Origin of the sequence: Streptomyces sp. CB00316, from assembly GCF_001905595.1 — a bacterium.
In the GTDB taxonomy this organism is placed as follows: domain Bacteria; phylum Actinomycetota; class Actinomycetes; order Streptomycetales; family Streptomycetaceae; genus Streptomyces.
Genome location: NZ_LIXI01000016.1, coordinates 1 through 56,705, shown reverse-complemented (window position 1 = coordinate 56,705; position 56,705 = coordinate 1). Strand labels below are relative to the sequence as shown.

Below are 56,705 nucleotides of genomic sequence, written 5' to 3'. Positions count from 1 at the left end.
GGCGAGGGCGGCGGTGGCCCGTATCCGGCGGCGCTCGTCGGGGATGCGGACCAGCAGCGGGGGGCCGAAGGAGGTGGCGGAGGTGAACAGCACGTTCAGCGGTCCGAACAGGGTGGTCGCCCCGCGCAGGGCGCCGACCAGGAGCGGGTTGCCGACGGCACCGAGGCCGAGGACGGAGAGCTGGCTGGTGGCGTTGCCGACGCCGAACTCGACGGTGAACCGCTGCCCGAGGTGGCCGCGCCGGAGCATCGGCCGCAGCAGCAGCGGGGTCCCGGCGGTGGAGCGGTGGAGCAGGGCGGCGGAGAGCAGGAGGGCGGGCAGGGCGGAGAGGCCCCAGAGGGTGATCAGGCGGGCGGGAGAGGCCCCGTACACCTGCGTCCCGAGCGCGCCGAGGACGCAGGCGAGCCGCAACAGGTCAGACAGGAGGGCGAGATGGGGTTGCTGGAGGGTGGAGAAGGCGTACCGTACGGCGTCCTGGCCCAGCACCACCGGCAGGACGAGGCCGAGCATCAGCAGCGCCCGCGCCGTGTCCCCGGGGACGAGGAGGCAGACGGCGGCCAGGGCCGCGCCGAGCGTCGCGGCGGCCAGCACGGTGAAGGCGGCGGCGGACCGGCACGCGCTGCGGGTCTCCTCCCCCGCCCCGCGCTTGAGGACGAGGGGCTGCCCGGTGTACGCGCCCGAGACGCCGAGCAGCACGGTGAAGACCAGGTAGACGGCGGAGAAACGGGCGAAGTCGGGCACGGTGGAGAGCCGGGCGGCGGCCACCAGCACCAGGATGTTGGTGAGCGCCGCCACGCCCTGGTCCGCGACCGAGCAAAGGACGGCCGTGCGGGCTCTCACCGCCGCGTCGCCGGAAGGGTCAAGGAGCGCAGGCCGAGGGTCTCGGTGGGGTCGCCGGTGATCTCGGGCCCGTCCGGCTCGGCGGGCGGGGTGGGGCCTCCACCGCCACCGGTCCGGCGCCGGCCGGACTTCGGGTGACGCTCCGACCGGGTGAGCCGCCGCCGGCCCGGGTGGAGCAGGGCACCGAGGACGGAGCCGCCGGAGGCGCCGATGATCTCGCGGATGCGCTCCAGGTCGCTGCGGTGCACCGCGCGCGGATCGCAGACGACCATCACGCCCTCCACCCGGTCGACCAGGGCGACCGCGTCCGCGTAGGAGAGAACGGGCGGGGCGAGGACGATGACGACGCTGCCGGGCCGGTCGGCCTCGGCGACGATGCGGCCGACCGGGGTGGAGGTGAGGGCGCGCGGCACGTTGTCGACGGTGGTGCCGGGGATCAGGGCGAAGGCGCCGGATCCGGGGACGTCCACATTGGAGCGGCCACCGGTGGGCCAGCTGCCGTCGCCCTCCTCGCCGGCCCAGCGCGGCGGGCGGACCTCGTGCGCGGCGGAACCCAGGGCACCGGCGAGGGAGGGGGTGCGCAGGTCGGCCTCGACCAGGAGGACGTCGCGGCCCATCTCGGCGAAGGCGGCGGCCAGGTTGGCGGCGGCCGCGGCCGCCTCCTCGTTGTCGCCGCGCGGGGCGGTGACCAGCAGGCGGCGGCTCTCGGCGAAGGAGGGGTCGTAGGCGAGCCGGAAGGCGACGGCCCGGTACTCCTCGGCGAGCCGGGAGCCGCTGCGGCCGATGGCGAGGACCGAACCGGCGGCGCCGCGTTCGCGGGGCAGGGTGCCGAGCAGGGGGGCGCCGAGTGAGCGGACCAGCTCGCGGGTGGAGCGTACGGCGGGGTCGAAGACGAGCCGCACCCAGGAGAGCAGCAGCCCCAGCGCGAGGCCGACGACTCCGCCGAGGCCGAGCAGCAGCGGCAGGCCTGGGCCGGTGGGCGAGGTGGGCGCGACGGGCTTCTTGTTGAGGTAGCCGGGGGTCGTGTCCAGGGCCTTGAGCTCGGAGATCTTCCGGCTGAGCTCGGAGATGGAGACGATGATGTTGGCCCGGGCGCTGGTGACATCGTCGGCCGCGCCCGCGCCGATCTGCTTCTCCAGCAGGTCGCGCTTCTCCTCCAGCGGGTCCAGCTGCGCCCGGTAGCCGTCGGAGATGTTCTTGATGGATTCCTCGGTGCGCGCCTTGCGGTGGGCCAGATACGCGTTGGCGAGGGCTTCGGCGCGGGCCCGGGACTGCTCGGGGGTGGCGCCGGTGTAGGCGAAGCGGAGGGTGAGGGTGTTGGGCGGGTTGGTGACCTGGAGCCCGGCGAGCAGCTCCCGGGCGGCGACGTCGTCGCCCTTCTTGAGCAGGGTGCCCGCGGCCAAAGTGCCGACGGTGTCGCTGACGGCGGTCTGGCGCTCGGAGCCGATGTTGATGCCCTTGTCGGCGGTGGCCCCGCTGGCGAAGGGGTCGGAGATGGCGGAGCGGACCAGCACCTCGCCGGTGGCGGTGTAGGTGTCCTCGCCGCTGAGGGCGAGATAGCCGCCGCCGAGCAGCCCGATGACCACGCCGACCGCCAGCAGCGCCCGGTAGCGCAGGAGTTGGCGGAACTGGTCGCGCAGCAGCGCCGGTTCGTCCTGGTCGTCCAGGACACGGTTCACGGGGGTCATCGACGGGGGCTCCCTTGTCCGTCCTGCAGTGCCTCGGTGAGGAGGTCGTCGAAGCGGGCGAGGCCCGCCTCCCGGCTCAGGTGGCGCGCCACGTATCGCGGACCCTCGGCCCCCAGCGCGTCGGCCGCGGCCGGGTCGGCGGCCAGTTTCCGCAACGTCGCCAGCAGGGCGGCCGGGTGCTCGGGGGCGACGAGCACCCCGGCTCCCGAGCGGCGCACCTCGTCGGCGGTGCCGCCCTCGTCGGCGACGGAGGCGATGACCGGGCGGCCGGAGACGAAGTACGAGGTGAGCTTGGAGGGGACGCTCATGTCGAGGACGGAGGCCCGCTGGGTCACCGCGAGGACGTCGGCGGCGGCGAGGACGTCGGTGAACTCCGCGGCCCCCGCGGGCTCCAGGAAGTCCACGTTGCGCAGTCCCTCGGCGCGGGCGCGCAGAGCGTCGCGCTGGTTGCCGTCGCCCATCAGGACGACCCGGACGTCCGGGGCGAGGCGGGCGGTGTCCACGAGGACGTCGAGGCCCTGCTTGAGGCCCATGTTGCCGGCGTGCAGCAGGACGGGGGTGGCCGGGCCCCAGCCGAGCCGGGCCCGGGTGGCGGCCCGGTCGGCGGTGGGCCCCTGCACATGGGTCCAGTTGGGGACGAGCCGGATGCGGCCGGGGTCGACACCGAGGGCGGTGACGCCGGGGACGAAGCTCTCGTGGATGACGCCGACGAGGGCGGCGCCGCTGAGCGCGTACCGCTCGGCCGCCGCGGCGACCGCTGCCGCCCTGCCTCCGCCCCGTATGCCGCTCTGCGCGGCGGCGGCGCCCATCAGGTCCTGGACGACGGGGACGTACGGGACGTGGTGGCGGCGGGCGAGGCGGGCACCGATCACCCCGCCGGCGAGGCTGGGCATCTGCGCGATGACGGCGTCCGGTCGTCCCGGCGGCGGGGCGAACAACCCGGAGGCAAGTATGGACGCCTCGAACGCGGCACGTCGCAGAGCGGTCTGACGGGTCGGCACATAGTGCCTGCGCCGGTGCACGCCGACACCGCCGCGTGTCTCGACCGTCCGCCACACACTGCGGTACGCCTCGTCCAGCTGCCAGGACGGGTAGTGCGGCATACCGGTGAGCGCCCGCACCCGGGCGCCCGACGCGGCCCAGTGCTCGGCGAGTTGAGTCGCGTACGGGCCGATGCCCGTGACCTCTGGTGCGTAGTTCGTCGAGACCACCAGAAGGCGGCGGTTCAGAAACGGCCTGTGCCGCTCGACATCGGACATCGGACGATCGCCTTCCCCCCACAACAGCCGCCGCTCCCTGCGGGAACAGCCCTTCCCCAGCTTATCCGTTCACGGCTTGCACAAGTGTTCTTCACAGTAAGGTCGTTGGAACATCACCGGATCACGTTGACCGTGGGGGGAGAGATACGGATGGTGCAGCACAGGGTGGGGTACGCCCCCGGGGCGTACGACCTGTTCCATGTGGGACACCTCAACATCCTGCGGCATGCCCGCAGTCAGTGCGACTACCTGGTCGCGGGGGTCGTCTCGGACGAGATGGCCGCCCTCGCCAAGGGTCACACGCCCGTCATCCCGTTGCGCGAACGGCTGGAGATCGTCCGCAGTGTGCGGTTCGTCGACGCCGCCTTCGTGGAGACCGTGCCGGACAAGGTCGAGACCTGGCAGCAGGTCCGGTTCGACGTGATCTTCAAGGGTGACGACTGGCGGGGCACGGAGAAGGGGGAGAAGCTGGAGCGCGACTTCGCCGAGGTCGGCGTGGAGGTCGTCTACTTCCCGTACACCGTGCACACGTCCAGCACCCAGCTGCGCCGAGCGCTGGACGTGCTGGTCAGCCGGGACGGAGCGCTCTCAGCTCCCTGAACCACTTGGTGAGGAAGGCCGCCAGGAAGAGCGTGTGGACCACCGCGAGCACGGCGTACCCGGCCCGGAAGGCCCCGGGTGCGCCGAGCAGCAGGAACACCAGGCAGAAGACTCCGTAGTCGGCGGGCAGCAAGGCGATGGCCCGCACCCGCGAGACCGGTGCGGCGGGTCCGGCCGGTGCGGTGGGTCCGGCCGGTGCGGTGGCCGCCTGTGCGGTGGCCGCCGCCTTTCCGAGCTGTTCGCGCAGCAGCCCCGCGCAGAAGGTCACCGCGGCGGCCAGCTGGAAGCCCAGCGGCAGCAGGAGCCAGCCCTGCGAAGGAAGTTCGCCGAAGCGGAAGAAGGAGATCAGCACGGCGGTGTGGACGAGCAGCAGTTTGCCGCAGTCAACGACGTGGTCCAGCCACTCCCCGTCGGGTCCACCCCGGCCGGTGAGCCGGGCGAGCTGGCCGTCGGCGGAGTCGAAGGCGAAGCCGAGCGCGAGCGCCGCGTAGACCGCGAGCGCCAGCGTCCAGGACGGCTCCACGAGTGCGACCGCCGCGAGCGCGCCGTAGGTGAACAGTGCGCTGATCAGCGTAACGTGATTGGGCGTCACCCCGACCCGGTACGCGCCCGCTGCGAGGAACCGCCCGGCCGGGCGGTTCACGTATCGCGAGTAGAGCGAGACGCCCTTGGTGCTCTTCTGGGCGCCGCGCAGTTCGCGCAGCACTGTGCCCGTGTTTCCCATACGCCCCCCAGCGTCCGGCATTGCCCGCATCATGGCATGCGAGCGCCGGGGCCGGGGTGTGATTGGCGGGGACGGAACAGTGAGCTGGTTCCAACCTCATTGCGATGTGCGTCACTTGGACGGCTCTGCAGCGCGATGAAGCTCCTGGTCGGAGGTGTCACGACCAAGATCCACCGTGCCCCACCTGGAGTTTCTCGTGCTTGTCTACCCGTCGTCGATTGATCTGTCCAGCCCGCACGCTGCGCTATCTGAGCGCACAACTGCATGCCGATCGACCGGATCGCCGCCGACACCCCGTACTACCCCGATGCCCGGCTTCTGGGCGACCGCCCGCAGCGCGGTCCACTCGTTCGGACAGTCACCACGGACCTCGGCGAACATGCGCATCGCGCGACGGCGCAGCTCAACCGGGTAACGGGAAGGGCGTGCCATGGCTCAATCCATTCACGGAATCGAGTCTCCACCGAATCCGGAACGGCTCACTCGCAGTTCAGGAGGACGGTGCGTCCAGGTTCGGCTTCCGCCTCACCTCAGTCACGGACACGCTCTCGTCTTCGGGGGCGCCGAAGGGTGTCGCGATCACGCCTGTTCCGGTGCCGACGACTTCCACCGCCAGGCCGGAGCCCATGAACCGAAGGTCCACTCGGGCGCGCGGGTCGCCGCCGAGGTCGGGCATCTTGTGGATGCGGTCGGTACGGTATCCGGCGGCGATAACGGTGTGCTGAAGTGTGCTGTAGGTGGTGTGCGGCGCTCCGGCTGCTGTGGTGGTCAGGCGCTCGGCGTGCTTGGCGGCGGCGCACTTTTCGATTTCGCCGAGTTCGACTTCCTGTGGTGGGCCGGACTGCATGGGCTTGTCGGGCATCTCACCTGAGTCATCGACGGGGATGGGTATGTCGCCGTTCGCGTCAGGTGTCCCGGCGGGCTTGTTGGTGCGGGGGGCTACACCGCCGGGGATGCCGCCGGGGAGTGTTCCGGGATCTGGTGCGGCTCCGCTGCCGCTGGGGGCGTCGGGGGAGCATTGGCGCGCGAACTTGTTGAGGATGTCGAGGAACTGCTTCTCGGTGGGCTGCCGGGCGGGTGAGGCGGAGACCTGGGGGCCGACCGGGGTGGTGGATGTGGATGAGGCTGTCTGGGTGCCGCAGGCGGTCAGGGCCAGGGAGCCCGCAGCCGCTATGACGACGGACGCAGTGAAGCGAATTGATGGCATAGATGAATTTTTGTCACACGATCACATGGGACGCATGAGTATGCGTACTCATGGCTTGATCACGGGCCAAAAGTAGTCGTCGAGATCTGTGGACCGATTGATCTCAGCCTCGTTGTGATGGCTTGATTTGGACGAGTTCGGTTTCGAAGCCAGTCATCGTTCTCCAGGAACGATTCCGGCGTAGTTCCGCTCTGCCCGGTTTCATGATGGTTGATTAGATGTCGCAAACGGCGCAAGCGTCCCGTGGTGGAGTAGGTCGCGGCAGGCGTGGGCGATGCCGGCTCGTCCGGCGAGGCGGATCGTGCTGATGGCCAGGTTGCGGAAGCCGGCCGTCGCCCGCGGAGCCGTACCGGTCCCGACCTGGGAGTCGTCCTCGTGGAAGGTGACGTCCGGGTCGGATCAGGCGGGCTTGGCGCTGGTCCTGATGGGGTGGTTCTCCTGTCAGTGCCCTCTCAAGCTCTCCCGCCGAAGCGGGAAGTCTCACTCAAGGCTGACAGAGAGGGACTCGGACCGTCCCAGGACCATTTGGCAAGGTACCCCTTTCGCGGGTCACCCGACGCCGATCCAGAGGTCTTGAGTATTGCTCCGGGCCTCAACAATGCCCATGAATGGAGGAGTTGCCTCCAGTTCAATGGTCTTACGGACGCACGTTCGGATCGCATAAGTTCCCGGAATGTTTGTACGTGTCGTGGCAGACTCATACAGGCCGGGACCGATGGTGGTGACAGTGCCGTCAGCCAGAGGCGCGCCGGGCGTGGTTTCGGCGACGGCGGGTGACTGCGGCAGCAGCATGGCCAGGGAGGCCGCTGCTATCACAGGAAGCGCAAGTTTGTCGGCTACGCGTCACGCGTCTTCGACCTCTTCCACGTAGGCCACCTCAACGTGCTGAAGCACGCCCGCGACCAATGAGCCCTTTCCCACCTGACGGCGGGGTTGTGGTGTTGGTCGGTGTGGGCTGTACGGAGCGACGAAGCTCCTGGTAGACGGGTGCTCGACCAAGATCACCCGTGCCGCCAGGAGCTTCGCGTGCTTGTCTACCCGTCGTCGATCGATCTGTCCAGCAGTGCCCTGCGGCACCTGACCGAGGAGCTCGCAGTTCGGCAACGGGAGATCGGGACCCGGTGGCGACGACTGCCCGCCGGCCGCCAGGCCCTGCTCGCCCTGGCCCACCTGCGATGCGGCGACACCTACGCCCAGCTCGCCGCCGGGTTCGGAATCGGCGTCGCGACCGTCTACCGGTACATACGCGAGGCCATCGGAGTCCTGGCCGCTCGCGCACCGACCCTGGCCACGGCGATGGACACGGCCCGCACGAAAGCGTTCGTGATCCTGGACGGCACGCTGTTGCCGATCGACCGGATCGCCGCCGACACCCCCTACTACCGACTGCTCTGGGCGTCGCCAGCCCTGCCCGGAGCCACTCACGACCTGACCGCGGTCCGAAGCCATGGCATCGTCGACGCGCTCGCCGCCGTGGGCCTGAAGTGCTGGGCGGACAAGGCCTACCAAGGCGCCGGTCGGCACATTCGAGTCCCCTTCCGGGGCCGCCGGCTCAAGCGCTGGAAACGACGGCACAACAGCAGTCACGCAAAGATCCGCTGCGTCGGCGAGCAGGCCATGGCCGTGCTGAAGGGTTGGCGCCTCCTGCGGAAGCTCCGCTGCAGCACCAACCGGATCACCGACATCGTGAAGGCAGTCCTCGTCCTCCACCACGCCTCAACATGAGGTTGCAAAAGGTCAGTTCCGTGATCATGCCCGGCCGGAAGCGGCTCTGTCAGGCCGGGCCAGGAGGCTGCCTGCCGTCGGTGAGCTGCTCGTCCAGTTCGTCGAAGAGCAGTTCCTCGTGCTGGACCTGCCCGGTGCGGTACGCGGAGCGGGCGACCAGGTGCGAGGCGACCGGGCCGGTGAGCATCTGGAAGAAGCCGATGAGCGCGAGGGTGGCGAGGTCCATGCCGGTGCGCAGCCGGAGGGCGACCCCGGCCAGGACCAGGATGATGCCGAGGGTCTGCGGCTTGGTCGCGGCGTGGCTGCGGGAGAGGACGTCGGGCAGCCGGAGCATGCCGATCACCCCGAGCAGGCAGATCGCGGCGCCGAGGAGGACGAGCAGGGCCCCGGCCGTGTCGAGGATCTGGAGCCAGGCGCTCACTTCGGGCCCTCCTTGGTCTCGTCGGCGCCGCGAACCGGGGCCGGGGACGGGACGGCGACGACGGGCCGGTCGCGTACAGCGATGAAGCGGGCGATGCCCACCGATCCGGTGAAGCCCAGGAAGGCGAGCACCATCATGATCGGGAAGTAGAACGGGTCCAGCGCGACGGCGGACTTGGCGCCGAGGCCGGCGATGATCAGGGCCGCGATCACGTCCAGCGAGATCGCCCGGTCCAGCATGGAGGGGCCGCGCCAGATCCGGACCAGCAGCAGAAGGCCTGCCACCAGCACCAGGACGACGGCGGCGGTCAGCAGAATACGGTCGACCTGGTGGAGAGCGCTCATGGTGCGGGCCTTCCTGCGGCGAGCTGCGGCGGTGGGGGCGGTTCGGCGACCCGGGCGATCTCGTCCCGGGTACCGAAGGCCCGTACGGTCAGTTCCTCCAGTCGCCAGACCTGGCGGCGGGCGGCTTCGAGCTTCTCGGGCCGGTCCGCGTCCAGGACGTGCAGGAAGACGGTGGCGGTGGCCCGGCGCACCTCGATGACGGAGCCGCCCGGCACGTTGGAGACGGCCACCGCGACGGCGGCGAGCATCAGGTCGCCGCGGCAGCGCAGGGGCACGCCGATGACGGCGGCCCGGTGCGGTGTACTGCTGAAGATCTGCCGGGTGACCCGCACGCCGGAGGTGTACATGTCGTAGAGCAGATATCCGGCGAGGCGGATGATGCCCCACGGGTGGAGCCGGAGCCCGAGGTCGACCGGCGGCAGCGGGAAGGCCAGGCAGACGGCGCTCGCGACGACGACGCCCGTGATGACGTTGGCCAGGTTGAGGGTGGACCAGAGCAGCACCCAGATGAGGGTGAGCCAGGCGATCAGCGGCAGGTCCAGCACCCTTCCGTGCCGACCGACCTTGCAGCTCATCGGCGGCAGGTCGGCGTCGCGGAACGAGAACCGCAGGAAACGGCTCATCTGCCCAGCACCTCCTCGATGTAGGGCGTGCGCTTCAGCAGTTCGACGGCCGAGCGGTCGGTGAAGGCGGTGAGCGGTCCGGCGAGCACCGTGAAGGACAGGGCCAGCGCGACGGTCGCGGCGGTCGCCGCCATCATGGGCCGGGGCAGTCGGCTGGTGGTGGTGACGGCCCGTCCGTGCAGGGTCGCCGCGACGGCCTGGCCCACCGGACGGTGTACGGGCTCGATGCCCTCGTCACCGGTGCCGGGGATGTTGTCGGGTCCCTCGTCGGTGTCGTCGTCGCTGTCGTCCCCGGACTCCAGGACCGTGCCCGCCTCGGCCTGTCCTGGCGGGGCGGCCCGCCAGAACGCCAGGTTCCACACCTTGGCGGTCACGTACAGCGTCAGCAGGCTGGTGACCGCCGATCCCGCGACCAGGATCCAGGCCCAGGCGGAGCCGTCGGCGACGCCCGCGCGCATCAGCCCGAGCTTGCCGATGAAGCCGGAGAGCGGGGGGATGCCCGCCAGGTTCATCGCGGGGACGAAGAAGAGGAGGGCCAGTATCGGCGCGGCCTTGGCGAGTCCGCCGAGCCGGGTCAGCTCGGTGGTGCCGCCCCGGCGTTCGATCAGCCCGGCGACCAGGAACAGGGTGGTCTGCACGGTGATGTGGTGGACGACGTAGACGATGGCACCGCCGTACGCCTCGCGGGTGGCGAGGCCGATCCCGAAGACCATGAAGCCGATGTGGCTGATCAGAGTGAAGGAGAGCAGCCGTTTGAGGTCGGTCTGGGCGACCGCACCGAGGATGCCGATGAGCATCGAGGCCAGGGCGACGGCCATCAGCAGGTCACCGATCCGGTTACCCGGGAAGAGCAGGGTCTCGGTCCGCATCATGCAGTAGACGCCGACCTTGGTGAGAAGTCCGGCGAAGACGGCGGTGACCGGCGCGGGCGCCGTCGGATAGGAGTCGGGGAGCCAGGCGGCGACCGGAAAGGCGGCGGCCTTGATGGCGAAGACGGTGATCAGCATCGCCTCGATCAGGGTCTGCACACCGAGCGGGAGTCCGGGCAGCCGCTCGGCGAGCTGCGCGAAGTTGACGGTGCCGAGGGCCGCGTAGGTCATGGCGATGGCGATGAGGAAGACCATCGACGAGAACAGCGAGATGATCACGTAGGTGGAACCGGCCCTCATCCGGGGCCCGGTGCCGCCGAGAGTGAGCAGCACGAAGCTGGCCACCAGCATGATCTCGAAGCTGACGAAGAGGTTGACGAGGTCACCCGCGAGGAAGGTGCAGGAGACCCCGGCGACGAGGATCAGATAGGCCGGGTGGAAGACCGCCACCGGGGTCTCCTTGTCCCGGTCGGTCATGCCCTGCCCGATGGAGTAGATCAGCACGCAGAGCGTGACGGCCGAGGAGACGGTGAGCATCAGCCCGGTGAGGCGGTCGGCGACGAGGGTGATGCCGAGCGGCGGGGCGAAGTCGCCGAGGTGGACGGAGAGCGGGCCGTGGCGGTCGGCGGCGATCATCAGGATGATCGACAGCGCCAGGACGGCGGTGAGTACGGCGACGCTGATGAAACGCTGGAAGCGCTGCATCCGGGTACCGAAGGTGAGGCTGAGGCCGGTGGCGCAGAGCGGCAGGAGCACCGGCAGCGGGACGAGCGCGTTCATCCGGTGGTTCCTCGTTCGTCGCGGGGATAGCGGTCGTCGGCCTTGGTGTCGCCGTCGCGGTCGTAGTCCTCGGGGTCGGCGCCGATGACGTCGTTCCAGAGATCGCCGGAGGCGTCACGGCCGCGGGCCTGGCGGGCGCGGTCCGCGCGTAGCCGGTCGCGGAGTCTGCGGCGCTCCTCCCGGTAGCGTTCGCGCTCGTCCGCGGTGGGTTCCGAACCCGAGCGGAACTCCTCGCGCAACTGGGCACGCTCCGAGAACACTTCGGCGCGGAGCACGATGCGCCGGTCCTCCAGGTCGTCGTGCACCTCGTCGGTGCCGGTGATCTGGTGGCTGCGGTAGGCCATGGCGAGCAGGAACGCGGTGGTGCCGAGGGTGATCACGATGGCGGTCAGCGCGATGGCCTGCGGCAGCGGGTCGGTGACCCGGCGCAGGTCGACCCCGTAGAGGAGGGGTGCGGCGCCGGCGGTACCGGTCGAGGCGAGGATCAGCAGGTTGACCCCGTTGCTCAGGATGACGGCGCCGAGCAGGATGCGGGTCAGCGGCCGGGTCAGCATGAGGAGGGCCCCCACGGCGCAGAGCACCACGGCAGTGATGAGGAGTGAGGCGCTGACGGTCATCGGGGGCTTCCCTCCGCCGTCGTGCTGTCGGGCGCGGTCAGGGCCCCGGCGGCCCGTTCGATCTGCCGGTCGATCTTGGCGCCGAGGGCCCGGACGATGTCCAGGACGACGCCGAGCACCAGCAGGTACACGCCGAAGTCGAACAGGATCGGCGTGCTCATGTGGAAGTCACCGAAGACCGGCAGGTGCCCGTGGTAGGTGAAGGCGTGCAGCACGGTGCCGTCCACCAGGCCGAGGAGCCCCACCGCGGTCGAGATGAACAGGCCGAGTCCGGTGAAGAGCCCTGGTTGCAGGGGCGCGGCCTGGGCCAGTTCGAATCGGCCGCCGGCCAGATAGCGGGTGATGAGGGCGACGCCGGCGACGAGCCCCGCGACGAAACCGCCGCCGGGCATGTTCTCGGCGCAGAACAGCAGGTAGACCGAGAGGATCAGGATCGGGTGGAAGAGCAGCCGGGCCACCACTTCGAAGACGATCGAGCGGTGCTCGGGGGCGAGGGTGGAGCCGGCGGCCAGCCAGCCGCGCTCGGGCGCCACCTCGTCGCCCCGGGGCAGGCGCGCGGTGTGGTGGGCCGCGATCGACCAGGCGGTACGGCCCTTCAGCTCGCCCGGGAGCATCGGCCCGTCGCTGCGGCGGTGCAGGTAGATCAGGCTGGTGACACCGATCGCGGCGGCGGCCAGCACGGCGGACTCGCCCATGGTGTCCCAGGCGCGCAGGTCGACGAGGATCGTGGCGACGACGTCCTTGTACCCGTGGTCGGCGACCTCCTTGACCATGGCGGCGCCGGCGGGTTCGGCGGTCCGCGCGGCGGCGGCCAACCAGACGGCGACACCGATGGTGCCGGCCGCGAGAAGAGCCACCGGGATCCGGATCGCGCGCCGCCACGGGGAGACGGTCTCCTCGAAGTGGACCGGCATCCGGCGCAGCACCAGGACGAAGACGATCATCGCCACGGTCTCGACGCAGAACTGGGTGAGTGCCAGGTCCGGCGCGCCCTGCACGACGAAGAGCAGGGCGGTGCCGTAGCCGATCAGGCCGCTGAGGACGACCGCCTTCATGCGGCGGCGTACGGTCAGGCAGAGCAGCGCCGCGATGCTGGTGAGGACGGCCACGCCGCCCTGGAGCTCGTTGTCCCAGACCCGGGGGGCCGGAGCGCCTTGCCAGGGCTGGTCGGTGACGAGTACGGCGAGCTGCCCGCCGGCCATGACGAGCAGCGTGGTCGCCAGGTAGACCGAGAGGGAACCGCGCTGGATGAAGCCGGTGACCTGGAGCGCGAGCCGTTCCTGACCCAGCAGCAGATGGCCGAAGACGCTGTCGGCGGTGGGCCAGGCGATGCGGCGGGAGACCTTGGTGACGGTGCCGCGCGCGAGGAAGAGGCCGGTACCGGCCGCCCAGGCGACGGCGGACAGGAGCAGCGCGATGCCGAATCCGTGCCAGAGCGCCAGGTGGTAGGGGTCGGCGGGGGCCGGATAGGTGTCGGCGTAGGCGCTGAACAGGCGGTCGGTCAGCCCGACGCCGGGGCCGAGCACCAGGCCGAGGACGGCGAGCAGGGCGGGCGGGGCGAGGAAGGCCCGGCCCACGCGGTGTACGGGCGTGTCGGGGACGCCGGGCTTACGGGCGAAAGCGCCCCAGACGAAGCGCAGGGTGTACGCGGTCGTCAGCGCCGAGCCCAGCACGACGACGGCCAGCGCCCAGCGGTCGGCGGCCGAGCCGTGCAGCAGCGCCTCGAACGCGGCCTCCTTGGCGGCGAAGCCGAGCAGCGGCGGCAGGGCGGCCATGGAGGCGGCGGCGAGGGCGGCGACCCCGGCCACGTACGGCAGGGAGCGGCCGACTCCGGAGAGTTTCCGCAGGTCACGGGTGCCGGTGGAGTGGTCGACGATGCCGGTCACGAGGAAGAGCGGTGCCTTGAACAGGGCGTGCCCGAGGATCATCGCGACGGCGGCGAGGGCCGCGTTCCGGTCTCCGGTCCCGGCGAGCAGGGTGAGGAAGCCGAGCTGGCTGACGGTCCCGTAGGCAAGGATGAGCTTGAGGTCGTTGAGGCGCAGCGCACGCCAGCCGCCGAACAGCATGGTCGCGCCGCCGAGGACCAGGACGACGGACTTCCAGACGGGTACGTCGGCGAAGGCCGGGGAGAGCCGGGCGACCAGGTAGACACCGGCCTTGACCATCGCGGCCGCGTGCAGATACGCGCTGACCGGGGTGGGCGCGGCCATGGCGTTCGGCAGCCACATGGAGAACGGCCAGATCGCGGACTTGGACAGCGCCCCGGACAGGATCAGCACGAGGGCGACCAGGATGGCGAGGCTCGTCTCCGGCGGATCGGCGACGATCTCGGAGATCCGGTAGGTGCCCGCGGCCTGACCGACGATCAGGAAGCCGACCAGCATGGCGAGGCCGCCGAGCGTGGTGACCGTGAGCGCCTGGAGCGCGGAGCGCCTGCTGTGGCGGTGTTCGCTGCCGTGGCCGATCAGCAGGAAGGAGAAGATGGTGGTCAGCTCCCAGAAGACGTACAGCGTGATCAGGTCGTCGGCGAGGACCAGGGCCAGCATCGCCCCCGCGAAGGCGAGCAGGTTCCCGGCGAACCGTGCCAGCTGCGGGGTGTTGTCGCGGAAGTAGGAGGCGCAGTAGACCAGGACGAGGGCGCCGACCCCGGCGGCCATCAGGACCATCAGCTCGGAGAGCGCGTCCAGGCGGAGGGCGAGCGAGACGTCGTAGTCCGCGATCCACTGCCAGGACCAGGTGACGGCCTCACCGGAGGCGGCGGTGCCCCATCGGGTGAGTGCCCATACGGTGGCGGCGGCGGGAGGCAGTGCCAGCACGAGGAAGGCGCGCCTGCCGAGCCGGTGGACCAGCGGGCCCGCGAAGGCGGCCAGGACGAAGTGGCCGATGATGAGCCCGATCACGGCGTGGCGTCCGGGTCGAGCGGCGAGACAACCGAGATAGAGGGCACCAAATACAGATATATCGCCCCAGTGGATTCATCGGACCGGCACGCCGCGCGCGATCCGGCACGCTGAGGCCCCCGACGCGCCCGAGGGAGCTTCAACGGCGGACGCAGGGGTCACTGTGAACGCAGGTGGAGGTGTTCCCTGTGGTGCCGCACCCGGAGAGCCAAACGCGACCCTCTTGACGAATTCTTTACCCGGGGGGGTGCGTTTCGGGTTCTTGGCGCGAATGCGGCACGACGTCGGGCGCCGTCCCGCTCAGGGCAGCACGGCGATCCCGTCGATCTCGACCATCGCCTGTTCGTCCCAGAGCCGGGCCACCCCGATGACCGCCATCGCGGGGTAGTCACGCCCGGCCAGCCGGCGCCAGATCCGGCCGAGTTCGGCGGCGTGGGACCGGTAGTCGGCCACATCGGTGGCGTACACCGTGACGCGGGCCAGGTCGGCGGGGGCACCGCCGGCCGCGTGCAGGGCGGTGAGCAGGTTGGTGAGCGCGGTGGCGAACTGTTCGGGCAGGGTGGCGCCGACGACCTTGCCGTCCGGGTCGAGGGAGGTCTGCCCGGCGAGGAAGACCAGGTGGCCGCCGGTGGCGACGACGGCGTGCGAGAAGCCGGTGGGCGGGGAGAGTTCGGGCGGATTGATCCGATGGGACGGGCTCATTCGGGCGGCTCCTCAGGACTCCTGGGCGGCGGCGGTGGCGTACAGCTCCCTGGCGATGATGGCGCGCTGCACCTCGCTGGCGCCCTCGTAGATCCGGGGCGCGCGGACCTCGCGGTAGAGGTGTTCGAGCAGATGGCCGCGGCGCAGGGCCCGGGCGCCGTGGAGTTGGACGGCGGTGTCGACCACGTACTGCGCGGTCTCGGTGGCGTACAGCTTGGCCATCGCGGCGCGGCCCGGCACGCCGCTCTCCCCCGCGTCGTACGCGGCGGCCGCCGCGTACACCAGCAGGCGGGCGGCCTCGGTGCGGGTGGCCATCTCGGCGACCTGGTGGGAGACGGCCTGGAGGTCGCTCAGCGGACCGCCGAACGCGGTGCGGCGGGCGGTGTGGCCCACGGTGGCGTCGAGGGCGGCGCGGGCCATCCCGACGGCGAAGGCGCCGACGCTGGGCCGGAAGAGGTTGAGGGTGTCCATCGCGACCCGGAAGCCCCGGTCGGGCTCGCCGAGGACGTCGTCGGCGGTGACCGGTACGCCGTCGAACTCCAGGGTGCCGACGGGGTGCGGGGAGAGCATGTCGAGGGCCTGGCCCGTGAGTCCGGGGCGGTCGGCGGGGACCAGGAAGGCGGTGATGCCGCGTGAGCCGGCGCCGGGGGTGGTGCGGGCGAAGACGGTGGCGAAGTCGGCCTCGGGGGCGTTGGAGATCCAGCACTTCTCGCCGGTGAGCCGCCAGCCGCCGGGGGTGGGTTCGGCGGCCAGGCTCAGGGCCCCGGCGTCGGACCCGGCGCCCGGCTCGCTGAGTGCGAAGGCGGCGACCGCCCGCCCGGTCCGGACCTCGGGGAGCCAGCGCTCGCGCTGGGCGGGGGTGCCGGCCCGGACGATCGGCGTGGTGCCGAGGCCCTGGAGGGCGAGCGCGGTCTCGGCCTCGGTGCAGCCCCGGGCCAGGGACTCCCGCAGCAGGCACAGGTCCAGCGCGCCGGAGGAGAACATCCGCTCCAGCAGCCCCAGCTCACCGAGGGCGGCCAGCAGGGGGCGGTTGACGCGCCCGGGCTCTCCCTTCTCCGCCAGCGGGCGCAGCTGCTGTTCGGCGAGGGTGCGCAGCTCCTCGCACCAGGCGGTCTGTGCCGGTTCGAGGGAGAATGCCGTCATGGCGGCGCCTCTCTTGTCGCGTCTGTTGTCGGGTCCGTCGTTCTGTCGCGCCTCTGGCATATCGCGAACTGTTGACTACCGTCACCCAAACGATACGCTCCGAAGGCGACAAGGGGGCGATCCTTGATGGAGCCGAATTCCTCGCCGAACACGCCCACAGCCGCCGCCGACGCGTCCGTACGCGTCCCCGGTGCGCACACCGACACGTTCGCGCGCGACCATCTGCCACCGCCGGAGCAGTGGCCGGAGCTCCTCCTGGATAGTCCCGGGCTGCGGTACCCCGACCGGCTGAACTGCGGGTACGAGCTGCTGGACCGCACGGTGGAGGAGCGGGGCCCGGACCGTCCCGCGCTGCGCTCCGGCGACGGGGGCGTCTGGAGCTACGGCGAGCTGCGGGAGACGGTGGACCGCATCGCCCATGTGCTCACCGCCGACCTGGGGGTGGTCCCCGGGAACCGGGTGCTGCTGCGCGGCCCCACCACGCCCTGGCTGGCCGCGTGCTGGCTCGCCGTCATGAAGGCGGGCGCGGTGGCGGTGACCGTACTGGCGCAGGCGCGGGCGAGTGAACTGTCCACCATCTGCTCGCTGGCCCGGGTGAGCCACGCGCTGTGCGACGCCCGCTCGGCCGAGGACCTGGCGAAGGCGGCGGACCTGGCGAAGGCGGCGGACCGGGCGGAGGGGGACACGTACGGCCTGCGGACGGTCCTGTTCGGAGGGGACGGCCCCGACGACCTGACCCGGCTGGCGGCCGAGCACGCCGGCTCCGGCCCGTACCGGGCGGTCGACACGGCCGCCGACGAGGTCGCCCTCATCGCGTTCACCTCGGGGACCACCGGGCGCCCCAAGGGCTGTATGCACCTCCACCGGGACCTGCTCGCCATCGCCGACACCTTCTCCGCCCAGGTGCTGCGGCCGCTCCCCGACGACGTGTTCGCGGGCAGCCCGCCGCTCGGCTTCACCTTCGGCCTCGGCGGCCTGCTGGTCTTCCCGCTCCGGGCCGGGGCCTCGACGCTGCTGCTGGAGCAGGCGGGACCGCAGCATCTGCTGCCCGCGCTGGAACGCCACCGGGTCTCGGTCCTCTTCACCGCGCCGACCGCCTACCGCACGATGCTCGGCCAGCTGGACGGCCACGACCTCTCCGCCCTGCGCCGCTGCGTGTCGGCCGGGGAGAACCTGCCCGCGGCGACCTGGCAGGCCTGGTTCGGAGCGACCGGGCTGCGCATCGTCAACGGCATCGGGGCCACCGAGCTGCTGCACATCTTCATCTCCGCCGCCGACGACGCCATCCGCCCCGGCACCATCGGCGTCCCCGTGCCGGGCTGGCAGGCCAGGGTGGTCGACGAGCACGGCGAGGAGCTGCCCGACGGCGAGGCGGGGCTGCTCGCCGTACGCGGACCGGTCGGCTGCCGCTATCTGGCCGACCCCCGGCAGACGGAGTACGTCCGGCACGGCTGGAACATGACCGGTGACACCTTCGTCCGCGAACCGGACGGCTACTTCCGTTACGTGGCCCGCGCCGACGACATGATCATCTCCTCCGGGTACAACATCGCGGGCCCCGAGGTGGAGGACGCCCTGCTGCGCCATCCGGAGGTCGCGGAGGCGGCCGTGGTGGGCCGGGCCGACGAACTGCGCGGGGAGATCGTGGTGGCGCACGTGGTGCTGACGGAGGGCTCGGAGCAGACGGCCGACTCCCTGCGCGCCCATATGAAAGCCGTTCTGGCCCCGCACAAAGGCCCGCGCGTCTTCGTCTTCGAACAGTCCCTGCCACGCACCGCGACCGGCAAGCTCCAGCGGTTCCTGCTCCGGGACCGGCACCTCTAGAGTGATCACGTGGCCGAGCTGCGCACCCCCCGTTCCCTGATCATCACGCTCTACGGCGCCTACGGCCGTCCGGCGGACGGCGCGCCCTTCGCGGTGGCGGAGCTGATCCGCCTGCTGCACGCGGTGGGCGTCGACGCCCCTTCCGTACGCTCCTGCGTCTCACGGCTCAAGCGGCGCGGGCTGCTGGTCCCCGCCCGGGCGGCGGACGGCTCGGCGGCGTACGCCCTGTCGCCGGACGCCCGCCAGCTCCTCGACGACGGCGACGCGCGCATCTACGGCCGCCCCTCGCACCGGTTGGAGGACGGCTGGGTCCTCGCGGTCTTCTCCGTCCCCGAGGCCGAACGCGCCAAGCGCCACCTGCTGCGCTCGCGGCTGGCCCGCCTCGGCTTCGGCACGGCGGCCCCCGGGGTGTGGATCGCCCCCGCCAGCCTCCACGAGGAGACCCGGCACACCCTGGAGCGGCTCGAACTCGCCCCGTACGTCGACCTGTTCCGCGGCGATCACCTGGGCTTCGCCGCGACCCGCGCGTCGGTGGCCCGCTGGTGGGACCTGGACGCGGTGGCCCGCCTCCACCTGGACTTCCTGGACCTGCACGAACCGGTGCTCCGGGAGTGGGAGGCGACGCCGCAGGCCGAGGAGGGCCCCCGCCCGCAGGAGGCCTACCGGGACTATCTGCTGGCCCTGGACTCCTGGCGCCAACTCCCCTACGCGGACCCGGGACTGCCAAGGGAGCTGCTGCCGAAGGGGTGGCCCGGCGGGCGCTCGGCGGAGGTGTTCGGAAAGCTGCACGAGCGGCTGCGGGACGCCGGGGAGCAGTTCGTGCGGGTCAGGGACTGATGCTGTCGCGGCACGACCGTGCCTCGATCTCGGCGGCGCTCGGCTTGTGACTGCTGATCCAGCCCGGATTCTCCTCGATGAGTGCGGGGAGGGACGTCTCGACGTCCCTGATCCAACCGCTCGTGCCCACATGCTTCTTGAGCCAGGACTCCAGCCTGCGGCAGTCCGCGGTGTGTCCCTTCGGCAGCCCGATGCCGTAGTGCTGCGGGGCTCCTATCGTCACGTCCGGCACCACGCGCAGCCCCTCCTTCTCGTACTGCCGCGCGAAGCCGTAGAGGATGGCCTGGTCGGTGGAGACCGCCTTCACCTGGCCGGCGATGAGCTGCTCGATGCAGTCCGACGCGTCGGTCAGGGTGACCGGATCGGCGCCGGCGGTCTCCCTGATGCCCTCCAGGGCTTCGACCGAGGTGGTCCCCTGCCAGGTGCAGATCTGGCTGCCCCGCAGGTCGGACAGCCGCTCCACGTAGGCCCCGTCCGGACCGACGAGGAAGCCCTGCCGGGTCTTGAGGTAGGGCCCGACGAAATCGATCTCGTCCATCCGTTCGGCCGTGATGGAGAACGACGCGATCGTCATGTCCGCCTTGCGCTGGATGAGCTGGGTGACCCGGTCCCCCGAGGAGACGTCGACGGGCTCGCTGAAGTCGACGTCGATCTCCTCCTCGACGTGCTGGAACATGAGGAAGTCCAGTCCGGAACGGTCGTAGTTCGAGGAGTACGACAGGCCGGGCAGGTCGTTGTGCATCGCGACCGTGATGCGCTTCACGCCGAGGAACTCCCGCTCCGGCTCCTCGGAGGAGCAGGCGGCGAGGCTCGCCAGCAGGACCAGCGCGGCGACGATGCCGGGCAGCCGGCCGGGCAGGGGCCGCGCCGGGCGCCCGGTCGTGGAGGTGGGGACCACGGTGTCCTCTCAGTCGTGAAGTACGGCGTCCGCGACGAACAGGTTCATCCGGCAGCCTTCTTCGGTCAGCAGCGTGATCTCCACGTCGATCGCGCCCCGCAGTCCACCCAGGGGGAACTCGATCGTCTGGCCGCTGCGCACATCATCGACGCGGGTGCTGGTGTTCCCCAGCAGCTCGGCGGAGTAGCGGGTCTCCGGCGCGCAGAACTGAGCGGCCTTGGCGGCGTCCCGGACGGTGAGGGTCAGCCGCAGCCGTGAGCGGTCGGCGGGGCTGTCGACCACGAGCCGCAGCTGGGAGCCGTCGGTGACCGTGCCGCCGCTGATGCGGCTCCGCCCGGTGACGTCGATCTCGCCGTGGTCCGCGAGGTGGTCCATGCCGACCACGCCGGCGAACGAGCAGATCACGGCCGCCGCCGACATCAGGACGCGCCAGTGGGCCCGGGTGCCCCTCGCCGGCAGTACCAGCCGGACCAGCGCCAGGGCGACCGCGGTGCCGAGAGCGAGGTGGACCCAGAGGAACTGGCGCGCCGGACCGTCGGGCGCGTAGATCAGCGCGTAGGCGCCGAGGGACACGACCAGCAGGAAGGGCGGCCAGTTCCAGACGCTCCAGCGTTTCGCCTGGTCCGTGAAGTCGACGAAGTCGCCGAGGAACACGCTCAGGAACAGCTTGCCGACGAAGCCGATCGCCGGGGAGTTGGGCCCGTGGGTGACGGTGTCGCCCCGCACCGGGGGCTCGGCCGTCAATCGGTTCCGCCGTCCGGGCCGCGGTGGAAGTGGAAGGTCGCCGAGCCCAGATGACCGATCGCCGGAGAGTTTTCCCCGTACGACGCCACGTAGGTCCGGTCGCCCGCTCGGTATTCGCTGTGAACAGTCCTGATGGAGTGGGTCAGGGATCGGGCACTCAGGTCGTCGCCGTCGGTCAGCCAGTCCCCGATGGCACTCTCCAGGATCTCCCGCTCCCGCGGCGGCAGCTCCTCGATGGCCGTGGCCGCGGCGGCGTCCTCGCCGGTGAGGGGTGGGTCTCCGCTCCCCCGGTGCAGCACCGCCCCGAGCAGTCTCCGCCCCCGCTCCACAGCGCTGTCCGCCAGACGGTCCCGCGCGGCGTCGACGACAGCCCCGGCGAAGGATGTGGCGGCGGTGCTGACGAACGGTGCGATGACAGCGGCGGCAGCCAGTAATTCGGACATCTGCTCTCCCCCGAGTAGGAGACCTATTTTACTCGCATTTCCTTTCGGTAGAAGGGAATCAGCACCGCCACACGCACTTCCTCACCCCAGCCTGAGCCGCGGCTTCGGTGCGTCCGTGCGGCCCGTGGGCGGGGGACGGCTGCCCGCGCCGTACGGGAGGGGCCAGGGCGCGCCCGGTCCGGTGTAGCCCTGCTCGGCCGCCGCGTGCAGGGTCCAGTGCGGGTCGTACAGGTGGGGGCGGGCCAGGGCGCAGAGGTCGGCGCGACCTGCCAGGAGCAGGGAGTTGACGTCGTCCCAGGAGGAGATGGCGCCGACCGCGATGACCGGGACGTCCACGGTGTTGCGGATCCGGTCCGCGTACGGGGTCTGGTAGGAGCGGCCGAACTCGGGGCGCTCCTCGGGCACCACCTGGCCGGTGGAGACGTCGATGGCGTCGGCCCCGTGGGCGGCGAAGGCGCGGGCGATCTCCACGGCGTCGGCCGCTTCGGTGCCTCCCTCGACCCAGTCGGTGGCGGAGATCCGGACGGCCATCGGGCTTTCGGCGGGCCAGACTTCGCGGACTGCGTCGAAGACCTCGAGGGGGAAGCGGAGCCGGTGCTCCAGCGGGCCGCCGTAGGCGTCGGTGCGGTGGTTGGTGAGCGGGGAGAGGAAGCCGGAGAGCAAGTAGCCGTGGGCGCAGTGGAGTTCGAGGAGGTCGAAGCCGGAGTCGGCGGCGCGGCGGGCCGCCTGCGTGAACTGCTCACGGATGGCGGCCATGTGAGACCCGTCGAGTTCCTGCGGGACCTGGCTGACGCCCGGGGTGTACGGGAGTGGGGAGGCGGCCGTCAGCGGCCAGTTGCCGGTCTTCAGGGGCTGGTCGATGCCCTCCCACATCAGCCGGGTGGAGCCCTTGCGGCCGGAGTGGCCGAGCTGGACGCCGATGGCCGCGCCGGGGGCGGAGGTGTGGACGAAGTCGGTGATCCGGCGCCAGGCGGTGGCTTGTTCGTCAGTCCACAGGCCCGTGCAGCCGGGGGTGATACGGCCCTCGGGGCTGACGCAGACCATCTCGGTCATGGTGAGCCCGGCCCCGCCGAGCGCGCGGGCGCCGAGGTGGACGAGGTGGAAGTCGCCGGGGAGCCCGTCGGCGGCCGAGTACATGTCCATCGGTGAGACGACGACCCGGTTGCGCAGTTCGAGGCCGCGCATCCGCAGTGGGGTGAACATGGGTGGGGTCTCCGGCGGGCAGCCGAACTCCTCCTCCACGGCGGCGGTGAAGGAGGCGTCACGCAGCCGCAGGTTGTCGTGGGTGACCCGGCGGCTGCGGGTGAGAAGGCTGAACGCGAAGCGGCGGGGCGGCTGGTCGACGTAGCCGGCCAGCTCCTCGAACCAGCGCAGACTGGCCGCCGCAGCCCGCTGGGTGGAGGCGACGACAGGGCGGCGCTCGGCCTCGTACGCGGCCAGCGCGGCGGGCAGGTCCGGCTGTTCCTCGATGGAGGCGGCCAGGGCGAGGGCGTCCTCGACGGCGAGCTTGGTGCCGGAGCCGATGGAGAAGTGCGCGGTGTGGGCGGCGTCCCCGATGAGGACGGTGTTCCCGTGCGACCAGCGGGAGTTGGTCACCGTACGGAAGGTGAGCCAGCTGGACCGGTTGGCGCGCAGGGGGCGGCCGTCCAGGGCCTCGGTGAAGAACTTGGCGCAGCGGGCGGTGGATTCGACCGGTTCGCAGGTGTCGAGTCCGGCGGCCCGCCACACCTCGTCGCGCATCTCGACGATGACCGTGGAGGCGTCGGCGGCGTACGGGTAGCCGTGCAGCTGCATGACGCCGTACGGGGTTTCGGCGATCTCGAAGCGGAAGGCGTCGAGGGCGAAGTCGGCGGCGAGCCAGATGTAGCGGTTGCGGTGCTCGGTGAGGGACGGGCCGAACGCCTCGGGGTGGGCCTGGCGGGTCGTGCTGTGCACCCCGTCCGCGGCGATGACCAGGTCGTGGTGCGTGGCCAGCTCTGCCGCCGGCGGGGCCTCGGCCCGGAAGCGGAGGTCGATACCGAGGGCGGCGCAGCGCTCGTGGAGGATCTCCAGGAGGCGGCGGCGTCCGAGTGCGGCGAAGCCGTGGCCGCCGGAGGTGTGGGTGTGGCCGCGGTGGACGATGTCGATGGTGTCCCAGCGGACGAACTCAGCTCTCAGCGCCCGGTAGACCTCGGGGTCGGCGTGTTCGATGCCGCCGAGGGTCTCGTCGGAGAGGACGACACCGAAGCCGAAGGTGTCGTCGGGGGCGTTGCGCTCGTACACGGTGATCTCGCGCGCCGGGTCGAGCCGCTTGAGGAGAGCGGCGGCGTAGAGGCCGCCGGGGCCGCCGCCGATGACCGCGATGCGCCGCACGGGGGTCGGCATGGCCGCTACCTCCCCCGCCACTTCGGCGGCCGCTTCTCGGTGAAGGCGGCGTGGAACTCGGCGTAGTCCTCGCCGTGCATCAGCAGCGCCTGGGCGTTGGCGTCCAGCTCGACGGAGGCTGCGAGCGGCATGTCCAGTTCGGCGGTGAGCAGCGCCTTGGTCTGGGCGAGGGCGAGGGCGGGGCCGTCGGCGAGGCGGCGGGCCAGCTCGGCGGCGCGGGCGTCGGCCTGCCCCTCCTCGGCCAGCTCGCTGATCAGCCCGATCCGCTCCGCCTCGGGGGCCCGGACGGCGTCCCCGAGCATCAGCAGCCGGGTGGCGTGGCCGAGGCCGACGACCCGGGGAAGCAGGTAGGCGGCGCCCATGTCGCCGCCGGAGAGGCCGACCCGGGTGAAGAGGAAGGCGTAGCGGGCGGAGGGGTCCGCGACCCGGAAGTCGGCGGCGAGGGCGAGCACGGCTCCCGCCCCGGCGGCGACCCCGTGGACGGCGGCGACGACCGGGAAGGGGCACTCGCGCAGGGCCCGTACGACCTGGCCGGTCATCCGGTTGAACTCCAGGATGGCGGCGGTGTCCATGGCGAGGGTGGCGCCGATGATCTCGTCGACGTCGCCGCCGGAGCAGAAGCCGCGCCCCTCGCCGGCGAGGACGAGGGCGCGGGCGGAGCGTTCCCGGGTCAGCTCGGCGAGCAGGTCGCGCAGATCGGCGTAGGCACCGAAGGTGAGGGCGTTGAGTTTCTCGGGGCGGGCCAGTGTGACGGTCACCACACCGTCGTCCCGGGTGATCCGGAGATGGCGCCACTCCTCCACGCGCGGGGCGGAGCTGGGAAACGAGCTCATGAAGGGGTTCCCTTCAGCATTCGGGCGGGTTGCCGACCGTGCGCGGGTCGCGTTCCTCCACCGAAGTTATCACCCATACGTGACTGTCGTCACGAGGTCGCGATACGCCAGGCGTGAGACTGTTGTGGCGAAAGTCCTGTTTGCGCCGGTCGGCCGCCTCTATGGTCAGGGCCGTGCGGTTCGTAAGGTTGACCCCAGGAAGTCTCGCGATGCCGATGAGTCGAGCGAGTCGAGAAACCCCGACGAGGAGTCGGGGGAACCCGATGACAGGTCGGGGGAACCCGATGACGAGTCGAGAGACCCCGATGAGTCGAGAAGTCCCGCTTCAAGGAAGTCCCGCTCCCGAACGGAACCCCGCCGTGCCGCCCGATGTCCCTGTTCCCGCCTCCTGGCGCATCGCCCTGCCGCACTCCACGGCAGCCGTGCCGATCGCCCGCGCCCTGGTCCGTACCGCCCTGTCGGACATCCACGCCCCGGCGGACAGCGACACCGCCGAGCTCCTCACCGCCGAGCTGGTCGCGAACGCGGTCGAGCACACGGTGAGCAGCGAGCCGATCGAGCTGGTCGTGGAGCTGCTGCCCACCGGCTGCCAGGTCGAGGTGCACGACCACGACCCCGCTCCGCCCGGTGACCTGTCCCGGCCGCAGCCCGGTTTCGAGGTCGACCCCTGGCAGGAGCACGGCCGCGGCCTGCTGCTCATCCGGACCCTCAGCTCCGCCTGCGGTCACCGCACGACGGAGCACGGCAAGGCCGTCTGGTTCACGCTTCCGGCGATACCGTCCCAGCCGGGTCCGTCCCCGGAGAGCTGACCAGCCGGGACCGCTTGCGCCCGTAGCAGGTGTAGAGCAGCGATCCCGCGGCGAGGAAGACCGCGAACTGGAGCCAGGTCGTCCAGCCGGTCCCGTACATCAGATACAGGCAGAACACGACGCCGAGCACCGGGCTGAGCGGGTAGAGCGGCACCCGGAAGGTGCGCTCCAGCTCCGGGTTGCGGCGGCGGAGCACCACGACGGCCGCATTGACCGCGACCATGATCGCGAGCGTGCCGATGGTCGTCAGGTTGACGACGACGTCCAGCGAGGCGAAGGCGGCCGGGACGGCGAAGACGCAGGCCACGATCCAGGTGTTGGCGACCGGGGTGTGGGTCGTGGGCGAGACCCGCTCGAAGACGCGCGGGATCAGCCCGTCACGGGACATCGACATCAGGATGCGGGTCTGCCCGTACATCACCGCGAGCACCACCGAAGCGATGGCGACGACCGCGCCGAAGGCGATGATGCCGCCGCCGACCGAGGAGTCGGTGACCTGGTTGACGACCAGCGAGAGGGCCGCGGGCTTGTCGGAGACGGCGTCCGCGCCGAGCGCGCCGATGGCCGAGAGCGCCACCGCGCAGTAGAGCAGCGTGACGACGCCGATGCAGATCAGGATGGCGATCGGAATGTTCCGGCGGGGGTTCTTGACCTCTTCGCCGGCGGTGGTGATCGCGTCGAAGCCGATGTACGAGAAGAACGCCAGCGAGGCGCCCGCCGTGATCCCGCCGAGCCCGTGGCCCGCGAACGGCACGAGGTTGTCGTCCTGGTACGCGGTGAACGCGATCGCGCAGAACGCCAGCAGGATGCCGATCTTCAGGACCGCCATGGCGGCCGTCGCGTTCGCGCTCTCCCGGACGCCGCGCACCAGCAGGGTGGCGGCCATCGCGATCACGACGATCGCCGGGAGGTTGATCACGCCGCCGTCACCGGGCCCCGCGGACACGGCGGCGGGCAGCTGCCAGCCGATCAGGCTGTTCAGCAGCTCGTTGACGTACTGGCTCCAGCCCACCGCGACCGCGGAGACCGAGACGCCGTACTCCAGCATCAGGCACCATCCGACGAGGAACGCCGTGCGCTCGCCGAGGGCGGCGTACGCGAAGGAGTACGAGCTCCCCGAGACCGGGATCGCGCTGCCCAGCTCCGCGAAGGAGAAGGCGGTGAAGATGCAGGTGATCGCGGCCAGGACGAACGAGATGACGACGGCGGGTCCGGCTTCGGCGACGGTGCCGGAGAGGCCGACGAAGATGCCGGTGCCGACGATGGCGCCGACGCCGAAGCAGACGAGCTGGAAGAGGCCCATCGTCCGCCTGAGGCCGTGACCCTCCAGGTCGCCGCCGGACTCGGCGATGAGCATGTCGGGGCTCTTGCGGCGCGGTCCGGACAAGGAGGGGCCGGGACGCTTCGGGGTGCCGGGGGTCGGCAGGCCGGGGCTCATGCGGGGCGTTCTCTTCTCTGGTGGTGCAGTGGGGGGGGACGGCCCCGCGCGCACGTGGGCGGCACGGGAAAGGGGCCCGGGCACGTCAGAGCCCGAACCCCACCAAGAGGCGACATCGTAGCCACCACCGCGCATGTTCACCCAATCGGGCGAATGGTCATGAGCACCCCCCGCCGCTGGGGCGGCTACTCCCCCGCCAGCGTCGCCACCAGCACGGCCTTGATCGTGTGCATCCTGTTCTCCGCCTGGTCGAAGACGACCGAGTGCGCCGACTCGAAGACCTCGTCGGTGACCTCCAGCTCGGTCAGGCCGTGGGCGGCGTGGACGTCCCGGCCGACCTGGGTGCCGAGGTCGTGGAAGGCGGGCAGGCAGTGCAGGAACTTCACGTCCGGGTTGCCGGTGGCCCGCAGGACGTCCATCGTCACGGCGTACGGCGCGAGCGCGGCGATGCGCTCGTCCCAGACCTCCTTGGGCTCCCCCATCGAGACCCATACGTCGGTGGCGACGAAGTCGGCGCCGCGGACGCCCTCGGTGATGTCCGCGGTGAGCGTGACCTTCGCGCCGCTGACCGCGGCGAGCTTCTCGGCCCGCTCCACGACGGAGGGGGCCGGCCAGTACATCTCGGGGGCCACGATCCGGATGTCCAGGCCGAGGAGAGCGCCGGTGACCAGGTAGGAGTTGCCCATGTTGAAGCGGGCGTCGCCGAGGTAGGCGAAGGCCGACTCCGTGACGGGCCTGTCGCTGTGCTCCGTCATGGTCAGCACGTCGGCGAGCATCTGGGTGGGGTGCCAGTCGTCGGTGAGCCCGTTGAAGACGGGGACACCGCCGTACGCGGCCAGTTCCTCGACCACCTGCTGGCTGTCGCCCCGGTACTCGATGCCGTCGAACATCCGGCCGAGAACCCGGGCGGTGTCCTTCACCGACTCCTTGTGGCCCATCTGGGAGCCCGACGGGTCCAGGTAGGTGGTGGAGGCGCCCTGGTCGGCGGCGGCCACCTCGAACGCGCAGCGCGTGCGGGTGGAGGTCTTCTCGAAGATCAGCGCGATGTTCTTGCCGCGCAGCCGCTGGACCTCGGCACCCGCCTTCTTGGCCGCCTTCAGCTCACCGGCCAGCGCGACCAGGCCGAGGATCTCCTCGGCGGTGAAGTCCAGCTCCTTGAGGAAGGGGCGGCCGGTGAGGTCAATGGCCATGATGACGGCTCCAGGGTGGGACGGGGCAGGGCAGGACCGGATGAGAGGGGATCCACTGGAAGTCTATACGACCACCCGCATTCCTATACAGCCCTCTGGTCCGGAAACGCTCTGGTCCCTGTCTCGAAAGCGCTCGTACTACACAGGGTCCCGCACCACCGGACAGCTCATGCAGCGCGGTCCGCCCCTCCCCCGGCCCAGCTCGCTGCCCCGGATCTCGATGACCTCGATGCCCTGCTTGCGCAGATGGGTGTTGGTGGTCGCGTTCCGCTCGTACGCGATGACGACGCCCGGCTCGACGGCCAGGACGTTGCAGCCGTCGTCCCACTGCTCGCGCTCCGCCGCGTGGACGTCCTGGGTGGCGGTGAGCACCCGGATCGAGTCGAGGCCGAGGGCGGCGGCGATGGCCCGGTGCATGTGCTCGGGCGGGTGGTCGGTGACCTTCAGCTCGCGGGGGCCGGTGCCCGGCTCGATCGTGTACGAGCGGAGCATGCCCAGCCCGGCGTACTGGGTGAACGTATCGCCGTCGACCATCGTCATCACCGTGTCCAGGTGCATGAACGCGCGGCCCTTGGGCATGTCGAGCGCCACGATCGTGCGGGCCGAACCGGCGTCGAAGAGACCGCGCGCCAGCATCTCCACCGCCTGCGGGGTGGTGCGCTCGCTCATCCCGATCAGGACCGCCCCCTGCCCGATGACCAGGACGTCACCGCCCTCGATCGTGGACGGGTAGTCGTCCTGCCCCTCCGACCAGTGGTGGAAGACGCCCGCCTCCGGTCCGGTGAAGAGCGGGTGGTGGCGGTAGATCGCCTCGAAGTGGACGGTCTCGCGCTGCCGGGCGGGCCAGCGCATCGCGTTGATGGACACCCCGTCGTAGATCCAGGCGGAGGTGTCCCGGGTGAACAGGTGGTTGGGCAGCGGGCCGAGCAGGAAGTCGTCCAGGTCCATCACGTGGAAGCGGACGGAGGTCGGCTCGCTGTGCCGCTCCAGGAACTCGCGCTTGGTCATCCCGCCGACCAGCGCCTCCGCCAGCTCCGGGGAGGGCAACTCCTCGAAGGCGGCGCGCAGGTGCTCGGTGGCGAGCGGCCCGTACTCCTTCTCGTCGAAGACCCGGTCGAGCACGAGCCGGCGTGCGACGGGGATGTCCAGGGACTCCTGGAGGAGGTCCCCGAACAGGTGCACCTCCACGCCCCGGTCGCGCAGGACGTCGGCGAACCCGTCGTGCTCCTGCCGGGCCCGGCGCACCCAGAGCACGTCGTCGAAGAGGAGCGCGTCCTTGTTGCGGGGGGTCAGCCGCTTCAGTTCCAGATCGGGGCGGTGCAGTATGACGCGGCGCAGCCGCCCGGCTTCGGAGTCGACATGGAATCCCATGTCCTCATCCTCACCGGGCGGAGCACCGTTCACCCCGCGAATCGCCCACGGTTCGGTCCGGTCTCAGAGCCGGGGGTCCACCGGCTCCGACTCCAGGGCCAGGACGGCGAAGACCGCCTCGTGGACCCGCCACAGCGGCTCGCCGTCCGCCAGCCGGTCCAGCGCCTCCAGACCGAGCGCGTACTCCCGCAGCGCGAGCGAGCGCTTGTGGCCGAGGAAGCGGGAGCGCAGGCGCTCCAGGTTCTCCGGGCGGGTGTACTCGGGGCCGTAGACGATGCGCAGATACTCCCGGCCGCGCACCTTGACGCCCGGCTGGACCAGGCGGCCCCTGGCGTCCCGGACGAGGGCGCCGAGCGGCTTGACGACCATGCCCTCGCCGCCGCGCCCGGTCATCTCCAGCCACCAGTCGGTGCCGGCGCGGACGGACGCCTCGTCGGCGGGGTCCACGACGAGCCGACGGGTGACCTGGAGCAGCCCGGTCGGGTCGTGCTCGACGAGGCGGTCCAGCCAGGCCAGCTGCTCGTCGTGCGGAACGGCCGCGAGCGAGCGGCCCTGGACGGCGAGGATCTGGAACGGCGCGAGACGCACCCCGTCCAGCCCCTCGGTGGACCAGCAGTAGCGCCGGTAGGCCTCGGTGAACGCGGCCGTGTCCTCGGCCCGGCCCCGCTGCCGCCCGGTGAGGTCGCCGAGGTCGACGCCACGGGCGGCGGCCGTCCCCAGGGCGGCGAGGGCGGAGGGGAACGCCGCGCCGGAGGCCGCGCCGACCGCGGCGTACTGCGAGCGCAGCAGTCCGCCGGCCTTGAGGGACCACGGCATCAGCTCGGCGTCGAGCAGCACCCAGTCGGTGTCCCACTCCTCCCAGAGCCCGGCCGCCGTGACAGCCGTACGCAGCCGGCCGAGGATCACCTCGGTCAGGGCCCGGTCGTCGAGGAAGGGCCGGCCGGTGCGGGTGTGGAGGGCGCCGGTCGGGCCGTCCGTGCCGAACCGGGCGGTGGCGGCCTCCGCGTCCTTGCAGACGAGAGCGACGGCCCGGGAGCCCATGTGCTTCTCCTCGCACACCACCCGCTGCACGCCGTCCGCGCGGTACTGCGCGAACGCCTCGGCCGGGTGCTCCAGGAAGCCCTCCTCCCGGGAGGTGGCCGTGGGCGCCATGGTCGGCGGGAGATAGGCGAGGAGCTGCGGGTCGACGGCGAACCGGCTCATCACTTCGAGCGCGGCCGCCGCGTTCTCCTCGCGCACGGCGACGCGGCCCATGTGCCGGGTCTCCACGACCCGGCGGCCCTGGACATCGGCGAGGTCCAGCGGCCTGCCCTCCCGGCCCCCGGGCGCCTCGGTGGTCAGCGGCCTGGTGGGCTCGTACCAGACCTTCTCGGCCGGTACGTCGACGAGTTCGCGCTCCGGCCAGCGCAGCGCGGTCATCTTCCCGCCGAAGACCACGCCGGTGTCCAGGCAGATGGTGTTGTTGATCCAGGAGGTGGCGGGCACGGGGGTGTGGCCGTAGACGACGGCGGCCCGGCCCCGGTACTCCTCGGCCCACGGGTAACGCACGGGCAGGCCGAACTCGTCGGTCTCGCCGGTGGTGTCCCCGTACAGCGCGTGCGAGCGGACCCGGCCCGAATTGCGGCCGTGGTACTTCTCGGGCAGTCCGGCGTGAGCGACCACCAGGTTGCCGCCGTCCAGCACGTAGTGGCTGACCAGTGAGTCGATGAACTCCCTTACCTGCTGCCGGAACTCGGGGTGCTCGGCGTCCTCGCGCTCCAGCTGCTCGATCGTCTCGGCGAGGCCGTGGGTCTGCTGGACCCTGCGGCCCGCCAGATAGCGGCCGAGCTTGTTCTCGTGGTTGCCGGGCACGCAGAGGGCGTGGCCCGCAGCGACCATGGACATGACGCGGCGCAGCACACCCGGGCTGTCGGGTCCCCGGTCGACGAGGTCGCCGACGAAGACGGCCGTACGCCCTTCGGGGTGGGCGCCGTCCACGTAACCCAGCTTGCCGAGCAGGGTGTCCAGCTCGGAGCGGCAGCCGTGGATGTCGCCGATGATGTCGAACGGGCCGGTGACGTGGCGCAGGTCGTTGTACCGGCGCTCCAGCACCACTTCGGCGTTCTCGGCCTCCTCCTCGGTGCGCAGGATGTGCACCTTGCGGAAGCCCTCGCGCTCCAGGCCGCGCAGCGAGCGGCGCAGCTCGCGGCGGTGGCGCTGGATGACATGGCGGGGCATGGAGGCGCGGTCGGGGCGGAGGGCGTTGCGGGCGGCGCAGACCTCCTCGGGGAGGTCCAGCACGATGGCGATGGGCAGCACATCGTGCTCGCGGGCCAGCCGGACGAGCTGCTTGCGGCTCTCGGACTGGACGCTGGTGGCGTCGACGACCGTGAGCCGCCCGGCGGCCAGGCGCTTGCCGGCGATGTAATGGAGCAGGTCGAAGGCGTCGCCGCTGGCGCTCTGGTCGTTCTCGTCGTCGGCGACGAGGCCGCGGCAGACGTCCGAGGAGACGATCTCGGTGGGCTTGAAGTGCTTGCGGGCGAAGGTGGACTTGCCCGATCCGCTGGCGCCGATGAGGACGACGAGGGAGAGGTCGGTCACCGGCAGGGCGCGGGCGGCGGTGCCGGTGGTGGTGTCGGTGTCGTCGGTGTCGTGGTTGTTCGTCATGCGGCTTCCGCCTCCTTCTTCTTCTCGGGCTTGTTCTCGGTGTTGTCCGTGCTCAGGGTGAAGACGGCCAGCTGGGTGGGCGGGCCGACCTCGGGGTCGTCCGGTCCGACAGGCAGATGCGCGACGGTGTACCCGTGGCGTTCGGCCACCTTCCCGGACCACTCCCGGAACTCGGCCCTCGTCCACTCGAAGCGGTGGTCCCCGTGGCGCACATGCCCGGCCGGGAGGCTCTCCCAGCGGACGTTGTACTCCACGTTCGGCGTGGTCACGAGCACCGTGTCCGGCCGCGCCGAACCGAAGACCGCGTACTCCAGCGCGGGGAGCCGGTCCAGGTCCAGGTGCTCGATGACCTCGCTGAGCACGGCCGCGTCGTACCCCTTGAGCCGCTTGTCCGTGTAGGTGAGGGAGCCCTGCCGGAGGGTGACCCGGCCGGCCTGGCGCTCCCCCATCCGGTCCGGCTTCAGCCGGCGGGAGGCGATGGTGAGGGCGCGCATCGACACGTCGACGCCGACGATCTCGGTGAAGCGCGCGTCCTTGAGGAGCGCCTGCACCAACTGGCCCTGGCCGCAGCCCAGGTCGAGGACCCGGTGGGCACCGGCTCCGCGCAGCGCTTCGAGGATCGCGGTGCGCCGGTGTTCGGCTAGCGGAACCGGCTTCTCCTCGGTGTCGGTTCTCTCGTCCACCGCGTTGTCGACGCTGTCCACGTCGAGGTCGTCCGACTCCGCGAGCCGGACCAGCTCCAGGGCCTGGTCCGCCTGGCGGGTCAGCCCCCAGCGGTGGGAGAGGTAGCGCCGGGTGATGAGGGGGCGCTCCGGGTGGTCGGCCAGCCAGCCCACACCGGCCCGCAGCAGCTTGTCCACCTCGTCGGGCGCGACCCAGTAGTGCTTGGCGTCGTCGAGGACCGGCAGCAGGATGTAGAGCTGGCGCAGGGCGTCGGCGAGCCGCAACTCCCCCTCCAGCACCAGGCGTACGTAGCGTGACGCGCCCCACTCGGGGAACTGCTCGTCCAGCGCCACCTCCGCCACCTCGACCCGCTCCCAGCCGAGCGGCACGAACAGCTTGCGCACCAGCTCCGCACCGCCCCGGGCGGGGAGCGCGGGCACCTCGATCCGCAGGGGCAGCGGAGCCCCGGCCCGCTCGGGCAGGGCGCGGCAGACACCGCCCAGCGCGGACTTGAAGACCGCGGCGAGGGCGACCGAGAGCAGCGAGGAGGCCGCGTAGGGGCGGTCGTTGACGTACTGCGCGAGCGCCGCGTCGGGCGCACCGCCCCGGCCCTTGCCCTTGCCGCGCCGCACCAGCGCCACCGGATCCACCTCCAGCAGGAGTGCGGCCGTGCAGCGCACGGCGGACGCCTCGGGGTAGAAGACGTGCGCGGTGCCGTACGAGGTGGAGAACGCCTGCGCCCGGTCGGGATGCTTGTGCAGCAGGAAGCCGAGGTCCGTGGCGGGACGTTCAAGGGTGCCGGTCGTACTGATCGTCAGGAACACCTGTCCGAGTATGGTCCCCATCCCGCGCCCCTCACCAGGCAATTTCAGGGCCCCAGCAAGCCCGCCAGCTCCTTGATCCGGTCCGGCCCCACCCGGCAGCAACCGCCGACCAGCCGCGCCCCGGCCCCCGTCCAGGCTCGCACCCGCCCCGGGTCGAAGGTGCTCGCCCCGGTCCACCCCCTCCCCTCCGCGTCCCAGTCCTCCCCGCTGTTCGGGTAGACCACGGCCGGCTTGCCCGTGACCTCCACCGCGACCCGCACCGCTTCCTCCGCCTCGGCCGGGTCGCAGCAGTTGACCCCGACGGCCACCACCCTCTCCCGCCCGGCGGCCACCGCGAACGCCTCCTCCAGGGACTGTCCGGCCCGGGTCCGCCCGCCCGCCACGCTGTACGAGAGCCAGATCGGCAGCCCGGTCTCTTCGGCCACCCGCACCAACGCCTCGGCCTCGTCCACGTCGGGCACCGTCTCCAGCGCCAGCACGTCGGGCCCCGCCTCCGCGAGCGCCGCCACCCGGGGGCGGTGGAAGCGCTCCAGCTCCGAGGCGGTGAGCCCGTACCGGCCCCGGTACTCGCTGCCGTCCGCGAGCATCGCCCCGTACGGACCGACCGAGGCGGCGACCCAGACCTCCCGCTCCGGGTCGGCCCGGCGGGCCGACCCGGCCGCCCGCCGGGCCAGCTCCACACTGCGGGCGAGGAGCGCCCCGGTCCGTTCCGGACCGATCCCGTGGCGCCCGAACCCTTCGAACGTGGCCTGGTAGCTGGCCGTGATGAGCACCTGTGCTCCGGCGCGCAGATACGCCAGGTGGGCTGCCTCGACCTGCTCCGGCGCGTCGGCCAGCAGCCGGGCCGACCAGAGCACGTCGGAGAGGTCGCACCCCTGTGCTTCCAGCTGGTTGGAGAGGCCACCGTCCAGCAGGACGGGCCCTTCCACCAGCGCTTCGGTGAGCGTACGGCCCAAGTTCACGGCCATCTCCTCCTCGTCCGTCTCCCGGTGGGACATGCGGGTCAGGTCAGCTGGGACTGGATCTGCGAGGAGATCAGTTCCAGATGGTCCAGGTCGCCCAGGTCGAGGACCTGGAGGTAGATCCGGGACGAGCCGATCGCCGCGTACCGGCCGATCTTGTCGACCACCTCGGCGGGCGAGCCGGCCAGCCCGTTGGCCTTCAGCTCCTCCACCTCCCGGCCGATGGCCGCCGCCCGCCGGGCCACCTCCGCGTCGTCCTTGCCGGTGCAGACGACCAGGGCGTTGGAGTACACCAGGTCGTCCGGGTCGCGCCCGAACGCCTTCGCCGCTGCCCTGACCCGGCCGAACTGCTTCTCGCTGTCCTCCAGCGACGCGAAGGGGATGTTGAACTCGTCCGCGTACTGCGCGGCGAGGCGCGGGGTGCGGGTCGCGCCGTGGCCGCCGATCAGGACGGGCACCTTGGCCTGGGCCGGCTTCGGCAGCGCGGGCGAGTCGGTGAGCTGGTAATAGGTGCCGTCGTAGCTGAAGGTCTTGCCGACCTCCGTCGCCCACAGACCGGTGACGATCGCCAGCTGTTCCTCCAGCCGGCCGAACTTCTCCTTCGGGAAGGGGATGCCGTAGGCCTTGTGCTCCTCCTCGAACCAGCCGGCTCCCAGGCCCAGTTCCACCCGGCCGCCGGACATCCGGTCGACCTGGGCCACCTGGATGGCGAGCACGCCGGGCAGCCGGAACGTGCCCGCCGTCATCAGTGTGCCGAGCCGGATCCGCTTGGTCTCGCGGGCGAGGCCGGCCAGGGTGATCCAGGCGTCGGTCGGGCCGGGCAGGCCGTCGCCGGAGCCCATGCGGAGGTAGTGGTCCGAGCGGTAGAAGGCGTCGAAGCCGAGGTCCTCGGTGGCCTTGGCGACGGTGAGCAGGGTGTCGTAGTCGGCCCCTTGCTGGGGCTCGGTGAAGATTCGAAGATCCATGCCCCCATCCTGCCCCTTCGGCGGCGCCTCTTCCTCAGGGCCCCGCCGCCGAGGGGGCGGGGCCCCGTATCCCGCCGTAGGGGCCGTCGTGCTCCCGCTCCCGCTCGGCCAGCCGTCTCAGCAGCCCGTGCACCCGGTCCAGGGACTCGTCGGCTGCGTCCATGGCTTCGATGCACTGCCAGTAGAGCCCGTCCTCCCCCGTGTCGCAGGCCACCGAGACCAGCGCGATCCCGGCCTCGCCGAGGAGCAGCGCCAGACCCGTCAAAGCCGCCCGCACATCGGCGATCCCGGAGAGCTGCGCCGCCCGTGTGCCCCGGGACAGGACCGCCGGGTGGTCCGGCGCCACGCACCCGCCGCCGATCTCGCCGAGGGCCCGCGCCTCGCCCCGTAACTCCATCGGGCCGAACAGGGCCAGCCGACTGCCGACCGTCCGCGCGAGGGCCTGGGCCTGCCAGGCCTCCGCCATCACGTCCAGCGCGCCCCGGCTCTCGGCCAGCGCGCGCCGCCCCGTCTCGATGAGTCGCTCCGCTTCCATGTGCTTCCCCCGTCATCACGAAAACCCGCTCACCTCTTTCATTACCCACAGTGAGGTAGATGGCACCGTAAGGCCAGAGGAAATCGGAAATCTGTGGACACAAAATCGATTGTGGATAAGCCGATCACTCCGAAGAGTGACGATCCTGGGGTTCCGGAAGGCTCGGGACGGGGAAGCGCTTCTCGTTCCGGTCCATCTTGGCCGCCAGCGCCCGCAGCGGATCGATGCCCAGCACCTCGCAGAACTGGAGGAGATAGGCGAGGACGTCGGCGACCTCGTCGGCCACGCGGTGGGCCGCTTCGGGATCGTCCATGATCCGGGCGGACTGTTCGGGCGTCAGCCACTGGAAGATCTCGACCAGTTCGGAGGCCTCGACGCTGAGAGCGGCCACCAGGTTCTTCGGGGTGTGGTACTGCCCCCAGTCCCGTGCCGCCGCGAAGGCGGCCAGACGTCGCTGGAGTTCTGCCACATCGAGTTCTGTCACGGCCCCAGGTCTACCACCGTCGCCCCCGGACACCACCGCCCCGGGCAACGCCGCCCCGGACGCCCCTGACGAGGCGTCCGGCGGCGAGGCCGACGAGGAGGGGCGGGAGGACGAGGGGACTACGACTGGGCGAGCCCCGCCGGAGTGACCCCTTCGACCTCCATGCCCTCCGGAGCCAGCAGGAAGACGTTCCGGTCGACGCGGTGCATACCGCTGCCGAGCCCGAAGACCACGCCGCTGCTGAAGTCGAGGATCCGCTTGGCCACGTCCGTCTCCGCCGCCGTCAGGTCGAGCAGGACCGGAACCTGGGCGACCAGGTACTCCGCGACCTCGCGGGCGTCCGCGAAGACCTGCACCCGCAGCACGACCAGGCGGCGCTGTTCGGCCGCCCGCTCCTCCGGAACCGTGCGGTGGTCGATCCGGGACGGCCACTCGTCGCGGCCGCGCAGGGGTACGACCTGGGCGAGCCCCTCCCACTGTTCGTCGGTGGCGTCATATCTGTCGTACCTGTCGTACCTGCTCACAGGGCCACCCCGTCGTCAAGCCGGTCGAATTCGCGCCGGCTGCGCTCACTGTTCATCGGGCAATCCTCTCGCCCCTCACCCGTTCGGCGTACCAACGACACGGCGAAGGGCCGGATCGAGTCGCTCACACCGTGATGACCTGGACGCCCGCCTCGCCGAACCGGTCCTTCGCCTCCGCCGTGATGTGCGCGTCGGTGACCAGCACGTCGACCAGGCCGAGATCGCAGACCCGGGCGAAGGCCCGCTTGCCGATCTTCGAGGAGTCGGCGGCGACCACCACCCGCTGCGCCCGCTCGGCCAGGAGCCGGTTGATGCCGGCCTCTCCCTCGTGGTGGACGTAGGCGCCGCGTTCGATGTCGATGGCGTTCACCCCGAGGACGGCGACGTCGAGCGTGATCTCGTTCATCACGCCGACGGCCAGCGGGCCGGTCAGTTCGTACGACTGCGGTCGGGCCACGCCGCCTGTGACGACCATCTTGATCTGCGGCCGGATCGCCAGCTCGCTCGCGATGTTCAGCGCGTTGGTCACGACGGTGAGCGTCGGCTGCCCGCCCGCCACCGTGGTCTCGCCGACGATGTCGGGGCGGACCGCCAGCGCGCGGGCCACCTCGGTCACCGTCGTACCGCCGGTCAGGCCGACCACCTCGCCGACGGCGACCAGGCCGGAGACCGCGCGGCCGATGGCCTGCTTCTCGGGGGCGTGGCGGCCGGTCTTGTAGCGGAGCGCCAGCTCGTACGAGACGCCGTGCGCGACCGCTCCGCCCCGGGTGCGGGTGAGCAGGTGCTGTTCGGCGAGCTGGTCCAGGTCGCGGCGGATGGTCGCGGCCGATACGGCGAGCGCGGCCGCCGCCTCCTCGACCTCCACCCTGCCGTGCTTGCCGACCAGTTCCAGCAGCGCGTCCCACCGGGCGTCCCTCGCCACGTGCGTCTCCTTCACCGTCCGGTGCCGGGCTCCGCGCTTCCCGGGAACGCGGTCGCCGGTGGCCGGACCGCCGCAAGCGTCGCACAGGAGCCCGGTGCTCACCCAGTTCCGGGCCCGCCTCGGGCCGCACCAGGTCGGTGGTGCCGGACCCGGCCGTGAGGGAGGATGGGCGGCAGGAGGCGGCCGACGCCCCTCCGCGCACCCGACACCCCCGCGCCGGAGAGCCTTCACGCACCTCGCACTGTCAGTCGCTGCCGAGGAGCCGAAGGGCGGCATCGCGGGCCGGGCCACCGGACTGGTCGAGACGTTCGGCGGGCCGGGCGCCGGCATGGCCATCGCCCTGGAGAACCTGTTCCCGCCGCTGCCGAGCGAGATCATCCTCCCGCTGACCGGGTTCGCCGCGTCGCAGGGTGTGCTCGGCCTGGCCTCCGCGCTGTTCTGGACGACGCTCGGTCGGCCGGCGCCCCCGGACGCCGTGGCGCCGGGAGTGCCGCTCGGCGGTGTCCGGGGCGCGGTCGCCCGCTCAGGACTCCTCGAAGTAGGCGTCCAGGACGGCATCCAGCTCGGCCGGCCACGCCTTGAGCTGCGCCCGGCTCGCCGCCTCGACCTCGGCGTTGAACCAGCGCCGGCTCGACAGGTGCACGGTGACGGTGAACCGGCGGCCGAAGCGGGCCGGGTTCATCTCCACCGCGCCGATCTCGGACCAGTCGAAGTCGGCCTCCTGGTCGTCCAGCGTGAACCTGACGCCTTCCCGGGCCACCCTGATCGACCCGCGCCGGTCGCTGATCTCGAAGACCGGACCGTCCTCGGCCTCTTCCGCTTCGCCTTCCGCATCGGCCACCGCGTCGGTCTCAGCCTCGGGAACCTCCGCAGCCGCTTCGGGCGCTTCGTCGAGCTCCGGGTCCGTCTCCGGTGCGGCCTCCGATTCCGGTTCGGTCTTCCGGGTCGCGACAGGTGCCGCGAGGCCGGGGAGAGGGATGAACGCCGGGTCGGTGCCTGCGGCGAACTCGGGCTTCTTGTTCGAATCTATGCTCTGCTCCACGGCGGGCAGTATGGTCGACGAACCTGTACGTGACCAGTCGGCGCCGTCGCGCCGCCGGGCCGGACCGTCAGAGCACTCCCCGGCGCCACTCCCGTATGAGCAGATAGCCGAGGTAGGCGCCGCCGATCGCCATGGTGTAGATCCCGACCGGCAGGTCCTCGAAGAGCGGCAGTTGCTGGGCGCAGAGGTCGGCGGCCACCAGCAACAGGCCGCCGGTGAGGCCCGAGAGCAGCAGGTGGGGGCCTGATCCGCGGCTGAGGCGTCTGGCGATCTGCGGGGCCGTCAGGGCGATGAAGGCGATGGGCCCCGAGACGCTGACGGCAGCCGCCGAGAGGGCGATGGCAAGGACCACGGCGAGGGTCTTGGCCTTCCTCGGCTCGGAACCGAGCCCTTCGGCGATGTCGTCGCCCATCTCGCCGATGTCGAGCCGCCGGGAGATCAGCGCGGTCAGCGGGGCGGCGGCGAGCAGGACCAGCCAGATGGTGGTCGCGTCGGTCCAGGAGCGGGCGGTGAGGCTGCCGTTGACGTAGGCGGTGAGGACGGAGGCCTTGTCGCGTTCCAGGGCGTAGACGACGTACTGGGTGACGGCGGCGCCCATCGCGGCGACCCCGATACCGGCGATGACGAGCCGGGCGGGGTTGCGGAAGCCGGTGCCGGTGGAGACGTACACGAGGGCCATCGCGAGGACCGCGCCGAGGAGCGCGCCGACGGCGACCGGGACGGTGTCGGGGAACATCAGCGCGCAGACCGCGGCGCCCGCGCCCGCTCCGGCGGAGAGGCCGATGACGTCGGGGCTGCCGAGCGGGTTGCGGGTGACGGACTGGAAGAGCGCGCCGGAGAGGCCGAGCGCGGCGCCGACCCCGATGGCGACGGTGAGGCGAGGGCCGCGCAGCCGGTTGAAGACGAAACGGTCCTTGCCCTCGGCGTCCCCGAGGAGGGCTGCGGGCAGGTCGGCGAGGTCGACGCCGAGGCGCCCCCAGGTGAGCGTGGCCACGGCGGCGGCGAGGAGGAGGACGAGGAGCCCGGCGCCCGCGAGGAGGGAGGCCCGGCGCATCGGTAGCGCCACGGTGCGGCCGATGACCAGATAGCCGCGCGGGGCCTTGGCGGGCGCGCGGAGGGGTTCGGTGACGGTCATGTGGTGCCCCGCATCCTGCGTACGGCGATGAGCAGCGCGGGTGCGCCGATGAAGGCGGTGACGACGCCGACCATGAGTTCGGTGGGGCGCATGACGATCCGGCCCACCACGTCCGCCAGGAGCAGCAGGGTGGGCCCCAGCACCGCGGAGAAGAGGATCTGGACCCGGAAGTCGACGCCGACCAGCGCCCGTACGACGTGGGGCACGGCGAGGCCGACGAAGGCGATCGGGCCGACGGCGGCGGTCGCGGCGGCGCTGAGCAGGGTGGCGGCGAGGAGCCCGCCGCCCCGGGTGTGCGCGGGGTGGGAGCCGAGGGCGACGGCGGTCGCGTCGCCGAGAGCCAGGGCGTTGAGGCCGGGGCCGAGGGCCAGTGCGAGGAGGAAGCCGGTGGCGGCGAAGGGCAGGACGGACCAGAACACGTCGAAGTCCCGGCCGCCGAGGGCGCCGACGACCCAGTAGCGGTAGCTGTCGAACACCTGCGGCTTGCTGAGGGTCACGGCCTGGATGAACGCCATCGTGACGGCGGTGAGCACGGCCCCGGCGAGCACCAGGCGCACCACGCTCGTGCCCGTACCCGCGGAGCCGATGACATGGACGAGCACTCCGGCGATCAGCGCACCGGGCAGCGCCCACCACATGGTGTCGGTGGCTCCGGAGGCGCCGAACCAGGCGGTCGCGGCGACGATGCTCGCGGAGGCACCGGCGTTGATGCCGAGCAGCCCCGGTTCGGCCAGTGGGTTGCGCGAGACGCCCTGCATGAGGGTGCCCGCGACGGCGAGGCAGAGTCCGGCGAGGACGCCGAGAGCGGTCCGGGGGTAGCGGCTCTCGATGATCGCGGTGACGTTCTCTTCGGCGCTGCCCCCCAGGACGCCGAGGACATCGCCGAACGAGGTACTGCGGCTGCCGAACATGACGCTCGCGCAGAGCGCGACCGCCAGCGCGGCGACCGCCGCGAGCAGGAGGAACGCCGCCCGAGCGGCGCCGGTACGGGAGGTACCGGCGCCGCTCGGCGGTGCGGCCGTGGTGGTTGCCATGGGAGTGAAGTGTGCCTGGTGGCCTCGGCGGTTCGGATACCCGGCCGGGGTTACTTGCCGGCCTTCTTGACGGCCTCGTCGATGATCGGCAGGTAGCGCTCGATCGTCCACGGCACGGTCAGCGGGTTGATGATCGAGGATGCGGTGACGAAGGAGTTGTCGTTGCTCGCGACGACGGCGCCCTTCTTGATCGCGGGGATCGCGCCGTACAGCTTCTGGCCCTCGATCTCCTTGCGGTTCTTCGCGTCCGTGTAGAACGTGAAGACGACGTCGCTGTCCTTCAGCTTCTCGGCGTTCTCCAGGCCGATGAGGGCCGAGTCGGTGCCGGGGGTCTCCTTGAAGCCGTTGACCACGGGGTCGACCTTCAGACCGAGCGAGGAGACCATCTTGACGCGCTGCTCCTCGGGCTTGAAGACGCCGAGGGTGCCGGGGCCGGAGTTGTAGATGTAGGAGAAGGTGACGTCCTTGTAGTTCGGCCGGGTGGCCGCGGCGTCGGAGAGCTGCTTCTCGATCTTCGTCTTGAGGGCGTCGGTGTCCTCCGTCCGGCCGAGCGCCTTGCCGATGATGTCCATCTGCTGGTCCCAGTCGGTGCTCCACGCCTGGTCCGGGTAGGCGACCGTGGGGGCGATGTCCTTGAGGACGTCGTACTGCTTCTGCGTGATGCCCGACCAGGGGGCGAGGATGACGTCCGGCTCCAGCTCGGTGATGGCCTCGAAGTCGATCTCCTCGCCGCCCGCGAACTGCTTGGGCAGCTTGTCGCCGGACTTCTTCACGGCCTCGTTGATCCACGGGAGGTAGCCGGACTTGTCGCTGCCCCACGGGTAGCTCTCGATGCCGACCGGGGTCTGGCCGAGGGCTATCGCGGTCTCGGCGGAACCCTGGCCGAGGGTGACGATGCGCTCGGGCTTCTCGCCGATCTTCGCGGTGCCGAGCGAGCTCTTGATCGAGACGGGGAAGGCGCCGCCGCCCTTCGCCGTGTCCTTCGCCGCGTCCTTGCCGCTGTCACCGTCGGAGGAGCAGCCGACCAGGACGACGGCGAGGGCGACGGCGGTGGCCGAAGCGGCAAGGGTGTGACGACGCACGCGGGTGAAGCCGAGCATGGTGTTCCTCATGGTTGGACGAGCGGGTGAGAGTTAGGCAAGCCTAAGCTAAACGTACAGGGGCTCTCGACGGCCCCCGCCCCCGCCCTCCCGAAAGACGCCGGCGCAGGGGTCGCCCTCCCGCATCAGCCGCCCCTAGCCGACGGCGAGGGTCACCAGATGGTCGACCGTCCCGGCTGATGGGCCAGATCCTCGACGCGGGCTGAGCCGTCGCGCGGCCACGCCCAATCCCCTTGCCGTACGGCTCCGAATCACTGGTGGGAGCCCGTCCGGACTCCTCCAGCGAGGCAGGTGGGACCCATGACCCAGACACGATCACTGCTCACCCCCGACCTTCCGCCCCGCTTCGCGACGCCGGACCTCCCGGGGGCGCGTGTTCCGACCGACCCGCCGGCGCCCCGCCCTTCGGAAGAGACCGTCGGCGCGAGGCACATCGGCGTACTGCGGAAGCCGGTAGCCGGTAGCCGGTAGCCGTTAGCCGTTAGCGGCGGAACGCGGCCGTGGTGACCCTGCGGATCAGGTGCGGTGGAGGGTGAGCGCGCTGCGCTTCGCCGGCTGCGGGCGGCTGGCCCAGAGGGTCCGTACGTGCTCCAGGTGGTGGCGCATCAGGGCCTCCGCAGCCGCGGCGTCCTGGGCGATCATCAGGTCGAGCAGCGTCACATGCTCCTCGGCGGAGTCGACGAGCACCCCGGCCTCGTCGAGCTCGGTGAGACCGTACAGCCGGGACCGCTTGCGGAGGTCGCCGACGACCGAGACGAGGTGGCGGTTCCCGCCGAGGGCGAGCAGGTCGAGATGGAAGCGCCGGTCGGCGTCCAGGTAGCCGATGAGGTCGTGCCCCCGGGCCGCCGCCACGATGGCCTCGGCTCCGGGACGCAGGGCTTCGAGCTGCTCCCGGGTCGCGGTCCGGACCACCTTGCCGACCGTGGGCACCTCGATGAGCGTACGGATCTCCGTGTACTCGTCCAGATCCTGCTCGGTCATCTCCGTCACCCGGAAGCCCTTGTTCCGTACGACCTCGACCAGCCCTTCGTGGGCGAGGTCCAGCATCGCCTCGCGCACCGGTGTGGGCGAGACGCCGAACTCGGCGGCGAGGGCGGGGGCCGAGTAGACGCCGCCGGGCTTGATCTCCCCCGCGATGAGCGCGGCGCGCAGGGCGTGGGCCACCTGATCGCGCAGGTTCTCCGTGGGGGACACGAGCTTGCGCGACTGCAGGGTGACCACGGCGTCCTCCGGGACTTCGGGTTTCTTCGGTGCAATGTCACGTTACCCGAAGGGAGTTCACCTCCGGATGGGGTCGGGCCCGGTCCGGGCGGGGTTCATCACAGCAGGAAGCCGTCCGGGAACGGGTCGCCCGGGTCGTGGTGGAACTGCGCGGTCCCGGTGATCCAGGCACGTCCGGTGATCTTCGGGACGACCGCCGGCTCCCCCGCCACCCGGCACTCCTCCACGAGCCGGCCGGTGAACGACGTACCGAGGAACGACTCATTCACGAAGTCGCGGTGCAGGGGCAGTTCGCCCCGGGTGTGGAGCTGGGCCATGCGCGCGGAGGTGCCGGTGCCGCAGGGGGAACGGTCGAACCAGCCCGGGTGGATGGCCATGGCATGGCGGGAGTGCGCGGCGGTCGAACCGGGGGCCAGGAGCTGGACGTGGTGGCAGCCGGTGATCGACGTGTCCTCGGGGTGTACGGGCGGTTCCGTGGCGTTGATGGCGGCCATCATGTCCAGCCCGGCCCGCAGGATGTCGTCCTTGCGTGCGCGGTCGAAGGGCAGGCCCAGGCGGGCGAGGGGAAGGATCGCGTAGAAGTTGCCGCCGTAGGCGAGGTCGTAGGCGACCGTGCCGTACCCGGGGATCTCGACTTGGCGGTCGAGGGCGGCGGTGAAGGAGGGGATGTTGCGCAGGGTCACGGCGGTGGCCGCGCCGTCCTCCACGCGGACCTCGGCGACGACGAGCCCGGCGGGGGTGTCCAGCCGGACCGTGGTCACGGGTTCGGTGACGGTCACCATGCCGGTCTCCACGAGGACCGTGGCGACGCCGATGGTGCCGTGGCCGCACATCGGCAGCAGCCCGGACACCTCGATGAACAGCACCCCCCAGTCGGCGTCGGGTCTGGTGGGCGGCTGGAGGATCGCCCCGCTCATCGCGGCGTGGCCGCGCGGCTCGTACATCAGCCAGGTGCGGAGGTGGTCGAGGTGCTCCTGGAAGTAGGTGCGCCTCTCGCCCATGGTGGCCCCGGGTACGGTTCCGATGCCTCCGGTGACGACGCGGGTCGGCATGCCCTCGGTGTGGGATTCCACGGTGTGGATGGTGCGGCGGCTGCGCACGGTGCTGCTCCTTGAGTGGCGGGGCTCTCCGGGTCGGCGGACACTTCTGCCTCAGTCGAGGCCTTCGGCGAGGAGCTTCTCGGTCAACGCCCTCACGGTGGCCTCGTCCTGAGGGGAGAGAGGGGTACGGGGAGGTCGACAGGGTCCGCCGCTCCCCTCGGCGACCACGTCCTGGGACGCCTTGATCGCCTGGACGAACTCGGTCCTGGAGTCCCAGCGCAGCAGCGGGTGCAGCTTCCGGTACAGGGGTACGGCGGTGTCCAGGTCACCGGCGACCGCCGCGCGGTAGAGGGCGGTGCAGGAGCCGGGGAGCGCGTTGGGGAATCCGGCGATCCAGCCGACGGCCCCCGCCACGGCAAGCTCCAGCAGGACGTCGTCGGCACCGATCAGCAGGTCGAGCCCGGGGGCGCGCTCGGCGATCTCCCAGGCGCGGCGCACATCGCCGGTGAACTCCTTCACGGCGACGATGTCCCCGGCCTCGTGGAGCTGTGCCAGCAGGGCGGGGGTGAGGTCGACCCGGGTGTCGTACGGGTTGTTGTAGGCCACCACGGGCAGCTGGGCACGGGCGACCTCGGCGTAGTGGGCACGTACGGCGGCCTCGTCGGCCCGGTAGACGTTGGGCGGCAGCAGCAGTACGGAACCGGCCCCCGCCCGCGCCGCCTCCTCGGCCCAGCGCCGGGCCTCCGCGCTGCCGTAGGCGGAGACGCCCGGCATCACCCGGGCCCCGTCACCCGCCGCTTCGACGGCGGTCTCGACCACCCGGCGGCGCTCCTCGTCGGTGAGGGTCTGGTACTCGCCGAGGGACCCGTTGGGTACGACACCGTCGCAGCCGGCGTCGATGAGCGAGCGGACGTGGTCGGCGAAGGCGTCGTGGTCGACGGAGAGGTCTTCGCGGAAGGGCAGCGTGGTGGCGACCATGACGCCGTGCCAGGGGTGGATGCGGGTGCGGGGCATGGACAACTCCTTTGTTCAAAACCTGTTCTCGTGGTGGTGATGTCAGAGGGCTGAGGCTTGCGGGGTGGTCGAGGGACCTGCGTCGGCGGCCGGGCCGGAGTCCGCGAGGTCCTGGAGGGAGACGGGGCAGGAGAGGGGCCGGCGGGCAGGGACGAGCGGGGCGGAGCCGTCGCCCCCGGCCGCGAGGCACGTGACCGCCGTCTCGCACAGGCGGCCCTGGCACCAGCCCATGCCGGCCCGGGTGAGGAGTTTGGCGCTCCGCGCGTCCCGGGCGCCCAACTCGTGTGCTTGGCGCAGGTCGTGGGCGGTGACCTCCTCGCAGCGGCACACTTCGGTTCCCTCCGTGACCCACTGCGTCCAGTGGGCGCCCGGGCGGTGGGCCGTCGCCATGAGGTCGGCGAAGCGGCGTCGGCGGACGGTGGCGGCTCGCGCTCGGGGGGCGCGCTCGCTTCCGCGGAACGAGGCCGCCACACTCCGGCCTGCCGACCGGCCCTCCAGCAGGGCGAGTTCGACGCCCCCGACGCCGGTCGGTTCCCCGGCTGCCCACAACCCGGCCATGTCAGTGCGCTGTTGTTCGTCGACCTCGACGGCAGGTGTCCCGTCCGGTGCGGTGCGCAGGGAGCAGCCGAGGGAGACGGCGAGTTCGAGCTGGGGGACGAGGCCGTGGCCGACGGCGAGCGCGTCGCAGGCGATGCGCACCTCGGTCCCGGCCACCGGCCGCCAGTCCCGGTCGAGGGTGGCGAGGGTGACCGCCTCGACCCGGTCCGTACCGTGCGCCCGGACGACCGCACTGCGGGTGCGCAGCCTGATCCGGTACCGCAGGAGCCGAGCCGCGAGGCGGACCCCCTCCACCGCCTTCGCCGGGTTGCGGGCGAGCACGCCGGGGCGGGAGGCGTAGCCGGTGTACGAGGCGGCCTCGGCCAGGGCCGGGATGCCGGCGCCCGCCTCCGCGAGGGAGACGGCGACGGCGGGCAGGAGCGGTCCGCTGCCGGCCACGACGATACGCCGGCCGGGGAGGGCGCCGGAGTCCTTGAGGATCGCCTGGGCCCCGCCGGCGGCGACCACGCCGGGCAGGGTCCACCCGGGGAAGGGGAGTTGGCGCTCGTAGGCACCGGTCGCCAGGAGGAGGTAGCGGGCCGTCGTGACCCGCACGGCGTCTGCGGGTGGGTGGTCGGCCGGGGCGCCGTCGACCGGTACGTGGCGGAGCGTCCAGCGCTCGGAGCCCGCCGCCGGGCCGCCGCCCCGTTCGGCCGTCCAGACGTGGTGCCGCGGGAGATGGGTGATCCTGCCTGCCCGTATGTGTGCCGCCAGGCGGGCGGACCACGCGGTGAAGGCGGCCCGCTTGTGGTGGACGGGGGTCCTCCTGGGGGCGAGCCCGGGGGCTGCATGGCGGAAGAACTGGCCGCCCGGGCGTTCCGCTGCGTCGATCAGCACGACGCGCAGGCCGCCGTCGGCCGCGGTGACGGCGGCGGCCAGGCCTGCGGGCCCGGCGCCGATGACCGCCAGGTCGTAGGGGCCGGGTGTCGGGAAGGGGCCTCTCGCCGCAGGGCCGGGGGCCGGGCGCCCGTTCCGCCTCGTGCCGTCAGATGGTGAGCTCGTCACGCCCGTGCCCTTCCTGCGAGGTGACCACATCGCCCTCCGACACCCGCACGAGGCAGGCGCGTCGGCCTGGTGTGCCGTTGACGGTGACCAGGCAGTCGAAGCAGACGCCCATACCGCAGAAGGCCCCTCGCGGCCGTCCGCCGCCGCGCGTGGTGCGCCAGGCGAGGACACCGTGGTCCCAGAGGGCGCCCGCGATGCTCTGTCCCCGGCGGGCGGCGAGGGTGCGGCCGTCGAAGGCGAAGCGGACGGGCGGCCTGGCTTCGGCGGGCGGCGGTTCGGCTCGGTGGCGCATGGACTGCCTTCCCCTCTCCCGGACACGAAGTGATGCCCGGACACGAACTGGCGCAGGGAGACCCGCGCATGGACGGGTGTACGTCAACTGCCGAGCCCCGGCCGCGCATCGGCGGCGTCCGCCAGCCGCCCCGGGTCGAACGGGCCGACGTCGGTCTCCGTTCTCGCGCCGGTAAGTTGCCGGGCGATGGCCAGCCCGGTCGCCGGGGCGAGGCCGATCCCGGCGCCCTCGTGACCGCAGGCGTGGTACAGGCCGGGTACGGACGGGTCGGGGCCGATGGCGGGCAGATGGTCGGGCAGGTACGGGCGGAAGCCGCAGTAGACGCGGAGGACGCGCACCTGGGAGAGCACCGGGAAGAGGCCGGTCGCCGCTGCGGCCAGCCTGCGCACGGCCTCGGCGGAGATGCGACGGTCGAACCCCACCCGTTCCCGGCTCGCACCGATGAGGACGGGCCCGGCGGGCGTGCCCTCCACGACGGGCGAGGTCTGCAACTCCGCTTCCCCGCTCGCCACGTCGGCGACGTACCCCGCCGCGTACACCTTGTGGCGGATCAGTGGGGGCAGGGGTTCGGTGACGAGGACGAAGCCCCGTCGCGGCTGGACGGGGAGACAGGAGCCCGCCAGCTCCGCGATCCGGTCCGCCCAGGTACCCGCCGCGTTCACGACCGCTCCCGTCAGCAAGCAGCGGCGCGCGGTCCGCACCCCGCTCACCCGGCCCTCCGGGGTGGTCGTGACGGCTGTGACCTCCTCCCCCAGGAAGAGCCGCGCACCCGCCCGCCCGGCGGCCTCCAGGAGGCGGGCGGCGGCCCGGGCGGGCTGCACCTGGGCGTCCTGCGGGTAGTGGAACCCTCCGGCGAGGCCGGGCGCGAGGTGGGGCTCCCGGTCGCGGAGACCAGCGGGGTCCACCTCTTCCACGGCGACCCCGGACCGAGCCTGTGCCGCAGCGAACTCCCTTAACCGCGCAAGCTGTTCACTGTCCTCGGCGACGACGAGGCCGCCCTTTACCTCGAACTCGATGTCGACGGGCAGGACGTCCGCGAGCGCGCTCCAGAGCCGGAGTGAGGTCCGTGCCAACTCCAGCTCGGGACCAGGCTCCTTGTCCGAGACGAGGAGGTTGCCCTCACCCGAGCCGCTCGTGCCGCCCGCGACCGGTCCCCGGTCGACGACGGCCACGGACAGACCGGCGTCAGCGGCGTAGTAGGCGCACGCGGCGCCCACGACTCCGGCGCCGATCACGACGAGATCCACGGACTCTCCCTTGAGCACGGCAGTAACATGTCACATGACGCAGTGTCTGCCAAGACCCGCTCCCACCGGGGCGGGAGCGGGTCGCCGGCACCGGAAGTCCCGGGGCGAAGCCCTGGGTCAGTACTCCGCGGAGACCACGAGCCCCGAGACCGCCTGTTCAGCGGCGATGGAGACGTAGTTCCACCCCGGGGTGGGGTTGTTCACGGTCACCGTCTCGGAGTTTCCGGGCTTGGCGGACCGGTGGGTGTAGTCGGTCTTCGACGGCCAGGAACCGGCCCGGTGGTACAGGTCGGCGTCGCCCGTTCCACCGTGGGTGCTGAGGCGCAACTTCGTTGTCCCGGCGGGCACATAGAGGGTGAGGTAGGCGTAGTCACCGGCCCGGGCCGAGACGCCGGACCGTGCGCAGTTGCGGTCGAGCCGGGTCGGCTCGGGGAGGGTGCACTCGGGCAGGTCCGGCGGATCGGTCGGGTCGGGCGGGTTCGTGGCCTCACCGCAGTCGCCCGCGGCGCAGGCGGTGAGCCAGGCGTTCCAGCCGGCGTCGTAACGTGTGCCGATGGTGGTCTTGAGGTACGTACGGGCGGCGTCCCAGTTCCCGGCCCGGTAGTGGCGGAGGACGGTGTCCAGGTCCGGGCGGTGGGACTGGAGCATGTAGCGGACCGCGAGGTAGCCCCAGCGGTAGATCCGGGTGCTGTCGCTGTTGTCGTAGGTGGTGTCGAACAGGGTGCTCAGGGGGTAAGTCCGCTTGCCCGCTTCGCTGATGGCCGATTCGTAGGTGAGTCGGCGATAGGAGTAGGAGACGTACTCCGCGAATCCCTCGACCCACCAGACGGTCGGGGTGGTCATGCCGTCGGCGAAGTCACCGGCCATGGTGAAGCGGCCGTCGAGATAGTGGGTGTACTCGTGGTTGAGGTTCCAGATCCGGAAGTCCGGCCTCAGCCACTCGGCCTCGTAGGCGATGAAGCGCGGCTGGTTGCCGACGGCGGACGGGTCGCCCTCCAGGTACATACCGCCGTTGTCGGTGTCGATGCCGAACATGGCACCCGCGTACGTGCCGTAGTCGTCACTGGAGTCGTAGACGACCACTTCGAGCCGGGTGTTGAGGTCACCGGCCACCGGCCCGTCGTCACGGGCGATGCCGTGGAAGAAGGCGTCCTGGCCGGCCAGGCTCGCGCAGGTGGAGGCGAGTTGGGCGGCGGACATTGCCTGGGCGCGGATGCGCAGGCTGCCGCCGCAGTCGTGCCGGACCGGCAGAGCGGCCCTGTCGAGGCGGTCGGGGAGGTCGCAGATCGCGAAGTAGGCGCAGTTGCCCGCGTCGTAGTGGACGGCCGACTCGGCCAGACCCACCCACAGGGGTGCGGTCACCCCGGTGATGGAGGTCCGGTCGAGAAGCCCCTTCACTTGCGGGCGCACGCCGGCGCGCAGCGTCTCGTACGACAGGAACCGGGCGAGTTCGCGGCCGGCGTTGGTGACGAGGAACGCGTGGTCGGTACCGAGCAGGGCGAGGTTGCGGGAGGCGAAGGCGTGGACGGTGTCGGCGGTGGACCGGTCCGCCGTGACGGCCGCGACGAACGCCGGGAGTTGGTGCCCCCGGAAGAGCACGGTGAAGGTGTTGTTGACGGCGGCCCGCATGTTCCACAGCGCGTTGTACGAGGCGTCGTAGCCGGCGAGCAGGCGGTTGACGACGATTAGGTAGCGGGCGTTCTCCTGGGAGCTGTCGATGAGGATGACCGCTTCGGAGAGCGTCTCGCCGTTGGCGTCGGTGACGTCACGGGAGCGCGGGGAGGCGAAGAAGGCGTCGAGCCCGGACCGTATCGCGGCGGTGAGCGCCGGTCCGTACGGGCCGACGACCGGCTCGTTGTACCACTGCACGTAGTACCCGGCCCGCAGGTAGAGCACCAACTGGGGCACTCCGGTGGACGCGTTGCCGGGGTAGGTGGTCGAAGCGTCGCGCAGCGCGGACGCCACCGTCACCATCTGCGCCTCCCGGAAGGCGAGGCGCGCGTTCTCCCCGGTGAGGCCGAACAGCGTGTTGACGCACGCCGTCGCGGACGCCTTGATCTGCTGGACGAGGGCGCTGCCGGTACGCGAGGTGAAGTCCGCCGGATCACAGGCGGCGGCAGCGGCGGCGGCGCCTTCGGCGGGCTCGTCGTAGTCCCGCTTCCGTGCGGCGTCGGACGCCGGGGCCGGCCCCCGCCCGTCGACGGGCAGCGCCGAGGCACGTACGTGGTCGGGCTCGGGGGCGCCGTCCGGCAGGAGGGACGCGGCAGGCGGGGTCTGCGCACCATCGGCACCCGCCGGGGCCGTGGCGGCCACCGGGACCTGCGGGGACTGCGGGGCGGACGCGAAGGACGGGGCGGTGAACGAGGTCGTACCCAGGCACATGCAGAGCGCCAACGCGGCTAAGGTCGCGGCGCGTCGGCGCATCGATGCTGGTCTCACCAGCTGCCTCCTCTTAAGGCTCACCCGGGGCGGGTGTGGGGGATGAGGGTGGGTGGGGATGGCGGAGCGAGACCCTGCGCATCCACGGGATTGACATGGACACACAGAGTGTTGTGCGACAGTACAATTTCACACAGCACTAGATTTGAGAAGGCACCCGCCGTACCTTTCGGCGGGCGGGTACGACGACGGTCCCCGCTGAACGTGTCAGCGGGGACCGTCGTCGTACCGGCGTCGGATCAGGCGCTCAGGTCGTCGCCCTTCACAGCGGCGAGGAATGACGACCAGTTGGTGGCCGCGAACGTGAGCGCGGGGCCTTGGGGGTTCTTGCTGTCCCGTACCGGAACAACAGTGGTAAAGCCGCCCGCAACCTCGAGGCACGCACCGCCGTCCTGATTGCTGTAGCTGCTCTTGCGCCAGGTCGCGGCGGTCAGGTCGATGGATCCCACGGCAGCTCCTCCAACACGCCTAGAACGAAATTTCGCGACTCAGCCGGGGAAAGCGCCAGGTCACGTGTCGCATCGTACACACGCTGCACACGCTCGACCGCGGCGTTCTCCTCGATGAGGTCACCCCCGTATCCGTTTTCCGTGTAGGCCACGGTACGAGCATCCGGCAGCCGAAGGAACCAGACGTCTGTGCTCGACAGGCCGTGCAACCCGGCTTCCTGCGGCAGGACTTGAAGCGTCAGGTTCGGCCGCTCGGACATCTCCACCAGGTGCTCCAGCTGCTGCCGCCACTCCCCCGCATCGCGCAGAGCCGTCCGCAGGGTCGCCTCCGACAGGATCGTCCGGAACGGCGGAGCCCCCTCCCCCGCCAGCAGGCTCCGCCGCCCCATCCGCGCTTCAACCTGCTGATCCAGCGCTTCGCCCTTGAGCCCACCGGCCGCCAGCAACTCCCGCGCATACGCGGGCGTCTGCAACAGCCCCGGCAGCACGCTCACCGCGAAGTGCCACAGGCTCACCGCCTCGGCCTCCAGCGCCATGTACCGCCGATACCGCTCCTTGAACTGCGTCTTGTCGCTGACGGCCAGTTCCCAGAGCGCCAGCAGCAGCCCCGGCGTCCCGTAATGGACGTCCAGCGCCTGGACCACCTCCGGGCCGCCGACCGTCTCACCCTTCTCCATCTTGCCGAACAGCGACCAGTCCCAGCCCAGTCGGTCACCCAACTGCCGCAGGCTGTGGCCGCGCGCCGTGCGCAGGAGCCGTAGCTCCTCCGCGAAGCGTGCGCGTGGTTCCCTGCTGCGGCCCGTGACCGCTCGCCTCGTCGGCATCGCGTCCTCCGTGGAACGTGTGGAACGTGGTTCTCCCGGCCGGGAAGCTGCGCCCGGCTTCGCCGGGACCGCGCTTCCGGCCAGGCCATTCTCGTGATGAGCCCCTCACGCACGGTAGTTCAGACCGGGTGGCCGGGGCGCCGGTTCCGTGCGACATCAGCCGAAGGAGGACGCCATGTCGTCCAAGCCGCCCCTCCCCCGCCGTACACCGCAGAGCGCCCCGTTCAACTCCGGGGCCGCCAAGGTGAAGGAGGCGATGGAGGCGCGGGACGCGCTGGCCACCGCCCTCACCCGGGCCGGTATCCAGCTCCCCGCCATGGATGTCCGTACGCCGTGGGCCGACACCGTTCGCGAGGACGGCGAGGACGACCCGGCCGCCGCGCCGGGTGACAAGGACGCCGCATCGGAGCATTCGGCGGAGATCCGGTACGCCCTCGTGCACCTCGGGGTCTGCTCCGCCCCCGTGGCCCACGCGTTGGCGACCGCCATCACGAACGGGCTGGCCAGGTGACGGAGGGCGGCGGCCCGGGTGTGGGGGCGGCCGTCCACGACGCCGGGTGCGACCGGGTGGGGGTGGTGCTCGGCAGGCGGGGCACCCTCCTCCGGCTCGGCCCGCTCGGGGGCGGGCGCCCCTGGGAGGCGGACCCCGAGAACGTACAGCCCCTCAGCCGTGCCGAACAGCTGAGCGCCCAGCTCGCCGTGGTGAACGCCCGCAGCCGGCACCCGCGCTGACGTCAGCCGCAGGATTCCCAGGTGGCCGGCCGGCGTTGACGGGCCGGGGAGCCGGGGGCCTCCCCGGGGAGGGCGCCGCCCTGTTCGAGCAGCCGCCGCTGGGAGAGCAGGTAGCCCAGCTCCGCCCTGCTGCGGCTGCCCAGCGCTTCGGAGACCTTGCGGATGTGGGTGGACACGGTGCGGGCGCTCATGCCCAGCCGGGACGCGATGGATTCGTCCGTGTGGCCGGTCACGACCATGCGGAGCACGGTCCTGCGGACGGAGCTGGTGAGCAGGTCGGGGCGGTGCCGTTCGACGGAGATGGCGACGGGCTCCGCGCGCTCCCACGCGTGATCGAACATCTTGGCCAGGAATTCGACCACCCCAGGGTGGCGGAGGGCCAGCGCGGTGCTCTTGCGCTCCGTGGTTCCCGGGATGAAGGCGATGGCGCGGTCGCAGATGATGACGCGCTCGAAGATCTCATCCACGGTACGGACCCGGGCACCCTCGGCGAGGACCTGTTCGATGTAGGCGAGGGTGGGCGCGTGCGACCGGACGCTGTGCTGGTAGAGGGTGCGCTGCCGTACGCCTTTCCGCAGCAGCGCGAGATCGCGGGGTAGGGCCTCGGCGAGCAGCGCGGGCGGGCGGCCGCCGCCGGGCTGCGCGGTCAGCAACTCCTCCTTGCAGGACCCGACGGCCTTCCGCAGCGCCTCACCGATCACCTCTTCGCCGTTCAGGGACTCGATGGGCGGCTCGGCCCGGCGCTGGGCCTTTCGGTAGACGGCCTCCGCCGCGAGAAAGGATGAATGCAGGACTTCCAGGGATTTCCGGCGTTCCTCTATGTCGCGCTCGACATGGCGCGCGAGCAGCGATTCGGCGATTCCCGGGGGCACGGGCACGTACACGTCCCGTCGACCGGGCAACGGCCTGAGCAGACCGGAGCGCACGAGGGACTCGGGCACATCACCGGATATCGTCCCCGCCTCCAGCGCCTCGCGGTAGCGCCGCAGCACCTCCTCGCTCAGGCGTACCTCGCTAAGTGACGTTTTGTCAGGTTCTGACGCCATTTGCGCATCCTTCGTGTTGCCGCAATTCGTGGTCGGGACGACAGGCAGGCTCGCACCGCCGCCTGAATATGCATAAGGATGGCTGTGACGCAAACAATGCGCCCGAAAAAAGAGCGACAGAGATACCACCACCCGGGTTGTCCACAGGAACACACCCGGGAAATTTCACAAACGGGAAACACCCTCCGTGAAACATGGAAACAATCACATCGATAAGGTGATGGTATGTATCGGACCGTCAGCGCTGCGCATACTTGCTTCCCAGAACGCACCCGTCACGTAAAACGGGCACGTAAAGACTCGGCCTGGGGCTGATGCACGAAAAGCACAAACAACGTCATTCCCTATTCGGCCGATTTCTCCTCAAAATTGACGGGGAATCGTCTCACATTTCGAGACAGCCCACCTTCGCCCTGCCTCCGTCCGCCCTGCTCCTCAGTCCTGGGCGAGGTCATCCGGGGCCGACCTGGCCAGATCGGCCAGGGTCGCGAGGGCCCGGGAGAGGGTCTCCTCGGCGGGCGAGGCGAGGCCGAGCCGGATGGCGTGCGAGCCACGGTGGCGGCCTACGGAGAACGCGGCGGCCGGGGTGACCGCGATGCCGTGCCGCGCCGCGGCGGCCACGAAGGTGTCGGCACGCCATGGACGCGGCAGCTCCCACCAGCGGTAGTACGACCCCGGCGCGCTCCGGGTCACGAAGTCCCGGAGGTGGCGCTGCGCGATCTCCTGCCGCTCCACGGCCTGCCGCTGCTTGGCCCGTACGAGCGTTTCCACGACGCCGTCCGCCTGCCACTGGGCCATCGCCTCCAACGGGAAACCCATGGGCGTCCAGCCCCCCGAGCGCAGAGCGGCCGCCACCCCGCCCGACACGGCGGCGGGGGCCACCGCGAACCCCAGGGAGAGCCCCGGGGACAGCCGCTTGGACAGGCTGTCGACGAGGACCGTCCGCTCGGGCGCACGCGACGCCAGAGGCGGCAGATCGTCCCGGAGGAAGGCCCAGACGGCGTCCTCGATCGCATGGATCCCGCACGTCAGCAGCACATCGGCCAAACGGTCCAGCCTGTCCGCGGGCATGGTCAGCGACAGCGGATTGTGCAGAACGGGCTGTACGTAGACGGCGTGCAGCGGCCCTGCCCGGTGCGCCTCCTCCACCGCCTCCGGAATCAGCCCGGCCTCGTCCATGGCGAGCGGCACGAGGGTGACGCCGAGCCGGGTGGCGATCGCCTTGAGCACCGGGTACGTCAGCTCCTCGACGCCCAGCCGCGCGCCCGGCCGGGTCACCGCCGCGACAACCGCCGAGATCCCCTGCCGGCCGCTCCCGGCGAACAGGATCCGCGCCGGATCGGGGCGCCAGCCGCCCCGCGCGAGCAGGTCCGCCGCGGCGTCGCGGGTGTCGCGGGTACCGGCCGCGCCGACCGGGCGCAGTACCGGCTCCAGTCGGCCCGGGCTCAGCAGCTTCCCCAGGCCGGCGGCGAGCAGCTCGGCCTGCTCGGGCACCACCGGGTAGTTCAGCTCCAAGTCGACCCGGCTGTCGGCGGGTTCGGACAGCGCGGGCGCCGGGGCCGCCGCGCCTGAAGCGTCGCGCACGAAAGTTCCGCGGCCCACATGGCCCTCGGTGAAACCCCGGCGTGCGAGCTCCTGATAGACGCGGGTGGCCGTGGAATTGGCGATGCCGTACTGCCGGGCGAATTCCCTTTGGGTGGGGAGCCGTTCACCCCTCCTGAGCCGTCCCGCTCTGATCTCCGCGGCCACCGCGTCGGCGACGCTCCGGTAGTCCTTCACGGACCTCACCTTCCGCACTCATCGGTCATCGCTCATCGAGGCTCTCAGTGGCATCGAAGCACAGTATTGCACCGAGTTCAATATTCCGTATTGAACCGAGGAAAGAATTGACCTTACACTCGAATTGCTCCGAGCAACGACTCCGTCAGAAGCCCGGAAATGCACGGAGCAGCAACGGAACCGACCGAAGAACAGACCTCGAACAGAAGGCGGCGCGCAGCAAATGGTTGAGCTGACCGGAGTACTGGGGGTCGCGATGGTCGCCCTGGGGATGGTGCTCACCCCCGGCCCGAACATGATCTATCTCGTCTCCCGGAGCATCACCCAGGGCCGGCGCGCCGGAGTGGTCTCCCTCGGCGGCGTCGCGGTGGGGTTCCTGGTCTACCTGCTGGCGACGAACCTCGGCCTGTCGGTGGTCTTCATAGCGGTGCCCGAGCTGTACATCGCGGTGAAGCTGGCCGGGGCGGCGTACCTCGCCTACCTCGCCTGGACCGCCCTGAAGCCCGGGGGCGTCTCCGTCTTCGCTCCCCAGGAGATGCCCCACGACTCGCCGCGCAAGCTGTTCACGATGGGGCTGATGACGAATCTGCTCAACCCGAAGATCGCCATCATGTACCTCTCCCTCATCCCTCAGTTCATCAACCTGGATGCGGGACATGTGCTGTTCCAGGGGTTCGTGCTCGGCTCCGTCCAGATCGCGGTGGCCCTCACGATCAACCTGAGCATCGTCCTGGCCGCCGGATCCATCGCCATGTTCCTCGCCCGCCGCCCGTCCTGGCTCAAGGTGCAGCGCTACATGATGGGAACGGCCCTCGCCCTGCTGGCCGTCTCGGTCGCGCTGGACACCTCGATGCCCGCCAGTTCGAGCTGATCCCGGAGAATGATCGCGCTGAGCTGTTCGGCGTGTTCCTGGAGTGAGCGGACGCCGACGTCGCCGCGGTTGAGGGCGTCGATGCCCTGGACGGCCGCGGCGAGTGCCTGGACGGTGGTC

General features: G+C 71.4%; 53 protein-coding genes and 1 pseudogene (1 of these 54 running past the window's edge). 9 read left to right on the top strand and 45 right to left on the bottom strand.

Going from position 1 to position 56,705, the window contains the following annotated elements; translation table 11 throughout:
- The 3 genes in view from AMK21_RS32135 to AMK21_RS32125 are tightly spaced (each overlapping or abutting the next) and all read right to left on the bottom strand, a layout consistent with a single transcriptional unit that may run on beyond the window.
- Positions 1–840, bottom strand: the 5' portion of a protein-coding gene (locus AMK21_RS32135) for a hypothetical protein (protein ID WP_073882683.1). Its footprint begins 405 nt before the window's first position; only the first 840 of its 1,245 coding nucleotides appear in the window; the start codon lies at positions 838–840; its stop codon lies beyond the left edge, outside the window.
- Positions 837–2,528, bottom strand: coding sequence for a lipopolysaccharide biosynthesis protein (locus tag AMK21_RS32130; RefSeq protein WP_073882682.1), 1,692 nt, complete (start codon positions 2,526–2,528; stop codon positions 837–839). The genes AMK21_RS32135 and AMK21_RS32130 overlap by 4 nt, the downstream gene beginning before the upstream one ends.
- Positions 2,525–3,787, bottom strand: a complete 1,263-nt coding sequence (locus AMK21_RS32125) for a glycosyltransferase (RefSeq protein ID WP_073882681.1) — start codon at positions 3,785–3,787, stop codon at positions 2,525–2,527. The genes AMK21_RS32130 and AMK21_RS32125 overlap by 4 nt, the downstream gene beginning before the upstream one ends.
- Positions 3,788–3,937: 150 nt before the next feature.
- On the opposite strand from AMK21_RS32125, the gene AMK21_RS32120 reads away from it, so the two are divergent.
- Entirely contained in the window at positions 3,938–4,387 is a 450-nt protein-coding gene (locus AMK21_RS32120) for an adenylyltransferase/cytidyltransferase family protein (RefSeq protein ID WP_073882680.1), read from the top strand.
- Here the strand turns inward: AMK21_RS32120 and AMK21_RS32115 are convergent.
- Together AMK21_RS32115 and AMK21_RS32110 are read right to left on the bottom strand one after the other, a co-directional pair.
- Entirely contained in the window at positions 4,356–5,111 is a 756-nt protein-coding gene (locus AMK21_RS32115; protein WP_073882679.1) for a CDP-alcohol phosphatidyltransferase family protein, read from the bottom strand. The two genes, AMK21_RS32120 and AMK21_RS32115, sit on opposite strands and share 32 nt — an antisense overlap.
- Positions 5,112–5,601: 490 nt before the next feature.
- Positions 5,602–6,318, bottom strand: coding sequence for a hypothetical protein (locus AMK21_RS32110; protein WP_073882678.1), 717 nt, complete (start codon positions 6,316–6,318; stop codon positions 5,602–5,604).
- Positions 6,319–7,344: 1,026 nt separating this feature from the next.
- On the opposite strand from AMK21_RS32110, the gene AMK21_RS32100 reads away from it, so the two are divergent.
- On the top strand, positions 7,345–8,043 hold the full coding sequence (locus AMK21_RS32100; protein ID WP_073882676.1) for an IS5/IS1182 family transposase: 699 nt from the start codon (positions 7,345–7,347) through the stop codon (positions 8,041–8,043).
- A 49-nt stretch (positions 8,044–8,092) separates the two neighbouring features.
- Here the strand turns inward: AMK21_RS32100 and mnhG are convergent, their stop codons facing one another.
- From mnhG to AMK21_RS32060, 8 genes are all read right to left on the bottom strand, one after another.
- Positions 8,093–8,464 carry a monovalent cation/H(+) antiporter subunit G gene (gene mnhG, locus AMK21_RS32095; RefSeq protein WP_073882675.1) on the bottom strand — a complete coding sequence of 124 codons (372 nt, stop codon included), beginning with the start codon at positions 8,462–8,464 and terminating at the stop codon, positions 8,093–8,095.
- Positions 8,461–8,808 carry a monovalent cation/H+ antiporter complex subunit F gene (locus tag AMK21_RS32090; RefSeq protein ID WP_073882674.1) on the bottom strand — a complete coding sequence of 116 codons (348 nt, stop codon included), beginning with the start codon at positions 8,806–8,808 and terminating at the stop codon, positions 8,461–8,463. Before AMK21_RS32090 ends, mnhG begins: the two co-directional genes overlap by 4 nt.
- Complete coding sequence (locus AMK21_RS32085; protein WP_073882673.1) at positions 8,805–9,431, bottom strand: Na+/H+ antiporter subunit E; 627 nt, start codon at positions 9,429–9,431, stop codon at positions 8,805–8,807. The genes AMK21_RS32090 and AMK21_RS32085 overlap by 4 nt, the downstream gene beginning before the upstream one ends.
- Positions 9,428–11,080, bottom strand: coding sequence for a Na+/H+ antiporter subunit D (locus AMK21_RS32080; protein ID WP_073882672.1), 1,653 nt, complete (start codon positions 11,078–11,080; stop codon positions 9,428–9,430). Before AMK21_RS32080 ends, AMK21_RS32085 begins: the two co-directional genes overlap by 4 nt.
- Positions 11,077–11,697 carry a Na(+)/H(+) antiporter subunit C gene (locus AMK21_RS32075; protein ID WP_073882671.1) on the bottom strand — a complete coding sequence of 207 codons (621 nt, stop codon included), beginning with the start codon at positions 11,695–11,697 and terminating at the stop codon, positions 11,077–11,079. Before AMK21_RS32075 ends, AMK21_RS32080 begins: the two co-directional genes overlap by 4 nt.
- Complete coding sequence (locus AMK21_RS32070) at positions 11,694–14,597, bottom strand: Na+/H+ antiporter subunit A (protein WP_073882670.1); 2,904 nt, start codon at positions 14,595–14,597, stop codon at positions 11,694–11,696. Before AMK21_RS32070 ends, AMK21_RS32075 begins: the two co-directional genes overlap by 4 nt.
- A 300-nt stretch (positions 14,598–14,897) precedes the next feature.
- On the bottom strand, positions 14,898–15,299 hold the full coding sequence (locus AMK21_RS32065; protein ID WP_073882669.1) for a RidA family protein: 402 nt from the start codon (positions 15,297–15,299) through the stop codon (positions 14,898–14,900).
- 12 nt (positions 15,300–15,311) lie between these two features.
- Positions 15,312–16,442, bottom strand: a complete 1,131-nt coding sequence (locus AMK21_RS32060; protein WP_073882668.1) for an acyl-CoA dehydrogenase family protein — start codon at positions 16,440–16,442, stop codon at positions 15,312–15,314.
- 126 nt (positions 16,443–16,568) lie between these two features.
- On the opposite strand from AMK21_RS32060, the gene AMK21_RS32055 reads away from it, so the two are divergent.
- Together AMK21_RS32055 and AMK21_RS32050 are read left to right on the top strand one after the other, a co-directional pair.
- Positions 16,569–18,266, top strand: coding sequence for an AMP-binding protein (locus AMK21_RS32055; protein ID WP_073882667.1), 1,698 nt, complete (start codon positions 16,569–16,571; stop codon positions 18,264–18,266).
- A 9-nt stretch (positions 18,267–18,275) separates the two neighbouring features.
- Entirely contained in the window at positions 18,276–19,103 is an 828-nt protein-coding gene (locus AMK21_RS32050; RefSeq protein ID WP_073882666.1) for a PaaX family transcriptional regulator C-terminal domain-containing protein, read from the top strand.
- Here the strand turns inward: AMK21_RS32050 and AMK21_RS32045 are convergent.
- From AMK21_RS32045 to AMK21_RS32025, 5 genes are all read right to left on the bottom strand, one after another.
- Positions 19,093–20,001, bottom strand: a complete 909-nt coding sequence (locus tag AMK21_RS32045; protein ID WP_073882665.1) for a transporter substrate-binding domain-containing protein — start codon at positions 19,999–20,001, stop codon at positions 19,093–19,095. The two genes, AMK21_RS32050 and AMK21_RS32045, sit on opposite strands and share 11 nt — an antisense overlap.
- A gap of 9 nt (positions 20,002–20,010) precedes the next feature.
- Positions 20,011–20,745 (bottom strand): hypothetical protein, encoded by a 735-nt coding sequence (locus tag AMK21_RS32040; RefSeq protein ID WP_073882664.1) that lies wholly within the window; start codon positions 20,743–20,745, stop codon positions 20,011–20,013.
- Positions 20,742–21,188 carry a hypothetical protein gene (locus AMK21_RS32035; RefSeq protein ID WP_073882663.1) on the bottom strand — a complete coding sequence of 149 codons (447 nt, stop codon included), beginning with the start codon at positions 21,186–21,188 and terminating at the stop codon, positions 20,742–20,744. The genes AMK21_RS32040 and AMK21_RS32035 overlap by 4 nt, the downstream gene beginning before the upstream one ends.
- Before the next feature lie 81 nt (positions 21,189–21,269).
- A complete protein-coding gene (locus tag AMK21_RS32030) occupies positions 21,270–23,552 on the bottom strand; it encodes a bifunctional salicylyl-CoA 5-hydroxylase/oxidoreductase (RefSeq protein WP_073882662.1) in 2,283 nt (760 codons plus the stop codon).
- A 5-nt stretch (positions 23,553–23,557) separates the two neighbouring features.
- Positions 23,558–24,385, bottom strand: coding sequence for an enoyl-CoA hydratase family protein (locus AMK21_RS32025; protein ID WP_073882661.1), 828 nt, complete (start codon positions 24,383–24,385; stop codon positions 23,558–23,560).
- Positions 24,386–24,744: 359 nt separating this feature from the next.
- On the opposite strand from AMK21_RS32025, the gene AMK21_RS32020 reads away from it, so the two are divergent.
- A complete protein-coding gene (locus tag AMK21_RS32020) occupies positions 24,745–25,194 on the top strand; it encodes an ATP-binding protein (protein WP_018514406.1) in 450 nt (149 codons plus the stop codon).
- Here AMK21_RS32020 and AMK21_RS32015 read toward each other — a convergent pair.
- From AMK21_RS32015 to AMK21_RS31965, 11 genes are all read right to left on the bottom strand, one after another.
- A complete protein-coding gene (locus tag AMK21_RS32015) occupies positions 25,145–26,632 on the bottom strand; it encodes an amino acid permease (RefSeq protein ID WP_073882660.1) in 1,488 nt (495 codons plus the stop codon). The two genes, AMK21_RS32020 and AMK21_RS32015, sit on opposite strands and share 50 nt — an antisense overlap.
- A gap of 185 nt (positions 26,633–26,817) precedes the next feature.
- Positions 26,818–27,822 (bottom strand): ornithine carbamoyltransferase, encoded by a 1,005-nt coding sequence (gene argF, locus AMK21_RS32010; RefSeq protein WP_073882659.1) that lies wholly within the window; start codon positions 27,820–27,822, stop codon positions 26,818–26,820.
- A 138-nt stretch (positions 27,823–27,960) separates the two neighbouring features.
- Positions 27,961–29,193 carry an arginine deiminase gene (locus AMK21_RS32005; RefSeq protein WP_073882658.1) on the bottom strand — a complete coding sequence of 411 codons (1,233 nt, stop codon included), beginning with the start codon at positions 29,191–29,193 and terminating at the stop codon, positions 27,961–27,963.
- Between the two features lie 63 nt (positions 29,194–29,256).
- Positions 29,257–31,839 carry a polynucleotide kinase-phosphatase gene (locus tag AMK21_RS32000; RefSeq protein ID WP_073882657.1) on the bottom strand — a complete coding sequence of 861 codons (2,583 nt, stop codon included), beginning with the start codon at positions 31,837–31,839 and terminating at the stop codon, positions 29,257–29,259.
- Complete coding sequence (locus AMK21_RS31995) at positions 31,836–33,326, bottom strand: 3' terminal RNA ribose 2'-O-methyltransferase Hen1 (protein ID WP_073882713.1); 1,491 nt, start codon at positions 33,324–33,326, stop codon at positions 31,836–31,838. The genes AMK21_RS32000 and AMK21_RS31995 overlap by 4 nt, the downstream gene beginning before the upstream one ends.
- A gap of 44 nt (positions 33,327–33,370) precedes the next feature.
- The gene (gene mmuM, locus AMK21_RS31990; RefSeq protein WP_073882712.1) at positions 33,371–34,294 is read right to left on the bottom strand and encodes a homocysteine S-methyltransferase; all 924 of its coding nucleotides are present in this window, start codon (positions 34,292–34,294) and stop codon (positions 33,371–33,373) included.
- Positions 34,295–34,329: 35 nt separating this feature from the next.
- Positions 34,330–35,253, bottom strand: a complete 924-nt coding sequence (locus AMK21_RS31985) for an LLM class F420-dependent oxidoreductase (RefSeq protein WP_073882656.1) — start codon at positions 35,251–35,253, stop codon at positions 34,330–34,332.
- A gap of 34 nt (positions 35,254–35,287) precedes the next feature.
- Entirely contained in the window at positions 35,288–35,788 is a 501-nt protein-coding gene (locus AMK21_RS31980) for a DUF6099 family protein (protein WP_073882655.1), read from the bottom strand.
- Between the two features lie 124 nt (positions 35,789–35,912).
- Positions 35,913–36,272: a nucleotide pyrophosphohydrolase gene (locus AMK21_RS31975; RefSeq protein ID WP_073882654.1), complete on the bottom strand. Its 360-nt coding sequence runs from the start codon at positions 36,270–36,272 to the stop codon at positions 35,913–35,915.
- A gap of 119 nt (positions 36,273–36,391) precedes the next feature.
- Positions 36,392–36,796: a cell division protein SepF gene (locus tag AMK21_RS31970; protein ID WP_073882653.1), complete on the bottom strand. Its 405-nt coding sequence runs from the start codon at positions 36,794–36,796 to the stop codon at positions 36,392–36,394.
- A gap of 124 nt (positions 36,797–36,920) precedes the next feature.
- Positions 36,921–37,718: a DeoR/GlpR family DNA-binding transcription regulator gene (locus tag AMK21_RS31965; RefSeq protein ID WP_073882652.1), complete on the bottom strand. Its 798-nt coding sequence runs from the start codon at positions 37,716–37,718 to the stop codon at positions 36,921–36,923.
- 241 nt (positions 37,719–37,959) lie between these two features.
- Here AMK21_RS31965 and AMK21_RS36470 point away from each other — a divergent pair.
- A pseudogene (locus tag AMK21_RS36470) lies at positions 37,960–38,172 on the top strand (DedA family protein); the annotation flags it as partial.
- A 69-nt stretch (positions 38,173–38,241) separates the two neighbouring features.
- Here AMK21_RS36470 and AMK21_RS31955 read toward each other — a convergent pair.
- From AMK21_RS31955 to AMK21_RS31895, 13 genes are all read right to left on the bottom strand, one after another.
- Positions 38,242–38,760: a hypothetical protein gene (locus AMK21_RS31955; RefSeq protein ID WP_073882651.1), complete on the bottom strand. Its 519-nt coding sequence runs from the start codon at positions 38,758–38,760 to the stop codon at positions 38,242–38,244.
- Between the two features lie 67 nt (positions 38,761–38,827).
- Entirely contained in the window at positions 38,828–39,895 is a 1,068-nt protein-coding gene (locus AMK21_RS31950) for a FecCD family ABC transporter permease (protein ID WP_073882650.1), read from the bottom strand.
- Positions 39,892–40,929: a FecCD family ABC transporter permease gene (locus tag AMK21_RS31945; RefSeq protein ID WP_073882649.1), complete on the bottom strand. Its 1,038-nt coding sequence runs from the start codon at positions 40,927–40,929 to the stop codon at positions 39,892–39,894. The genes AMK21_RS31950 and AMK21_RS31945 overlap by 4 nt, the downstream gene beginning before the upstream one ends.
- Before the next feature lie 50 nt (positions 40,930–40,979).
- Entirely contained in the window at positions 40,980–42,029 is a 1,050-nt protein-coding gene (locus tag AMK21_RS31940; protein WP_073882648.1) for an iron-siderophore ABC transporter substrate-binding protein, read from the bottom strand.
- A 516-nt stretch (positions 42,030–42,545) separates the two neighbouring features.
- Positions 42,546–43,250 carry a GntR family transcriptional regulator gene (locus AMK21_RS31935; RefSeq protein WP_073882647.1) on the bottom strand — a complete coding sequence of 235 codons (705 nt, stop codon included), beginning with the start codon at positions 43,248–43,250 and terminating at the stop codon, positions 42,546–42,548.
- Between the two features lie 98 nt (positions 43,251–43,348).
- A complete protein-coding gene (locus tag AMK21_RS31930; protein ID WP_073882646.1) occupies positions 43,349–44,350 on the bottom strand; it encodes a proline racemase family protein in 1,002 nt (333 codons plus the stop codon).
- A 51-nt stretch (positions 44,351–44,401) separates the two neighbouring features.
- Positions 44,402–45,304 carry a dihydrodipicolinate synthase family protein gene (locus tag AMK21_RS31925; protein ID WP_073882645.1) on the bottom strand — a complete coding sequence of 301 codons (903 nt, stop codon included), beginning with the start codon at positions 45,302–45,304 and terminating at the stop codon, positions 44,402–44,404.
- A 42-nt stretch (positions 45,305–45,346) separates the two neighbouring features.
- Entirely contained in the window at positions 45,347–46,906 is a 1,560-nt protein-coding gene (locus tag AMK21_RS31920; RefSeq protein WP_420712535.1) for an NAD(P)/FAD-dependent oxidoreductase, read from the bottom strand.
- Positions 46,887–47,198, bottom strand: a complete 312-nt coding sequence (locus AMK21_RS31915; RefSeq protein WP_073882644.1) for a (2Fe-2S)-binding protein — start codon at positions 47,196–47,198, stop codon at positions 46,887–46,889. The genes AMK21_RS31920 and AMK21_RS31915 overlap by 20 nt, the downstream gene beginning before the upstream one ends.
- Before the next feature lie 83 nt (positions 47,199–47,281).
- Positions 47,282–48,445 carry an NAD(P)/FAD-dependent oxidoreductase gene (locus AMK21_RS31910; protein ID WP_079181307.1) on the bottom strand — a complete coding sequence of 388 codons (1,164 nt, stop codon included), beginning with the start codon at positions 48,443–48,445 and terminating at the stop codon, positions 47,282–47,284.
- Between the two features lie 117 nt (positions 48,446–48,562).
- The gene (locus AMK21_RS31905; protein ID WP_079181306.1) at positions 48,563–50,869 is read right to left on the bottom strand and encodes a M9 family metallopeptidase; all 2,307 of its coding nucleotides are present in this window, start codon (positions 50,867–50,869) and stop codon (positions 48,563–48,565) included.
- Between the two features lie 254 nt (positions 50,870–51,123).
- Positions 51,124–51,333: a DUF397 domain-containing protein gene (locus tag AMK21_RS31900; RefSeq protein WP_073882641.1), complete on the bottom strand. Its 210-nt coding sequence runs from the start codon at positions 51,331–51,333 to the stop codon at positions 51,124–51,126.
- On the bottom strand, positions 51,315–52,157 hold the full coding sequence (locus AMK21_RS31895) for a helix-turn-helix domain-containing protein (protein WP_073882640.1): 843 nt from the start codon (positions 52,155–52,157) through the stop codon (positions 51,315–51,317). The genes AMK21_RS31900 and AMK21_RS31895 overlap by 19 nt, the downstream gene beginning before the upstream one ends.
- Positions 52,158–52,332: 175 nt before the next feature.
- On the opposite strand from AMK21_RS31895, the gene AMK21_RS31890 reads away from it, so the two are divergent.
- Entirely contained in the window at positions 52,333–52,668 is a 336-nt protein-coding gene (locus AMK21_RS31890; protein WP_073882639.1) for a hypothetical protein, read from the top strand.
- Entirely contained in the window at positions 52,665–52,889 is a 225-nt protein-coding gene (locus AMK21_RS31885; RefSeq protein ID WP_073882638.1) for a hypothetical protein, read from the top strand. The genes AMK21_RS31890 and AMK21_RS31885 overlap by 4 nt, the downstream gene beginning before the upstream one ends.
- Positions 52,890–52,891: 2 nt before the next feature.
- Here AMK21_RS31885 and AMK21_RS31880 read toward each other — a convergent pair whose 3' ends face one another.
- Complete coding sequence (locus AMK21_RS31880) at positions 52,892–53,935, bottom strand: helix-turn-helix transcriptional regulator (RefSeq protein ID WP_073882637.1); 1,044 nt, start codon at positions 53,933–53,935, stop codon at positions 52,892–52,894.
- Positions 53,936–54,370: 435 nt separating this feature from the next.
- Complete coding sequence (locus AMK21_RS31875) at positions 54,371–55,714, bottom strand: PLP-dependent aminotransferase family protein (RefSeq protein ID WP_073882636.1); 1,344 nt, start codon at positions 55,712–55,714, stop codon at positions 54,371–54,373.
- Between the two features lie 223 nt (positions 55,715–55,937).
- On the opposite strand from AMK21_RS31875, the gene AMK21_RS31870 reads away from it, so the two are divergent.
- Positions 55,938–56,585, top strand: coding sequence for a LysE family translocator (locus AMK21_RS31870; RefSeq protein ID WP_073882635.1), 648 nt, complete (start codon positions 55,938–55,940; stop codon positions 56,583–56,585).
- Here the strand turns inward: AMK21_RS31870 and AMK21_RS36465 are convergent.
- Positions 56,507–56,705 (bottom strand): hypothetical protein (locus tag AMK21_RS36465; RefSeq protein ID WP_143194903.1); only part of this gene is annotated, 199 nt, incomplete at its 5' end. The two genes, AMK21_RS31870 and AMK21_RS36465, sit on opposite strands and share 79 nt — an antisense overlap.

Bases quoted from the DNA above. Each gene is read 5' to 3' on its own strand.
- AMK21_RS31890 (WP_073882639.1), top strand. From the start codon at position 52,333: ATGTCGTCCAAGCCGCCCCTCCCCCGCCGTACACCGCAGAGCGCCCCG.
- AMK21_RS31980 (WP_073882655.1), bottom strand. From the start codon at position 35,788: ATGGAAGCGGAGCGACTCATCGAGACGGGGCGGCGCGCGCTGGCCGAG.
- AMK21_RS32075 (WP_073882671.1), bottom strand. From the start codon at position 11,697: ATGACCGTCAGCGCCTCACTCCTCATCACTGCCGTGGTGCTCTGCGCC.
- AMK21_RS32090 (WP_073882674.1), bottom strand. From the start codon at position 8,808: ATGAGCGCTCTCCACCAGGTCGACCGTATTCTGCTGACCGCCGCCGTC.
- AMK21_RS32030 (WP_073882662.1), bottom strand. From the start codon at position 23,552: ATGCCGACCCCCGTGCGGCGCATCGCGGTCATCGGCGGCGGCCCCGGC.
- AMK21_RS32065 (WP_073882669.1), bottom strand. From the start codon at position 15,299: ATGAGCCCGTCCCATCGGATCAATCCGCCCGAACTCTCCCCGCCCACC.
- AMK21_RS32080 (WP_073882672.1), bottom strand. From the start codon at position 11,080: ATGAACGCGCTCGTCCCGCTGCCGGTGCTCCTGCCGCTCTGCGCCACC.
- AMK21_RS31950 (WP_073882650.1), bottom strand. From the start codon at position 39,895: ATGACCGTCACCGAACCCCTCCGCGCGCCCGCCAAGGCCCCGCGCGGC.
- AMK21_RS32130 (WP_073882682.1), bottom strand. From the start codon at position 2,528: ATGACCCCCGTGAACCGTGTCCTGGACGACCAGGACGAACCGGCGCTG.
- AMK21_RS32060 (WP_073882668.1), bottom strand. From the start codon at position 16,442: ATGACGGCATTCTCCCTCGAACCGGCACAGACCGCCTGGTGCGAGGAG.
- AMK21_RS32120 (WP_073882680.1), top strand. From the start codon at position 3,938: ATGGTGCAGCACAGGGTGGGGTACGCCCCCGGGGCGTACGACCTGTTC.
- AMK21_RS31940 (WP_073882648.1), bottom strand. From the start codon at position 42,029: ATGCTCGGCTTCACCCGCGTGCGTCGTCACACCCTTGCCGCTTCGGCC.
- AMK21_RS31915 (WP_073882644.1), bottom strand. From the start codon at position 47,198: ATGCGCCACCGAGCCGAACCGCCGCCCGCCGAAGCCAGGCCGCCCGTC.
- AMK21_RS32025 (WP_073882661.1), bottom strand. From the start codon at position 24,385: ATGAGCTCGTTTCCCAGCTCCGCCCCGCGCGTGGAGGAGTGGCGCCAT.
- AMK21_RS32055 (WP_073882667.1), top strand. From the start codon at position 16,569: ATGGAGCCGAATTCCTCGCCGAACACGCCCACAGCCGCCGCCGACGCG.
- AMK21_RS32035 (WP_073882663.1), bottom strand. From the start codon at position 21,188: ATGTCCGAATTACTGGCTGCCGCCGCTGTCATCGCACCGTTCGTCAGC.
- AMK21_RS31925 (WP_073882645.1), bottom strand. From the start codon at position 45,304: ATGCCCCGCACCCGCATCCACCCCTGGCACGGCGTCATGGTCGCCACC.
- AMK21_RS31880 (WP_073882637.1), bottom strand. From the start codon at position 53,935: ATGGCGTCAGAACCTGACAAAACGTCACTTAGCGAGGTACGCCTGAGC.
- AMK21_RS31985 (WP_073882656.1), bottom strand. From the start codon at position 35,253: ATGGATCTTCGAATCTTCACCGAGCCCCAGCAAGGGGCCGACTACGAC.
- AMK21_RS32015 (WP_073882660.1), bottom strand. From the start codon at position 26,632: ATGAGCCCCGGCCTGCCGACCCCCGGCACCCCGAAGCGTCCCGGCCCC.
- AMK21_RS31905 (WP_079181306.1), bottom strand. From the start codon at position 50,869: ATGCGCCGACGCGCCGCGACCTTAGCCGCGTTGGCGCTCTGCATGTGC.
- AMK21_RS31895 (WP_073882640.1), bottom strand. From the start codon at position 52,157: ATGCCGACGAGGCGAGCGGTCACGGGCCGCAGCAGGGAACCACGCGCA.
- AMK21_RS32125 (WP_073882681.1), bottom strand. From the start codon at position 3,787: ATGTCCGATGTCGAGCGGCACAGGCCGTTTCTGAACCGCCGCCTTCTG.
- AMK21_RS32115 (WP_073882679.1), bottom strand. From the start codon at position 5,111: ATGGGAAACACGGGCACAGTGCTGCGCGAACTGCGCGGCGCCCAGAAG.
- AMK21_RS32110 (WP_073882678.1), bottom strand. From the start codon at position 6,318: ATGCCATCAATTCGCTTCACTGCGTCCGTCGTCATAGCGGCTGCGGGC.
- AMK21_RS31945 (WP_073882649.1), bottom strand. From the start codon at position 40,929: ATGGCAACCACCACGGCCGCACCGCCGAGCGGCGCCGGTACCTCCCGT.
- AMK21_RS31870 (WP_073882635.1), top strand. From the start codon at position 55,938: ATGGTTGAGCTGACCGGAGTACTGGGGGTCGCGATGGTCGCCCTGGGG.
- mmuM (WP_073882712.1), bottom strand. From the start codon at position 34,294: ATGGCCGTGAACTTGGGCCGTACGCTCACCGAAGCGCTGGTGGAAGGG.
- AMK21_RS32000 (WP_073882657.1), bottom strand. From the start codon at position 31,839: ATGACGAACAACCACGACACCGACGACACCGACACCACCACCGGCACC.
- AMK21_RS32085 (WP_073882673.1), bottom strand. From the start codon at position 9,431: ATGAGCCGTTTCCTGCGGTTCTCGTTCCGCGACGCCGACCTGCCGCCG.
- AMK21_RS32005 (WP_073882658.1), bottom strand. From the start codon at position 29,193: ATGGGATTCCATGTCGACTCCGAAGCCGGGCGGCTGCGCCGCGTCATA.
- argF (WP_073882659.1), bottom strand. From the start codon at position 27,822: ATGGCCATTGACCTCACCGGCCGCCCCTTCCTCAAGGAGCTGGACTTC.